This window comes from Streptomyces sp. NPDC021019 (assembly GCF_044333295.1).
GTDB lineage: Bacteria > Actinomycetota > Actinomycetes > Streptomycetales > Streptomycetaceae > Streptomyces.
Map to the genome: position 1 here is coordinate 960,042 of NZ_JBIRQR010000001.1, position 55,722 is coordinate 1,015,763.

The following is a 55,722-nucleotide window of genomic DNA, read 5'->3' on the forward strand; positions in this document are numbered from 1 at the left end:
CGCCGGCCGGGAAGGGTACGGGGACGTCACCGACGCCGTGTACCGCCTGGTCGAGGACACCTGGCTCGACAACTGGTCCGCCGAGAAGTACGTCGGCACCATATTCAGGGACTCCGCCGAGGCCGCCGCCGTGGACGCCGCCGCCCTGCGGGTGCTGCGGATCATGCACCAGGTCGGGGCGGACGCCCCCGTCTCCGCCTATCTGGAGCACCACGGCTGGCCCGAGGCCGTCCACGCGGCCCGCGAGGCCCATGTGATGCTCGCCACCAACGACGCGGAGGATCCGGACATACCGCCCCGCTCGCTGGACGTCATCCGCATCATGACCAGGGCCGCCTGAGACACGGCGGGTGTGGCACCCTACGAGGATGACCGCGCCGCAGCCCGCCCCCACCGCCGCCTCGGACGCCGCCGCGACCGAGCAGTACGTCCTCACGCTCTCCTGCCCCGACAAACAGGGCATCGTGCACGCCGTGTCGAGCTATCTCTTCATGACCGGCTGCAACATCGAGGACAGTCAGCAGTTCGGGGACCACGACACGGGTCTGTTCTTCATGCGCGTCCACTTCTCGTCCGACGCCACCGTGACGGTGGACAAGCTCCGCGCCAGCTTCGCCGCGATCGGGGAGGCCTTCCGCATGGAGTGGCAGATCCACCGGCCCGCCGAGCGGATGCGGATCGTGCTGATGGTCAGCAGGTTCGGCCACTGCCTCAACGACCTGCTGTTCCGCTCCCGCACCGGGGCGCTGCCGGTGGAGATCGCGGCCGTCGTCTCCAACCACACGGACTTCGCCGAGCTCGTCGCCTCGTACGGCATCCCCTTCCGGCACCTCCCGGTGACGAAGGACACCAAGGCGGAGGCCGAGGCGCGACTGCTGGAACTGGTCCGCGAGGAGGACGTCGAGCTGGTCGTCCTGGCCCGCTACATGCAGGTCCTCTCCGACGACCTGTGCAAGCAGCTGAGCGGCCGGATCATCAACATCCACCACTCCTTCCTGCCGAGCTTCAAGGGCGCCAAGCCCTACCACCAGGCGCACGCGCGCGGGGTGAAGCTGATCGGCGCGACCGCGCACTACGTCACCGCCGACCTCGACGAGGGCCCGATCATCGAGCAGGAGGTCGAGCGCGTCGGTCACGGCGTGACGCCGGACCAGCTGGTCGCCATCGGCCGGGACGTGGAGTGCCAGGCGCTGGCGCGCGCGGTGAAGTGGCACGCGGAGCGGCGCATCCTGCTCAACGGCCGCCGCACGGTGATCTTCGCGTAACGGCTGTCCCATGACGCGGCGCCTTTCGGCAGGCCCTACAGCCGGCTGAGCGAGGCCGTCGCGAACAGCACGTCGCGGATGGCCTCGCGGTCGCCCTCCTGGCCCGCCGCCGCTTCCACCGGCGAGATGTGGCCCGCGGCGAGCCGGCAGAACTCGACCCCGTCCAGGGCCACCTGGGCCACCGTGCGTTCGGGCGAGCCGAGGGCGGCCGGCGAGTCCAGCGCGATGTACCAGTCGCCCCCGCCGCGGCCCTCGATCTCCAGATGGACCGAGCGGCCCGGCGCACCGGCCGTGACGAGGTCCTTCGCGGGCCCGGCCAGTCCGGCGCGGCGGCGCCCCGCCATGGCGGCCGGAAGCAGCCGGGCCGCCAGGTCGATCATCCGGTGCAGATGGGCCGCCGACGGGGCCTCGTACGGGTAGTCGACGGCGTCGGCGATGTCCCCGCCGTGCACCCAGCACTCGAAGGCGCGGTCCAGCAGCGCGTCCTGGAGCGGCAGGGCGAAGGCCCCGTAGGAGACGGAGGCCTCGGCGACGTTCCGCCCGGCGAAGGACGCGGTACGGATCAGTTCGTGGCTCTGGGCCCGCCAGGGCTCGCGGACGGCCCGGGTGGGCGGCCGGTGCGCCGCCGACCAGAGCCTCTCGGTGCGCTCGGTGGGGTCCAGCGGCGCCTCGCCGCCGCCGAGCGGGTCGTCGAGGCCGAGCGCGGCGGACAGCAGCCCGTCGACCGCCGTCAGGTGGCCGATCACCCCGGCGACCGTGGTCCTGCGGCTGACCTCGCGCTCCTCCTCGAACCACCGCAGCCGCACCGGCGCGTGCCACTCCGAGTCCGCGATGTCGCGGAGCAGCGCGTCGAGCCGGGCGGTCTCGGCGTCGTACGGGGCGGCGTACTCCGGCACCGGGATCCGGGCCGGCCGGCGACTCAGGCAGCCGTCCATCACCCGGGACCGGAGCGTCGGATCGAGATCCAGGGAGCCGTCGGTGTGCAGCAGCCCCACCGCGTCCCGCAGCCGCAGCGCCTCGTCGGCGCACGGGGCGCACGCGGTGAGGTGGTCCTCCAGGGCGGCGGTCTCCTCGGCCGAACAGGCGGACAGCGCCCAGGCGCCGAGGAGGGCCTTGAGGACCCGGTGGGGGAGGTCGATGCCCGAGGCGGAGGCGGAGGCGGAAGTCATGAGCGGCTCCGGGAGGGCCTGGTCCGAGGTGACCCGTTCCGGTTCGGCGTCTTCCGTTTCGGACGGCTCCGGTTCGGCCTCTTCCGGTGGGGACGGCTCCGGTTCGGACGGTTCAGACCTGGCCCGCTCCGGGGTGGCCGCAGGCGCGGACCCGTGCTCGGCCGGGGATCCGGCCGCCGGCTCGGGCGGCTCCGGGACGGACTGCTCCGGCACGGCCTCGTCCGGGGCCGTCGATCCGGGCGGCGGCAGGGGAGGGCGCGGCACGGACTCCAGGTCGAGGTCGTCCGCCGCGCCGCGCGGGCCCGGTATCCGGCGGGCGCCGCGCACCTCCTCCTCGCCTCCCTCGCTCTCGCGTCCGTCGCCGCTCACCGGACCCGCCCGTAACCGGGTGGCGAGGCCCCTTCGAGCGGGCGGGCGTTCGCCGTGGAGAGCAGTTGGAGCCCCAGCCGGAGCCGACGGCGCGCCTCGTCCTCGGTCACCCCGAGGTCGGCGGCGGTCTGCCGGTAGTCCCGGCGATGGATGTACGCCAGCTCCAGGGCCTGCCGCAGCGGCGCGGGCATCGAGGAGACGATGTAGTCGGCGCGGGCGGCGGCCGTGGCGCTGCGCACCCGCCGCTCCAGCTCGTCCGGATCGGGCGCCGCGCCCTCGCCGTGCTCCGCCGCGTACGAGGAGACCGCCGCGCGGCGCAGCCGCTGGACGGACTGGCGGTGGGTGAGGCGGGCCACCCAGGAGCGCATCGAGCCCTGCTTCGGGTCGTACGCCTCGGGGTTCTCCCAGACCTGGGCGAAGACCTCGCGGGTCACCAGGTCGGCGGCGTCCTCGTCGTCGAGCATCCGGTGCGCCTGGCTGTGGACGAGGGCCGCGAACCGGTCGTAGAGCTCGCCGAGCGCCGCCGCCTCACCGCGGGCCAGCCTCTGCTGCATCCTGCGGTCCCAGCGGGGTGCTGTCTCCTTCGCCATGAACCCCCCAGCCCCCGGCCCTGTCCACCCGACTCCGTGATCCACCCTGTGCCCGTGAGGACCGAATGTAGTCCGCGGGGCGGGCGGTGCACGCGCCTTTGCGGCAACTCTCTTCTTGCGGCGCGTGGCCGACGACGGTAGTCGATTTTCGGCCCGGATGCCTCGCTGTCCGCCCGCTGTCCGTCTGCTGTCCGCTCTGAGCAGCGGAAACGGCCCGAAGTGCTCCTCTCCGCCGGAAACCTCCTGGGCGTCGGTCGGCGCGTCGGTGTTTCATGGGGGTGCGGTGGGGCAGCCGCGAGGAGGAACGGAAACTTCCGGATTGCCGGGAGCCCCGGAACGAGAGGTCCAGTCGCGTGACGCTGAAGGTGGACGAGGCGGAGCAGGGCTCCTGGACCGTGCTGCGCATGAGCGGCGAACTCGACCTGGTGACCTCCCCTGTCGTGCGCCAGTCCGTCCACGAGGCGGTGGCGGAGGGGCAGCACGATGTGGTGCTCGACCTGTCCGAGGTGTTCTTCTGCGACTCCAGCGGCGTCGGTGTGCTGATCGCCTCGCGCCGGCTGATGAAGTCCTGCGGGGGCCGGCTGCGGCTGATCCTCCCGGCCCGGGGCGCGGAGGACGGTTCGCACGTCAACAAGGTGCTCGGGGCGCTCGGGGTGCGTCGGCTGTTCGACGTCTACCCGGACGCGCGGTCCGCCACCGACGAGGCGTGCAGGCCACTGAGCGCCTGATCCCCCTGGCGATGCCCGCCTCGGCGCACGCCGTGGGCGACTCACCGAGCCTTTCCCTCTTGACCGGGTGGCGCGTTCGCGTGCGATGACGGCGCGGATGGTTCCGCTCACGCGTGTCGACAGCGATTGTTCAGCACTGCGGGAGGCACCGAAACCGCGCCGTGTTCGATGGGCGGGGCAGGAGACAGCGCCGGGTCCGTGTCTCCGAACTGGGCGTGGACGGCGACGTCGAGACACTTTTCGCCGGCGTGGAGGCCGGCTTGGCCGGTCGGCCGCTCGACATCCTGGTCAACAACGCGGCAGCCGCACCGGCCGGCCCGCTCGGCGTGACCACCCGGGCGGAGTTCGACCACTTGTTCGCGGTGAACGTGCGAGCGTCCTGCTTCATCATCGAGCGAGCGCTGCCTCTGTTGAACGAGGGCGCCCGGATCGTCTCGGTCTCGTCGGTGGCGACCCGGATGGCCAACTCGGCCCAGACGTCCTTCGCCATGACGAAGGGCGCGATCGAGACGATGACCAGAACCATCGCCGTCCAACTCGGCCCCCGAAGGATCACGGTGAACGCGGTCGCTCCTGGGGCCACCAGGACGGTGGCCAACGGAGCTGTCTTCGACACGCCGGGCCTCACCGAACGGATATCCGGCATGACGGCGCTCGACCGGCTGGGCGGGCCCGACGACGTGGCCGACGTGGTCGCCTTCCTCGCCTCCCACGCCGCCCGCTGGGTCACGGGTCAGATCATCGACGCGAGCGGGGGCCTGTTCCTCGGCCCACGCGTCTGACCGACGAGGGTCAGGCGACGGCGGCGCGTCGTGCATCTCCCTCCGGCTGCCGTTCCCGGTCCGGGCAGGCAAGGCGGGCGTCTCCGACGGTATCCCCGAGCCCCGGCCTGTGGCCGATGCGAGGTTGTCACACAGGAAGCGCTGCTCGGTGACACGTGAGCGCCCGGGGCGTCGTACGCTCCCCGCATGGACAGCGCAGAGTACGAGCGAAAGATCGCGCATCGCTTCGCAGCCTTCGACCAGGACGGCAACGGATATATCGATCGTGCCGATTTCAACGCCGCGGCGGCCCGTCTGCTCACCGAGTTCGGTACGACGGCCCGCTGCGACAAGGGCCAGGCGCTCTACACCGGCGCCGAGGCCTTCTGGCAGGGCATGGCGGGGATCGCCGATGTGGACGGGGACCAGCGGGTCACCCGTGAGGAGTTCGTCGGCGGGGCGGTGAAGCGGCTCCGGGACAATCCCGGGCGGTTCGCCGAGATCGCCCGGCCGTTCCTGCGGGCGACCATCGCGGTCGCGGACGGCGGGAACGACGGCAGGGCGTCGGTGGCGGACGTGGAGCGGGCGCTCCGGGTCCTCGGGGCCAGCGCCGAGATCGCGGGTATCGCCGCCCAGAGCCTGGACACGGACCGGGACGGGCTGATCGCGGAGAGCGACGTGGTCGAGGCGTTCGCCGTGTACTTCACGGTGATCGAGCCGGACGCGTAGAGACCCCGGGCGTTACGACCCGTAGAGACCCGGGGCGTCACGCTACGACGCGTAGGGACCCCGGACGTGACGACGCGTGGAGATTCCGGGCGTTACGGGGGCGGCGCGCCGCCCCCGTAACGCCCGGCTCCGCCCGTTCCCCCCGACGCCTCACCCGCCGAACCGTTCCCGCAGCCGGTACTTGAGCACCTTGCGCAGCGTCTCGTTGCGCGGCAGTGCGTCGAGGACCTCCAGCTGCTCGGGCACCTTGTGGACGGACAGGCCCGCTTCCCGCAGATGGGCGGAGAGCGCGGCGAGGGTCAGGGGCGGTGCGCCCGGCGGCTGTTCGACCACCGCGCAGACGCGTTCGCCGCGCTGCGGGTCGGGCAGCCCGATGACCGCCGCGTCGGCGACGGCGGGGTGGGTGTGGAGCAGGTCCTCGATCTCCTTGGCGGAGATGTTCTCGCCCTTGCGGATGATGATGTCCTTCAGCCGGCCGGTGAGTGTGAGGTGCCCGCTCTCCCGGAGCCGCCCCACGTCTCCGGTGATCAGGAACCCCTCGGCGTCGAAGGCCGCGGCGGAGGCCCCGGCGTCCAGATAGCCCCGGCAGACCGCCTCCCCGCGCAGCCGCACCTCGCCCTCGGCGCCGTACGGGAGAGGCTTTCCGTACTCGTCGGCGATCCGGATCTCCATGCCCTCGGGAGGCCGCCCCTCGGTCAGGGCCAGGTTCTCCGCCGTGTCGTCCGGGGCGCCCATGGTGATCATCGGGACCTCGGTCATGCCGTAGCCGTGGGTGAGCTGGACCCCCATCTCCCGCACCACCGCGTGGTAGACCTCCGGCGGCTTCGGCGCCCCGCCGCCCGCCAGCAGACGGAGGGTCGGGATGAGCGGCCGGCCGGGCGCCTTGCGCTGTTCGGCCAGGAACATCGCGTAGAAGGCGGTCGAGCCGCCGGCCACCGTCACCCCGTGCCGCCGGTACTCCGCCAGTGCGTCCGGCAGCGCGAACTGCTCGAACATCACCGCGGGGAACCCGTACAGCAGCAGCATCACCGTGTAGTCGGGCCCGGCGACATGGGCGTACGGGAACGCCATCGAGCCCACGTCGTCGGCGGAGAGCCTCAGGGCGTGGGCGAGACAGGAACCGCCCGCGATCAGGGAGCGGTCGGTGTGCAGGACGCCCTTGGGGTCGGAGGTGGTGCCGGAGGTCCAGTAGATCCAGCGGACCTCCTCGCCCGAGGAGGGGGCGGGCGGCGGCGGCAGGACCGCCGGGTCGCCGTCGGGGAGGGTGTCGTAGGCCTCGAAGACCCGCGGCGGGCGGTCGAGTTCCCCGGCGATCCGCTCGGCCATCGCCGTGTGGTCGAAGCCGCGCCACACGCCGGGCACGGCGAAGAACGAGGCCCCCGACGCGCGCAGCGCGAACCGCACCTCGCGGTCCCGGTAGAACGGGATGACCGGCGTCTGTACGGCCCCGAGCCGGGTCAGGGCGAAGGAGAGCAGGGCCGTCTCCAGCCGGGTCGGCAGCTGCCAGGCCACCACGCTGCCCGCCCGCACGCCCATCCGGTGCAACCCGGCGGCGACCCGCTCGGCGCGGTCCCTCAGCTCGCCGAAGGTCAGGCGCCGGTCCTCCTGGAGCAGGACCGGGCGGCCGGGAGTGAGGGCGGCACGGCGTTCGATCAGCTCCCAGAAGGTGCGGGAGGCGCCCAGGGCGTGGGCGGACGCGGTCACGTCGTTCACGGCGGTCACAGCGGTCCCTCCGAACTGACGGTCAGTCAGGCAGTGCGGAGAGCGTAGGGCTCCGCGCCTTGTCGGTCCAGGGGCGCGGGGCTAGCCTGAGTGCTGCGACCGAATCTGACGGGCCATCAGAAATCCCGGAAGACTATCGAAGGCCGCCCGCACCCGGGACCGCGCCGGGCGCGCCGGGCGCGCCGGAGGGACGACACCATGACGGATACGGAACTGCCTCGGATCGTCAGCGTCGACGACCATGTGATCGAGCCCGCGCACCTCTTCTCCACCTGGCTGCCCGCGAGGTACCGCGAGCGCGGGCCGCAGCCGCTCACCGCGGGCATCGGGGAGCTGGCGTACACGGGCGGGAAGTACGTCATCACGATGGACCCGGACGGGCCGCCCACCGACTGGTGGATCTACGAGGACCTGAAGTTCCCGTACAAGCGGAACATCGCCGCCGTCGGCTTCGACCGCGACGACATGACCCTGGAGGGCATCACCCGCGCCGAGATGCGGCCCGGCTGCTGGGACCCGGCCGAACGCCTCAAGGACATGGACCTCAACCACGTCGAGGCCTCGCTCTGCTTCCCGACCTTCCCGCGCTTCTGCGGGCAGACCTTCGCCGAGGCGCACGACAAGGAGGTCGCCCTCGCCTGCGTGCGCGCCTACAACGACTGGATGGTCGAGGAGTGGTGCGGCGACAGCGGAGGCCGGCTGATCCCGCTCTGCATCATCCCGCTCTGGGACATCGGCCTCGCCGTCGCGGAGATCAGGCGGAACGCGGCGCGGGGCGTCCGCGCGGTCACCTTCTCCGAGATCCCGACCCACCTCGGGCTGCCGTCCATCCACACCGGCTACTGGGACCCGTTCTTCGCCGTCTGCCAGGAGACCGGCACCGTCGTCAACATGCACATCGGCTCCAGCTCCCAGATGCCCGCCGCCTCCCCGGACGCGCCCCCGGCCGTGCAGGCGTCGCTCTCCTTCAACAACGCCATGGCCTCGATGATGGACTTCCTCTTCAGTGGGGTCCTGGTGAAGTTCCCGACGCTGAAACTGGCGTACAGCGAGGGCCAGATGGGGTGGATCCCGTACGCCCTGGAGCGCGCCGACGACGTCTGGGAGGAGCACCGGGCCTGGGGCGGGGTGCGCGATCTGATCCCCGAGCCGCCGTCCACGTACTACTACCGGCAGATGTTCTGCTGTTTCTTCCGCGACAAGCACGGCATCGCGTCGCTGGACGTCGTCGGCCGCGACAACGCCACCTTCGAGACCGACTACCCGCACGTGGACTCGACCTTCCCGCACACCAAGGAGGTCGCCCTCGACCACGTCAAGGGACTGGACGAGGAGACCGTCCACAAACTGATGCGCGGAAACGCGATCCGGATGCTCGGCCTGGACCTGGACAAGTAGGCGGGGCGGCGGTGGATCTCGCGTACACGGAGGCCGAGGAGGAGTTCCGGCGGCGGCTGCGGGAATGGCTGGCCGGCGCACTCCCCGGCCTGCCCCCGAAGCCCTCGCCCGACGACTGGCCCGCGCGCCGGGCGTACGACACCACCTGGCAGCGGATGCTGTACGACGCCGGGTACGCGGGCCTGCACTGGCCGATGGACGCGGGCGGGCGGGGGGCCACCCCGACCCAGCACCTGATCTACCTGGAGGAGACGGAGAAGGCCGGGGCCCCCTACGTCGGGGCGAACTTCGTCGGGCTGCTGCACGCCGGACCGACCGTCGCCGCCGAGGGCACGGCCGAGCAGCGGGCCCGCTGGCTGCCGCCCGTGCTGCGCGGCGACGAGATCTGGTGCCAGGGGTTCAGCGAGCCGGACGCGGGCTCCGACCTGGCCGCCCTGCGCACCCGGGCGGTGCGCGACGGCGACTCCTACGTGATCAGCGGAGCCAAGATCTGGACCTCGCACGCCGAGGTCGCCGACTGGTGCGAGCTGCTGGTGCGGACGGATCAGGACGCGCCGAAGCACCGGGGGATCAGCTGGCTCGCGATGCCGATGGACGCCTCCGGCATCACGGTCCGGCCGCTGCGCACCCTGGCCGGGTCCACGGAGTTCGCGGAGATGTTCCTCGACGAGGTCCGGGTGCCGGCGCGCAACCGGGTCGGGGCCGAGAACGACGGCTGGCGGGTCACCATGGTCACCCTCTCCTTCGAACGCGGCACGGCCTTCGTCGGCGAGGTCGTCGCCTGCCGCCGCACCCTGGACGCCCTCGCCGACGAGGCCCGCCGCAACGGGCGGTGGGACGACGCGGTGCTGCGCCGGCGTCTCGGCAGGCTCGACGCCGAGTTCCGGGCCCTGTGGCGGCTCACCCAGTGGAACGTGGCGGAGTCGGAGCGTACGGGGGGAGTCCCCGGCACCGGCGGCTCCGTCTTCAAGCTGCGCTACTCCGGGGCCCGCCAGGAGCTGTACGAGGCGGCGGCGGAGGTGCTGGGCGGCGACGCGTTCGACCTGGACCAGGAATGGGTGCTGGACCGGCTCTCCTCCCTCTCGTACACGATCGCCGCGGGCACCTCCCAGATCCAGCGGAACATCGTCGCCGAGCGCATCCTCGGCCTGCCGAAGGGGCGCTGAGGCCACCGTGGACTTCCAGCTCTCGGACGACCAGCGGGCCCTGCGGTCCGGCATGCGTGACCTGCTCGACGCGGTGTTCGACCGGGACCGGCTGCGGGCGGCGGTGGAGCGGGGCGGGTCCCTGGACCGTTCGCTCTGGCGCGAGCTGGGCGCGGCCGGCTTCTTCGCGCTCAGGCTGCCCGAGGAGGCGGGCGGGGTGGGCCTCGGGCTGCCCGACGCGGTGCTGCTCTTCGAGGAGGCGGGCCGGGCGCTGCTGCCGGGCCCGCTCGTCGCCACCCACCTGGCGGCGGGCCTGGTGAAGGGGGCCGCCGAGGGCGAGGCGGTGGTGACGGCCGTGGACGGGGGCCTCCCGGTGGCCCACCTGGCGGAGGCGGACGCGGTGCTGGTGGGCGCCGACGCCCTCGTCGGGGAGCCGCTGCGCGCCCTCGTCGCCGCCGCCCGGCCCGTGCGGTCGGTGGACCCGCTCACACCGCTGCACCGGACGGGGGCGGACACGGGAGCGGCGGGGGCGCGGGCGGTATCGGGGCCGGCGGGTGCGCGGGCGGTGACGGAGCGCACTACGGCGCACGCGGAGCGGATTCGCTTCGAAGGGGTGCTGCTCGTCGCCGCCGAACAGCTCGGCAGCGCCGCCCGGACCACCGAGACGGCCGTTCAACACGCCGAGGGCCGCGAGCAGTTCGGATCGCCCATCGGATCGTTCCAGGCGGTCAAACATCTCTGCGCCGACATGCTCGCCCGCACCGAACCGGCCCGCGCCGCCGTGTACGCGGCCGCCGTGACCGGTGATCCGGTGGAGATCGCTGCGGCCAAACTGCTCGCCGACGAGGCGGCCGTACGCAACGCGCGCGACTGCCTCCAGATCCACGGGGGGATGGGCTTCACCTGGGAAGCAGATGTTCACCTCCACCTGAAACGGGCCTGGCTCCGGGCCGCGGCCCGGCTCCCCGGGGCCGCGGCCGAGGAGCTCCTGGCCGCCGGTCTGGGGGCCGCGCGGCCGCGTTCCGGCAGGTCGGCGGCGTTCGGCGGAGGGAGCCCGCAAGCAGGGGGTGGAGGGTGACGCAGCGCAGCCGTGTGGCGCGGATACCGGCTTGTGTCCTTTGGGGGATTCGTCACCGGGTGGAGTCGGTGTCCGGCTCGGGTACGCTCCGTGGGATGCGAGTGGTTCTGGAACCGGGAGATCCGGGGGCGGCCTGTGCGGCGGCCCCGGTCCGGGGCGAGGGCTCTCGTCGGAGATGTGCCGGGCCTGCCCGAAGAGCGTTTCTCGCGGTCTCTGCGCGCTCCTGTTCGACTCCCCGCGGCGAGCGTCGCACAGTATGCACCACGCGTACTCCTTCGCGCTGGAATATGCCCGAAGCGCTTGTTGCGGTGACTGTACGTCAACCATGCTGTCGCGTAAGGGAATCACGTTCCGTGACCCTGAGGAGGCGCGAGGCGATGTGTCCGCCGGTTCGGATGGTGTGAGCGGTGCAGGTGCTTCAGGTTCAGTTGGAGGTCGGTCCGGATCCCGCGGAAGTGGGGCGGGCCCGTAGGTGGGCGCGGTCGCGTCTGGTCGGTTCCGGGATAGGGGATGACGAGCCTCTCGCCGAGACGCTCATCCTGCTGATCTCGGAGCTGGTCACCAACGCCGTCGTCCACACGGGCTGTCCCGCGGTGCTGCGGATGCTCTTCGGCGGGGCCGGGACCGTCCGGGTCGAGGTCGCGGACGCCAGCGACCGCCCGCCGCTCCAGCGGCACGCGGAGGGCGACGAAACGGGCGGCCGGGGCCTGGAGCTGGTGGACGGCCTCGCGGACCGCTGGGGCTGGCTGCCGGAGGGCGCCGGGAAGCAGATCTGGTGCGAGGTCGACCGGAGCGGCCCGGCACGGCTCCGGGAGGCGCCCTCGGGTGTCGGCCAGGGCGGCGAACCGTGCGAACCGCCCTCCTGCCTCTTCACCAACCTGGCCTGAGGCCGCCCGGCCGGCCTCTCCCCGCCAGCTTTCCGCTGTTCCCCCTTCCCCCCTCCCCCTTCCCTTTCGGGGCGGCCGTTCACAGGATCGCGACCGGGGCGACCGGCGAGCCGGTGGCCCCGGCGAACGGCTCCGGTGACGCGGTGAGCAGGAAGGTGTGCCGGCCCTCCTCCGCGCAGGCCTCGGACAGCGCCTCCAGGTTCCAGTTCTGGCCCTGCGGCATGCCCATCTCGACCAAGTGCAGCGCGTGCACCGGCATCCACAGGTCCTCGATCTCCGGCGGGAAGATCTCGAAGGTCAGGGTGTCGTTGGCGACGGCCGCCACATCCCGGGCGTGGAACCACTCGGGCGTGCGCACCGAGAGCCCCGGCGACGGATAGCCGTACGCCTGCCGGTCCCCGGCCAGCGCGAGGCGCACCTGCCCGGTCCGTACGAGCACGATGTCCCCGGCCCGTACGCGTACGCCCCCGAACTCCTCCGCCGCGGTCAGGTCGTCCGGCGTCACGGCGTGATCGCCGGGCAGCCGCTCCACCCCCCGGGCGCGGGCCACGTCCAGCAGCACCCCGCGCGAGACGAGGTGCTCCACGGTGGCGATCGAGGAGAACCGGGCTCCGCCGTGGGCGGTGATCGTGTCCGCCCGGCGGCCGTTGTAGATCTTCCCGCTGTGCGAGACATGGGTCAGAGCGTCCCAGTGGGTCGAGGCCTGGAGTCCCATCGTGACGGCGTCGTCGCTGGTGGCGACCGTGCCGGGGCCGAAGATTTCCTGGTTGATCTGGACCATCGTGTGCAGCGGATTGATCCGGCCCGGGACGAGGCCGCTCTGCACCCCGTCCTGCTGGAGCGGCAGCGCGAGCGGTATCCGGCGGCCGGTGCGGACGGTGGCGACGGCCTCGCGCACGACGGCGTCGGTGATCAGGTTGAGCGTCCCGATCTCGTCGGCCCCGCCCCAGCGGTCCCAGTTGTTCACGCGCTTCGCGATCTCGTGGAACGCGGCCGGCAGGGACATGGGGGCCTCCTGGGTCTTGTGCCGGAGTATCCGGCTGCCCGTAAAATCTAACGGGCCGTCAGAAACCGCGGGAAGGGGCCGGGCATGGGGAACTTCTTGACAGGCAGGGTGGTCGCCGTGACAGGCGCCGGCCGGGGCATCGGGCGGGCGGTCGCGCTCGCCGCGGCGGGGGAGGGGGCACGGGTCGTCGTCAACGACTACGGAGTCTCCGTCGAGGGGTCCGAACCGACCAGCGAGATCGCCCGGTCCGTCGTCAAGGAGATCGAGGCGGCGGGCGGCGAGGCGGTCGCGGTCGCCGACGACATCTCCACGATGGCGGGCGGGCAGCGGATCGTGGACACGGCGCTGGCGGAGTACGGGCGGCTCGACGGCGTGGTCTGCGTGGCCGGGATCCTCCGTGAGCGGATGCTGTTCAACATGTCCGAGGAGGAGTGGGACCCGGTTCTCGCCACCCACCTCAAGGGCACGTTCACGGTCTTCCGGGCCGCCTCGGCGGTGATGCGGAAGCAGGAGGGCGGGGGCACGCTGATCGGCTTCACCAGCGGCAACCACCAGGGCAGCGTCTCCCAGGCCAACTACAGCGCGGCGAAGGGCGGGATCATCTCGCTGGTGCGCAGCGCGGCGCTGGGCCTGCACAGGTACGGGGTCACGGCGAACGCGGTCGCGCCCGTCGCCCGGACCCGGATGTCGGCCGGTGTGCCGATGGAGCTGACGGAGATCGGGGAGCCGGAGGACGTGGCGGCGCTGGTGGTCTACCTGCTCAGCGAGCGGGCGCGGGCCGAGGGGATCACCGGGCAGGTGTACACGATCGCGGGCCCGAAGATCGCGGTCTGGGCCCAGCCGAGGGAGTTGCGGGCGGCCTACGGGGAGGAGCCCTGGACCCCGGAGAGGATCGCGGACTTCCTGCCGGGGACGGTGGGGGTGGACCCGATGCCGATGCTGGCGCGGCTGGAGGAGATGGCGGCGGCGGCGAGGGCGGGCGACCGGCCGAACGCATCCGGCCCCTCCGGCGTTTGAGGGGCGGGGCCGAGCAAGCCAGCCTCTCCGGCGTTTGAGGAGCGGGGGTTCGGGGGCGGAGCCCTCGGGGCGCTGCCCCGGGCCCCGGTCCTCGAAACGCCGGACGGGTTCGACTCGGGGCGGCGCCCCCAGGAGCACAGGAGGCAGCATGGACTTCCGTACCGAGGCGCGCACCTGGCTGGACAGCCACCTCGCCGACACTCCCGCCCCCGACCCCCGCACATGGGAACGCGAGCTCGGGCGCGCCGGGTGGATCGGGATCGGCTGGCCCGGCGAGGACGGGGAGAGTCACGGCAACCGCCGGGCCACCCTCGCCCAGCAGGTCGTCTGGGCCGAGGAGTACGCCCGCTCCGCGGCCCCCGCGCGGATCGGCCACATCGGGGAGAACCTCCTCGCCCCGACCCTGATCACGTACGGCACCGAGGAGCAGAAGCGGCGCCATCTGCCCCCCGTGGCCCGGGGCGAGACGCTGTGGTGCCAGGGGTACAGCGAACCGGGGGCCGGCTCCGACCTCGCCGGGGTGCGCACCGCCGCCGTGCCGGACGGGGCCGGCGGCTACGCCGTGACCGGGCAGAAGATCTGGACCTCGCTCGCTCTGGACGCCGACTGGTGCTTCGTCCTCGCCCGCACCGACCCCGGCTCCACCCGCCACCACGGGCTGTCGTTCCTGCTGGTGGAGATGGACCAGCCGGGCCGGATCGAGGTGCGTCCGATCCGGCAGCTGACCGGGACCAGCGAGTTCAACGAGGTGTTCCTCGACGGGGCGCGGGCCTCGGAGGTCGTCGGGGGCGAGGGCAACGGCTGGCAGGTCGCCATGGGCCTCCTGGCCCTGGAGCGCGGGGTCTCCACCCTGGCCCAGCAGATCGGGTTCGCCGAGGAGCTGGACCGGGTGGTCGCCGCCGCCGTGGCCAGCGGGGCCGCCGAGGACCCGGACATCAGGGCCCGGCTCGTCCGGCAGTGGGCGGAGCTGGACACGATGCGTCGGCACGCCCTGCGCACTCTGGGATCCACCGGCGACCCGGGCGCGCCGAGCGTGGCGAAGCTGCTGTGGGGCGGCTGGCACCAGCGGCTGGGCGAACTGGCCGTGCGGGTCGCGGGCGAGGCGGGGGCTGTCGGGCCCGAGCCCTGGTCGGAGCGGCGACCGTACGAACTCGACGGCGCACAGCACCTGTTCCTCTTCAGCCGGGCCGACACCATCTACGGCGGCTCCGACGAGATCCAGCGGAACATCATCGCCGAGCGGGTGCTCGGCCTACCGAGGGAGCCCCGATGAGAGGCGTCGTCTTCGACGGCACACGGACCGAGGTCGTGGACGACCTGGAGATACGGGACCCGGGCCCCGGGGAGGTGCTGGTGGCGGTCGCCGCCGCCGGGCTCTGCCACAGCGATCTGTCGGTGATCGACGGCACGATTCCCTTCCCGGTCCCCGTCGTCCTCGGCCACGAGGGCGCGGGTGTGGTGGAAGCGGTCGGGCCCGGCGTCGTCCACGTGAGGCCCGGTGACCACGTCGCGCTCTCCACCCTCGCCAACTGCGGGGCCTGCGCCCAGTGCGACCGGGGGCGGCCGACCATGTGCCGGAAGGCCATCGGGCGGCCGGGGCGGCCGTTCTCGCGCGGTGGGAAGCCGCTGTTCCAGTTCGCCTCCAACTCCGCGTTCGCGGAACGCACGGTGGTGCGGGCCGTCCAGGCCGTGAAGATCCCGCACGACCTGCCCCTCACCTCGGCCGCCCTGATCGGCTGCGGGGTCCTGACCGGCGTCGGGGCCGTCCTCAACCGGGCGAAGGTCGGGCCGGGCGACACCGTCGTGGTCATCGGGACCGGCGGCATCGGGCTCAACGTGCTCCAGGGGGCCCGGCTGGCCGGCGCGCTCACCGTCGTCGCCGTCGACAGCAACGCGGCGAAGGAGGCGGTGGCCCGGCGGTTCGGCGCCACGCACTTCCTGACGAGCGCGGAAGACGTGCGCGGCATTCTGCCCGACGGGGCCGACCACGCCTTCGAGTGCGTCGGCCGCACCGAGCTGATCCGCCAGGCGATCGACCTCCTCGACCGGCACGGGCAGGCCGTGCTGCTGGGCGTACCGGCGGCGAGCGCCGAGGCGTCGTTCCTGGTCTCCTCGATGTACCTGGACAAGTCGATCCTCGGCTGCCGCTACGGCTCCGCACGGCCGCAGCGCGACATCGCCCTGTACGCGGACCTCTACCGGGAGGGCCGACTGCTGCTGGACGAGCTGGTCACCGAGACGTACCCGGTGCGGGACTTCGCCAAGGCGGCCGAGGACGCGCACCACGGGCGGGTGGCCCGGGGGGTCCTGGTCTTCTGAGCCGCGTCTTCTACAGGCGCCCCCGGGCCGAGGCGCGAGGGCCGCGGGGCACGGGCTCCGCCGAGGACCGGAACGTACGCCGGTAGGCCGTCGGCGGTACGCCCAGCGCCGCCTGGAGGTGCTGGCGCAGTGAGGTCGCCGTGCCGAAACCCGCGTCCCGGGCCACCTGGTCGATGGACAGGTCCGTCGACTCCAGCAGGTGGCGGGCCCGCTCCACCCGCTGCTGGGTGAGCCACTGGCCGGGGCTGATCCCGACCTCCTCGCGGAAGCGGCGCGTGAACGTCCGTACGCTCATCGCCTCCTGCTCCGCCATGTCCCGCAGCAGGATCGGCCGGTCGAGACGGGCCAGCGCCCAGGCCCGGGCGCCGGTGGTGGTCGCGAACTGCGGCTCGGGAAGGGGGCGGTGGATGTACTGGGCCTGCCCGCCGTCCCGGTGCGGGGGCACGACCGTGCGGCGCGCGATCTCGTTCGCGACGGCCGTCCCGTGGTCGCGCCGCACCAGGTGGAGGCAGAGGTCGATCCCGGCGGCGACCCCGGCGGAGGTGAGGACGTCGCCGTCGTCGATGAACAGGACGTCCGGGTCGACGCGGACCTGCGGGAAGGTCCGCTGGAAGTGGTCGGCCGATGACCAGTGCGTGGTGGCGGGGCGGCCGTCGAGGTAGCCGGCCGCCGCCAGGACGTAACTGCCGGTGCAGATGGAGACCATCCGGGTGCCGGGCCTGACCAGGGCGAGCGCGGCGGCCAGCTCCTCGGTCAGCCGGCCCTCCTCGAAGACCGGGCCCAGCTCGTAGGAGGCGGGGACGACGACCGTGTCGGCGGTGGCGAGCGCCTCCGGGCCGTGCTCCACGAGGACGGAGAAGTCCGCGTCGGTCCGGACCGGGCCCGGCGGGCGGACGGAGCAGGTCACCACGTCGTACAGCCTCCTGCCCTTCCCACCGAACTCCGTGCCGAGACTGCGGCCGAAGATCCGCTGCGGAATGCCGAGTTCGAAGGGGAGCAGCCCGTCGAGGGCCAGAACGACGACGCGGTGCTCCACGAAGACCTCCTCGAAGATCACAGGAAACGCTGTAGTGGTATAGACCACGAGCTGGTACAGGTTAGCGACGTGATGGAGAAGCCGACAGAGCGCGCGTCCATTCCCGACGCCGCGTGCGACACCCGAACGACCCCGACCCCGAACCCGAACCCGCATCCGACCCCGGACCCGCTCCCGGAGCCGACGCTGCCGCCGCTCGATCCCGGCGGACCGGGCGGCCCCGCCGGGACGGGCCTGGGCGCCGGGTCCTCCTTCGGTTCCGCCCCCGGCGAAGCGCGGCTCTGGAACCGTAATTTCCGCTACTTCTTCGTGGCCCGGACGGTCGCGCTCTTCGGTGACGGCATGATCCCGGTGGCCCTGACCGCCGGGCTGCTGGGCGCGGGGCGGCCCGCTTCCTCGGTCGGCTTCGCGCTCGCCGCCTGGATGGGGCCGCTGGCGGTGTTCGTCCTGTTCGGCGGGGTGCTCGCCGACCGGTTCACCCCGCGCCGCATGATGATCATCGCCGACGCCCTGCGGCTGATCGGCGCCTCCGTGCTGGCCGTGACCTTCGCGACGGGCAACCCGCCGCTGTGGTCGGTGTACGTCCTCAGCTCGGTGGCCGGCGTCGGCGCGGCGCTCTTCCAGCCCGGGGTCGCCTCGACCGTGCCGCGCGTCTCCACCGACGTCCAGCGCGCCAACGCGGTCCTGCGCGTCGCCGAGGCGCTGATGACCATGGCCGGGCCAGCCTTCGCGGGAGTGCTCGTCGGCCTGGCCAGCGCCGGAGCCGTCTACGCGGCGAACGCGGCGACCTTCGCGGTCTCCGGGGTCTGCCTCTTCCTGATGCGGCTGGCCCCGGCCCCGCACGACGACGCGGCACGCGGCACGTTCGCCGCGGAACTGGTCGACGGGTGGCGGGAGTTCCGGGCCAGGTCCTGGCTGTGGGGAGTGATCGCGGTCTGGACGGTGTACGGCTTCGCGGTCCTCGGTCCGATGCTCCCGCTGACCGCCGTCCTGGTCACCGAGGCGCACGGCTCGGGGGCGTACGGAATGCTGATGGCGGTGAACGGGGCGGGCAGCGTCGGCGGCGGACTCCTCGCCCTGCGGCTGCGCCCGTCGCACCCGCTGGCGGCGGGTGCGGTGGCGCTGCCGCTGGTGGCGGCGAGCCTGCTGGTGCTCGCGCTCGGGATGCCGCTGCCGGTGCTGGCGGCGGGGCAGTTGCTGGCGGGCGGGTCGGCCGCGTTCTGGCTGGTGATGTGGTCCACGACGGTTCAGACGCACGTCCCGCCGGAGGCCCTGAACCGGCTGCACGCCTACGATGTGGCCGGCTCGCTCCTGATGGTCGCGGCGGGCCGCGCCCTGGCGGGCCCGGTGGCCGAGGCGGTCGGGGCGCCGGAGCTGCTGGTGGCGGCGGCCGTGATCAACCTGGGGGTGGTGGCGGTGCTGCTGGTGGCCCGGCCGATCCGGCAGCTCAAGAGGATCGGCCTCGGATGAGGTCTCCAGGCCGGTCCTCGGAGACCGTCGGCGACTTCACGGCGCGCCCGCGCACGGCCCACCCCTCCACGGTGCGTGCGGTCGCGGCGGGGGCGGCCGTCGTCACCGTCGCCGCGGGCCTGGCCGTGCGCGCCGGGGCGGACGGCGCCTTCGCCAAGTACGCGGGGAGCGCGCTCTACACGGTGTTGCTCTGCGCTCTCGTCGCCTTCTGCGCGCCCCGCGCGCGGCCGACCGCGGTGGCCTCCACGGCGCTCGGTCTGAGCTGGGCGGTGGAGTTCGCGCAGCTCACCGGCGTACCGGCGGAGTGGTCGGCGCGGAGTGCGGCGGCCCGGCTGGTGCTCGGCTCGACCTTCAACGCCCCGGACCTTCTCTGGTACGCGGTGGGCGCGGCCTGCGCGTGGGCGATGCTCCGGGCGGCCGGACGGCGCGGCTGACGGCCCGGAGGACTCCCGGTCGTGGGCGGGCGCGGGCGGTCCGGATGGCGGGACAGGGTCGGGGCGTGGCCCGATCCCTGCGAAGGGTGTCCTCCGGGCCACTCGTCCGCGCCTGTCCGGCCTCGGATGCTGGCTGACGTGACCTACCTGACCAAGACCGCCGGCCCCGGGGCCGATGCCGCCGGCAGACCCGGCCGCCGGTTCCCCTTCTCCGTCCACCGGGCGTGGCTCGTCGCCGCCGTCACCTTCGTGACGATCATCGGCGGTGCGGCGTTCAACTCCCTGCCCGGGCTGCTCATCGACCCGCTCCACACCGAGTTCGGCTGGACCCGGGGCGAGATCGGGCTCGCGGTCTCCATCGACATGGCGCTGTACGGGCTGACCGCCCCGTTCGCCGCCGCGCTCATGGACCGCTACGGCATCCGGCGGGTCGTGGCGATCGCGCTCACCATGGTGGCGGCCGGGGCGATCGCCGGCGTCTGGATGACCGCATCTTGGCAGCTGATGATCTACTGGGGCCTCCTCGTCGGCCTCGGCACCGGGTCGATGGCGATGGCCTTCGCCGCGACCGTGACCCACCGCTGGTTCGTGGCCCGCCGGGGCCTGGTCACCGGCATCCTCACCGCGGCGGGAGCCTCCGGACAGCTCGTCTTCCTCCCGCTCTGCGCCTGGATCGTCGACAGACACGGCTGGCGGCCGGCCTCGGTCACCGTCGCCCTGGCCGCCCTCGTCGTCGTCCCGTTCGTCTGGCTCCTGATGCGCGACCACCCGGCCGACGTGGGGCTCGCCCCGTACGGCGGTACGTATCTGGCGAAGCCCGCGCCGGTCCGGGGCGCCGCGCGCCGGACATTGCGCGTGCTGGTCGAGGCCGCCCGCACCGGTCCGTTCTGGCTGCTCGCGGGTGCCTTCGCGATCTGCGGGGCCTCCACCAACGGCCTGATCCGCACCCACTTCGTCCCGTTCGCCCACGACAACCACATGCCCGTCGTCGTGGCGGCCTCGCTGCTCGCGGTGATCGGGGTCTTCGACATCATCGGCACGGTCTTCTCCGGCTGGCTCACCGACCGGTACGACGCCCGCAGGCTGCTCGCCGTCTACTACGCGCTGCGCGGGATCTCCCTGCTGTTCCTGCCGATGCTGATCGGCCCCGAGGTGCGGCCTCCGATGATCTTCTTCATCGTGTTCTACGGTCTCGACTGGGTCGCCACGGTCCCGCCGACGCTGGCGCTCTGCCGCGAGCAGTACGGCGAGGACAGCGCGATCGTCTTCGGCTGGGTGCTGGCCTCGCACCAGGTGGGCGCGGCGGTGGTGGCGTTCCTCGGCGGGGTCGCGCGGGATGTCTTCGGCCGCTACGACGTGGTCTGGTACGCGGCGGGGGCGCTGTGCGCGATGGCGGCGCTGATGTCGTTGGTGATCCGCAGACGGACGGCCTAGTTCTTTCCAGGACGTGTCCGGCGCTCGCCGGGATCCGGCCGCTGTCCGTTCTTCCGCCGAGACGGTCACGCGGCATGGCCGGACGCGCGATGGTCTCGCGCGTCGGCGAGCGTCACGGCGAGGTGGGTCGGAACGCGCCCCGGCCCGTGCCCGGTCGAGGTCAACGGCCGGCCCGGGCGTCGAGGCTGCCCATGATCAGGTCGGTCAGGGTGGCGACCGCGGCATCGGTGGACGCCCGTCCTCTGTTCAGCTCGGCGGCCATCGCCTCGGCCGCGCCCAGCACACCGACGCACCGTAGCCGGAGGGCTTCGGGGGGGAGGCCGGAGTACCGCGACAGGGCGGCGGCCACCAGCTCCGTGTACCTGTCGAGCATCTCGCGCTGGATCGCCTCCATCTCCGGATCTCCTTTCAGCGCGGCGGAGACGGCGGCGAGTTCCGGCATGTCCGTGGCACAGGCGAAATACGCGGTGCCGATGAGGCGGGCGACCTCGTCCGCGGTGGGTCCGGCCTCCTGCAACGCCTGGGCGATCGCGGCTCGGTGACGTTCGTCGAGGCGTCGGTAGAGCGCGAGCAACAGGCCGGGGCGCGTGCCGAAGTGGTCGTACACGATCGGCCTGCTCACCCCGGCCGCCACGGCGAGGGTGACCAGAGTCAGACCGTCGGTGCCCTGCGCGCGCACGATCGCCACGGCGGTGTTGAGCAGCTGCTCCCGCCTGGCCTGCTTGGACAGGCGGGTCGAGGTGGTGGCCATGGTCCTCCGTTGTGTCGCACTCCAGACTATGTTACAAAACGTAGGCTACAAAATGTAACTTGAGGGGAGCGGGTCACGATGGAGCAGTTGAAACCGGTTCTGATCCTGGGCGGTTCGGGGCAGGCGGGCTCGGGGGCCGCCGCGCTCCTGCGTCAGTGGCATCCGGGGCTGCCGCTGACGATCGCCGGGCGCGATCTCGACCGCGCGCAGCGGGTGGCCGACGGACTCGGCACCGCCACGGCGGTCACCATCGACCTGAGGCGCGGCGATCTCGGCCTGCCGGCCGGGCACGGCCACCGCTACTCGGCGGTGGTCGCCGCACTGTGGGACGACCGCCTGAACGGGCTGCATTACGCGCAGGACCACGGGTTGCCCTACCTCAGCATCTCCAGCGGTCTGGTGGAGATCGCGCCGGAGGTCGTCGCGGGTGCGCGGCGGGCGAGTGCCTCGTCGATCCTGGTGGCCAGCCACTTCTGCGCCGGCGTCGTCGTCCTCGCGACGTTGGGTCTGGCCCGGGAGTTCCGCCGGGTCGACACCGTCCGGATCGGCGCCGTGCTGGACGAGCTGGACACCGGCGGTCCCGCGGGAGCCGCGGATCTGGAGCGGTGGTCCACCGCCACCACGGCGGCGACGGTGCGCCGTGACGGCGTCTTCACCTGGGTCAACGACCCCGACGTCCGGACGGGGGTGCGCAGTGCCGACGGCGTCGTCCTGCCCGGCCGGAGCATCGCCATCCTCGACGTACCGAGCCTCGCCCTCGCGACGGGCGCGCCGAACGTCCGTTTCGACCTGGCTGTCGGCGAATCCGCTGCCCGGCGCCGTGGCGACCGCGCTTCCATCGAGATCCGGATCGACCTCGAAGGAACAGGCGCCACGGGTGCGCCGCTCAGGACGAGCCGCTATCTCGTCCATCCGGCGGGGCAGCGTCCCCTGACCGCACTCGGCATCGCCCTCGGCGTCGAGCGGCAGCTCGGGCTGCGTGGCGAAGCGGCCCAGCCGGGCGTCCGCACGCCTGAAACCCTGCTCGACCCGGTCCACGTGGCCGGGCGGTTGGCGGAGATCGGCGCCACCTTCGTCGACGCACCCCCCACCTGACCGAAAGGCCGAAGCGGGCGGTGGCAGGCCGTTCCCGGGCGAACCCGCCGAAGGTCCGGGCCCGGCGGCTGAACCGGCCGACGGTCCGCGCTCACCGGCTGAACCGGCCGAACGTCCCCCGGTGGAACAGGAGGGGTTCGCCCTCGTCCGTCGCCCCCAGCGCCTCCACCCGGCCGACCACGATGAGGTGGTCGCCGCCGGTGTGGACGGCGTGGACGCGGCAGTCGATCCAGGCGGGCACGGAGTCCAGCAGCGGAGACCCGGTGACCGGGGCGGCCCCGTGGGTCACCCCCGCGAACTTGTCGGCGCCACTCACCGCGAACCCCCGGCACAGCGCGCCCTGTTCCGCCCCGAGGATGTTCACGCAGAACGCCCCCGCGCGGGCGATGCGCGGCCAGGTCGTCGACGTACGGGCGACCATGAAGGACACCAGCGGCGGGTCCAGCGACAGCGAGGCGAAGGACTGGCAGGCGAAGCCCGCCGGGCCGTCCCCGTCGCGCGCGGTGATCACGGTGACGCCGCTGGCGAAGTGGCCCAGTACGCGGCGGAATTCGTCCGGGTCCACGGGGAGCCGCTCGTCGTCCCGGACGGCTCTCAGGTCCGGCCGGGGCAGCACCTCGGGGGGCGTCCCGTCCGGTGCCCCCGGCGCGGCTGTCGTGGCGGCGCCGACGGACCTGAGGTACCGGACGGCGGTGGCGGCCATGCCTGCGTGTCCCATCACACCCGTCATTAGAACTGACGGCGCGTCAGATGTGAAGTCGTGCGGATGGTCGGTCCGGGGTGGGAGAGTGCGGCAGTGGATGGGCCGCGACTTCTCGCCGTGACGTTCTGTGCCGGGCGGGGCTCGAACCGGAGGTTCGGCGTCAACCGGCCGACTCCGCCCGCCTCGTACGTCTTGAACGGTCGGCCGGTCCGTGACGGTCTGCCCCCCGCCCCTGGCCGCGTGGTTCCGTCTGCTGCCGTGCCGTTCCTGGTGGACCTGGACCGTTCCGGCGAAGAGGAGTTGGCGCACCTGCTGGTCATCGAGGTGGCCCTACCACCAGTACGTGGGGTAGCGGGCGGTCCTGCCGCTGTGGCCCGCGAGGATGCCGATGCCGGCGATCACGACCGTGGCGAGCAGCAGCAGAGCGAGGAAGAGAAGCGTCGGGGGCTGGGCCGCCACGACGATGACGGCGGTGGCCGCCGCGGGGGAGTGTGCGGTACGGGCCAGGGCCATGGCGCCGATCGCGAGACCGCCCGCGACCGCCGAGGCCCAGACCGAACTGCCCGCGACGGCGAGAACCGCGAAGCCCGCGAGAGCCGAGACGAGCTGGCCGCCGATCACGTTGCGCGGCTGGGCGAGCGGCAGCGTGGGCGCGGCGAAGACGAGCGCGGCGCTCGCGGCCAGCGGCGGGATGAGCACCGTCTGGTCGAGTGCGTATCCGATGGCGACCAGCAGGGTCAGGGCGACCGTCCCGCCGAGGGCCGCGACCGAGACGGAGGGCAGGGAGGGGCGCGGCGGGGCCTTGCTGGTCAGCAAGGAAGGAGAGCGCGGCGGAGCGGGGAGCGTGGTTGCGGGGGCGTCGGGCACAGGGGTTCCTTCACGACGGCGTGATCACATGAGCTAATGGATGAAGCATAGGATTATCCATTAGCTTTGCAGGGGCTTTTCCGCGAGAAAGGATGGGGGGATGGCTGAAGGCGTCGCGGAGGAGCGGGGAGAGCGGGAGCGGTCGGTGGCGGTGCCCTTGACCGGCGAGCCGCTCCCGCTGGAACTGGTCAACACCACCTACATCAAGGGGGGTGTGCGGGGGCGGCACAGGGATGCGCTCGCCGCCGGGCCGAAGGCCCTGGACAGTTGGCTGGCCGCGGAACGGCACCGCTTCGCGCCCGGCGTCGCCGACGCGCTGGCAGCGGCGCCGCCCGCGGGCCCGGAGCGGTACCAGGAGTTCCTGGAGCTGCGCCGGGCCCTGCGGGCGCTGGCCGGGGCGCGGACCTCGGGCGAGGGCCCGGACCCCGAAGCGGTGGCCGTGGTGAACGCGTACGCGCGGACGGCCGCCGACTGGCGGGAGCTGGCTCCCGGACCGGAGTTCCGGGCCGTCGTCCGCCGGGCGGCGGAGGACCCGTTGCGGCTGGCGCTCGGGGCGATCTCCGCCGCCGCTGTCGAGCTCTTCGCGGGCGAAGGCGCGGAGCGGCTGAGGGCCTGCCCCGCTCCGGGGTGCATCCTCTACTTCGTCAGGACCCATGCCCGGCGCGAGTGGTGCACCGTGGGGTGCGGGAACCGCGTGCGCGTGGCGCGCCACAGCAGGCGTGCCGGCGAGGGCGACGAAGCGCTGTGACGGCCGGCCGGCCGGGCGACGGCCCCGGGGGCGCTTCGCCCGTGCCGTAGCGGTTACGCGCCCGTGCGGCGGGCGTAGTGGCGCTGGGCCTTCGCGCGGTTGCCGCAGCCGGCCATCGAGCACCAGCGGCGGGTGCCGTTCTTGGAGACGTCGTAGAAGTGCAGGACGCAGGCGTCGTTGGCGCACGGGCGGATGCGGTCGGGCCGGTCCGCCACCAGACGGAGCCAGTTGTCGGCGGCGTACCAGGAGGGGCCCCAGGACGGGTCGTCCACCTCCACCACCGACTCCGGGAGCCCGTCGGACCCCAGGGCGCGGCGGATACGGCCGTGGGCGAGGACCTCGTTGAGCGCCGCCATGGCGCCACGGGCGGCCGTCCTGTGCTCGGTGGCCGCCGTGACCAGGGCTTCGAGTGCGGTGCGGGTCTCCAGCAGCCGACCCAGGGTGGCGTCGTCGGCGGTCGTGGAGAGGGGCGCCAGCTGCTCCCGTACCGGCGTACTGGACAGCCAGAGGGCCAGGCCGGCCTCGGAATCGAGCAGGTCGTGCTCGCCCTCCGCGTCGCCCCAGCGGGTGTTGAGCAGATCGAGGGCGAGCGGTTCAGCGGTCAGCGGCCTGGGGTCGGCCCCCAGGGGGTGCGGCACGGCGGGGTCCTTCCGTCGCGGGCTCGGTCGGGGTGGTCCACCGATGATAACCGGACAAACGAAGATGACCGGTTGACCGCCGTATTTCTAACCCCTAAAGTCGTTTTCAAAGGTTACGAGATCACCTCGCAGCCCTGACCGAAAGCATGGGGACCGATCATGAGCAAGGCGAAGAACCTGCAGACCGGCCACATCGGCCTCAACGTCACCGATCTGGACCGTTCGCTCGCCTTCTACCGCGAGGTCTTCGACTTCGAGGTGCTGGCCGAGGGCAAGGAAGAGGACCGCCGCTGGGCGTTTCTCGGACGTGGACCTCGGCTCCTGGTGGCGCTGTGGCAGCAGAGCGCGGGCGCCTTCTCCACCACGCTGCCCGGCCTGCACCACCTCTCCTTCCAGGTGGACACCGTCGAGGAGGTCCGGGCCACCGAGGAGGTCCTGCGCACCCTGGGCGCCGAGTTCACCTACGACGGCGTCGTACCGCACGGTGAGAGCGGGAACTCGGGCGGCATCTTCTTCTCCGACCCCGACGGCATCCGCCTGGAGATCTACGCGCCCACCGGCGCCGACCCGGCCGACGCCCCGACCCCGGGCGCACCCACCTGCGGCTTCTTCTAGCAGTCGGCGCCCCACACGGCTCCGCCCGGTGCTGCGTGGCGCCGGGCCACGGTGCCGGCGACAGGTCCGGCACCGTCCCCCTCCTCGGCGGAAAGGCAGAGTCATGGGCGGCTACCACCACGGTGAGATCGCCGTGCAGGAGCGGGCCGGCCTCGCGAGCGAGGCCGGACACTCACAGGGCGCCATCGGCAGCGCCATCCCCGAGGTGGCGGTGGCCTTCCTCGCCGAACAGCCCCACGTGGTGGTGGGCGGCACGGACGAACGGGGCCGGATCTGGGCGACCCAGCTCACCGGGGAGCCGGGATTCCTGGCCGTTCCCGAGCCACACACCCTCACCATCGGCGCGCTGCCCCCGCCGGACGACCCGCTCGCGGCGGTCCTGGCCGGAGCCGGAACCGGCCCCGGCCAGGAGCCCGTCCGGATCGGCCTGATCGCCATCGAGCCGGCCACCCGCCGCCGGATGCGGATGAACGGCCGGGCCGTCCGCGACGGCGACGGGCTGCGCGTCCAGCTCGACCAGGTCATCGCCAACTGCCCCAAGTACATCCAGAAGCGCGCCCGTCGCCCGGCCGTGGACGGAGAGGCCCAGGCCTCTCGCAGCGCCGTCGACGGCAGGGAGCTGAGCCCCGAGCAGCAGCGGACGCTGCGGGCCGCCGACACCTTCTTCGTCGCCACCGCCTCCGACCGGGGTGACGCCGACGCCTCGCACCGGGGCGGCAACCCCGGCTTCGTCCAGGTGCTCTCGCCCCGGCTGCTGCGCTGGCCCGACTACGTCGGCAACGCCATGTTCCTGACCCTGGGCAACCTCGAACGCAACCCGGCCGCAGGCCTCCTCGTGCCCGGCTGGGAGGCCGGCACGTCCCTTCACCTGACGGGCGCGGCCCGCACGGTGTGGGACGAGGACGAAGTGGCCGGCCACCCCGGCGCCCAGCGGCTGGTGGAGTTCGAGATCGCCGCCGTGCGGGAGGTCGCGGCGGCCTCCCCGCTGCGCTGGTCCGCGCCCGCCTACTCCCGCTTCAACCCGCCGACGGCCGGCTGACCTCCACCCCGGCCGCCGCGCCCTACCCGTGACGGAGTCACCATGCAGATCACCGTGGACATGGACGTCTGCGCGAGCCACGGCAATTGCGTCTTCGCCGCCCCCGGGACGTTCTCGTTCGATGACGACGACCACCTCCAGTACGAGTCGACGCCGGACGAGGCGCTGCGCGACAGGGTCGAGAAGGCCGCCGCGTCCTGCCCGGTCCGCGCCATCACCGTGACCGCCCCGTGAGCCCCGCCGGTCCTCCGCGCGACATGGTGATCGTCGGGGCCTCGCTGGCGGGACTGCGGGCCGCCACGACCCTGCGGGCCGAGGGGTTCACCGGCGGGCTGACCGTCGTCGGGGCCGAACCGCACGCCCCGTACGACCGCCCGCCGCTCTCCAAGGAGTTCCTGACGGCCCCCTCCCCGGTCGACACCGGGCTCCCGGCCCCCGACAGCCTCCGGGCCCGCTGGCTGCGGGGGCGGCCCGCGGTCGGGCTCGACCCGTACAGCCGGACGGTCACCCTCGCCGACGGCACACGCCTGGCCTACGACGGTTTGCTGATCGCCACCGGCGCCACCGCCCGGTCCGGCGCTGTGGACGGCGAACCGGGTTCGGACCAGGGGGTGTTCACCCTGCGCGGCCGTGACGACGCGATGGCGCTGCGGGCCGCGCTCACCCCCGGGCGGAAACTGCTCGTCGTCGGCGCCGGATTCCTCGGCGGCGAGGTCGCCGCTGCGGGCCGTGCACTAGGGCTCGCCGTCACCCTCGTGGAGGCCGGGCCCGTACCGCTGGAGCGCGCGGTCGGCACCGAGGCCGGCGAGTTCGTCGGGATGCTCCACCGGGAGGCGGGCATCGACCTGCGTACCGGCACCACGGTCGCCGCGTTCCGGACCGCCCCGGACGGGGGCCTCTCGGGCGCCCGGCTGGCCGACGGGCGGAGCGTCGCGGCCGATGCCGCGGTCCTGGCCCTGGGAGCGGTCCCGGCCACCGGATGGCTGGCCGGATCGGGCATCGAGGCGGCCGGCGGGGTACGCACCGACTCCCGGCTGCGGGCCCTGTTCCCCGACGGTACGGCCGTGCCCGGCGTGGTCGCGGCGGGGGATGTGGCCCTGGTCCCGCAACCCCTGGCGGACGGTGCCGCGCCTGCCCTCGGCCACTGGTCCGGCGCGGTGGAACAAGGCGCGGCCGCCGCCCGCACGCTGCTGCTCGGCGGGGCGGCCCCGGCCTTCGACGAGGTGCCTTCCTTCTGGTCCGACGTCCACGGCGTCCGGCTCCGCTCGGTCGGCCTCCCGGGGCTCGGTGACACGGTGAAGGTCCACGAACGCGACCGGGCCGCCCGACGGCTGGAAGTCAGCTACCACCGGGACGGACGGCTGATCGGCGCCCTGACCATCGGCCGGACCTCCCGACTCGCCGCCTACCGAAGGACCTTGGCCGAATACACCCCCTAGGGGCTGTCCGCTAGCGCCCGCGGTACACCGGCGACCGGCGCTCCACGAAGGACGCCACGCCCTCGTGGGCGTCGCGCGTGGTCATGTTGATCTCCTGGGCGGCGGCCTCCGCCGCGAACGCCGCGGCCCGGTCGCCGTCCAGCGAGACGTTCACCAGCTGCTTGGTCAGAGCGAGGGCCCGGGTGGGGCCGGCCGCCAGCCGCCCCGCCCACTCCTTGGCCAGAGCTTCCAACTCCCCGCCCGGGACCGTTCGGTTGACCAGCCCCAGCCGCTCCGCGTCCACCGCCGGCAGCGTGTCCCCGAAGAACATCAGTTCCTTGGCGCGCTGCGGGCCCACCAGCCGGGGCAGCAGGTACGCGCCGCCGCCGTCCGGGACGAGCCCCCGGCGTACGAAGACCTCGACGAACTTCGCCGTGTCGGCCGCCAGGACCAGATCGCACGCGAACGCCAGATGAGCGCCGATCCCGGCCGCCGTCCCGTTGACGGCGGCGATCACCGGCTTCTCGCAGTCCAGCACGGCGGCGACCAGCCGCTGCGCACCGAGCCGGATCGTCCGGGCGACGTCCCCGGGAACGCTTTCGCGGGTCGCGGCCGGGGCGTCGCGCAGGTCGGCGCCCGCGCAGAAGCCGCGGCCGGTGGCGGTGAGCACGACGGCCCGTACGGCGGGGTCGGCGGAGGCCTCGGCCAGCAGGGCGATGATCCGCTCCCGTTGGTCCCGGGTGACGGCGTTCATGACCTCGGGCCGGTTCAGGGTGATCCAGGAGACGCCGCCGTCGAGGGAGTGCAGGACGGTCGTGTCCTGGGCTGTCGCCTCCGGGGGAGCGGCCTCCGTCCCGTCCGGGCGAGCGGCCTCCGCCGCCTCCCCGCTCACCGGCAGACCGCCAGCGCGTCCAGGGCCACCGCGCCCTGACCGCGGCCCAGCACCACCAGCGGGTTGATGTCCAGCTCCGTCAGGTCGTCGCCCAGCTCCAGGGCCATGCGCTGGACCCGCAGCACCACTTCGACGAGGGCGTCCACATCGACGGGGGGCCCGCCGCGCACCCCCTCCAGCAGGGCCCGGCCGCGCAGCTCGCCGAGCATGTCCCGGGCCTGCCGCTCGCCGAACGGCGGCACCCGGACCGCCGCGTCGTGCAGCACCTCCACCAGGATCCCGCCGAGTCCCACCGTGACGGTCGGGCCGAAGAGCGCGTCGTGGGTCACCCCGACCATCATCTCGACGCCCCGGTCGATCATCTGGCAGACCAGGATGCCGTCCAGGTCCACGGACTCGTACCGGGCGATGTCGGTCAGCTCGCGGTAGGCGTCGCGGACCTGGCTGGCCGACGTGAGGCCGACCTTCACCAGGCCCAGCTCCGTCTTGTGGGCGAGCCGGGGCCCGGAGGCCTTCATCACCACCGGGTAGCCGACCGGGCCGGCCGCCCTGACCGCCGCCGCCGCGCTGGTCACCAACTGCTCGCGCGGCACCCGGATCCCGTACGCGCGCAGGAGCTGCTTCGCCGCGTGCTCGCTGAGCTGCTGTCCCGGCCGCAGCAGGCCCTGGGCCTTGCGGAAGGAGGGCGACGGGGTGCGCGGGGCGTCCTCGAAGGGGGAGCGGTAGCGGTCGGTGAAGCGGTGGTGGTCCAGATAGGCCTTCACGGCGGTGACGCAGTTGCGAGCCGTACGGAAGGTGGCGAGCCGGGAGGAGCCCAGCAGGGTCGTGCGGTAGGCGTCCTCGGTGCCGACGGGGGAACCCCAGACCACGCAGACCAGCTTCTCCGTGGCCTCCGCAGCGTCCGCCAGGTCCTGGGCGAGCCGGTCGCTCATCGGGGGGAAGGGGCCGGTGATCGGGCAGATCAGCACCCCGACCGAGGGGTCCGCGAGGATCGCGTCGATGATCTTCCGGCCGCGCCAGTCGCCGACCGGGTGGCCGCCGTTGTCGATGGGGTTGGCGACGTTCAGGTAGCCGGGTATCCAGGCGTGCAGCTCGTCCTGCTTGGCGGCGGAGAGGGCGGGCAGCGAGAGCCCCGCCGCCGTCGCCAGGTCCGCGAAGTGCGCGCCGGTGCCGCCGGAGATCGAGTACACGGCGACCCCCTCGGCCTGCGGCGGCCGGGCGCGGGCCAAAAGGGCCGCCGTGTCCTGGAGTTCGTCCAGGCCGTTCACCCGGATCACCCCGAACTGCCGCATCGCCGCGTCCACCACGTCGTCCGCGCCGGTCAGCTTGCCGGTGTGCGAGGCGGCGGTTCTGGCCCCGGCCTCCGTGCGGCCCACCTTGACGGCGACGACGGGGACCTTGGCACGGGCGGCCCGGTCGGCGGCGAGCAGGAAGGAACGGCCGTCCCTGAGCCCCTCGACGTAACAGGCGATGGCCCCGACCTCGGGGAGCTGGGCGAAGTACGCGAGGAAGTCGGCGGTCTCCAGATCGGCCTCGTTGCCCGTGGGGGCCCAGTGGGAGAGCCGGATACCCAGCTCCTGGAGGGCGTGGAGCGGGCGGCCCTGGTGCCCGGACTGGGTGATCAGGGCGATGGCGGGGCCTTCCAGGTCCTCCCGGAACCTTTCGAAGGCGTTCAGATTGGTGTTCGGCCCGAGCAGGCGCAGCCCGGAGCGTTCCACGGCCGCCGCCAGCCGGGTCTGGGCCTCCGCCCCCGCCTCCCCGGTCTCGGCGAACCCGGAGGCGAAGGCGACGGCGAAGGGCACCTTGGCCTCGCCCAGCTCCTCGATCACCGGGAGCGGGTCAGCGATCAGCAGGACCGCGAGGTCGACCGGCTCGGGCACGTCGGTGACCGAGGGGAAGCAGTCCCGGCCGAACACGGCCGGGCGGGTCGGGTGCACCGGGTGCAGCCGGGCGCCGACCCGGTCGGCCCAGGCGATGAGCTGCCGGGTGACGCCCGTGTTGGGGCGGCCCTCGGCGTCCGAGGCGCCGACGACGGCCACGGACCGGGGCCGGAAGAAGCGGTCCAGGTCGGGCACGGTCAGGTGCAGCGGTCGCCCGCTGACGTCGAGGCCGCCCGGGGCCGAGGCCGTCGGAAGGCTGACGACGGCGGCGTGCGGCTCCTCGCCGCAGGCCACCACCCGGGCACGGAAGTCGGTGGTGAGGGTGCCGTGAGTCGATCCAAGCATCGTTCCGCCCACTTCTGCTCGATGGCCCACCGGTGAACAGGCGGGGCCGGCCGATTAGCTGACACACTGTCAGATTACTGAACTGACGCTGTGTCAGGAATGGGTGTGCAGGCAAAGGCTCCCGCGAGCGCCGGGCGATCGAGGAGGCTTCGCCCGTTCGAGCGCCTGGGGATCGAGCGGGCGAAGCCTCGCGTGGTCACGGAGAGGCATTCCGTGGCGTAGGGTGGTGTTTACCGACGCGGGGTGGAGCAGCTCGGTAGCTCGCTGGGCTCATAACCCAGAGGTCGCAGGTTCAAATCCTGTCCCCGCTACTGAAGAACACGACCGAGGCCCGGATCCCTGTGGATCCGGGCCTCGGTCGTTTCCCGGGGGAAACACCGGAACACCGGAACACCGGAACACCGGAACACCGGAACACCGGCGTGCCGGAGTGCCGAGTGCCGGAACACCGGCGTGCCGCTTCCGCCGGACGCTCGGACATCCCTTCCGGTCACTGAGCCATGGGCGGGGCCCGCCCCACCGGGCGAGGCTGGTGCCATGAATCAGACAGACACGACCTCCGCGCAGGAACCCGTACTCGTGATCGGCGGCACCGGCAAGACCGGCCGCCGGGTGGTGGCCCGCCTCCGTGAGCTGGGGGTGGAGACCCGGGCGGCCTCGCGGTCCGGCGACACCCCCTTCGACTGGGCGGACCCCACCACCTGGGCGGCCGCCCTGGACGGGGCCGCCGCCGTCTACATCACCCCGCTCGACACCTCCCCCTCCCCGACACCCGCCTTCGTCGAACAGGCCGTCGCGAGCGGGGTGCGGCGGCTGGTGCTGCTCTCGGCCCGGGGCACGGACGAGCCCGGCTTCTTCGGCCCCGGTTACGAGAACGGCGGTCCGCACGGCGAGGGCGAGCGGGCCGTACGCGCCTCCGGGGTGACCTGGACGATCCTGCGGCCCGGCTGGTTCGCCCAGAACTTCAGCGAGGGCGTCTTCCTCGACGGCGTACGCGGCGGCGAGCTGGCCCTGCCGACCGGGGACGGGAAGGCCGCGTTCGTGGATGCCGACGACATCGCGGAGGTGGCCGTCGCCGCGCTCACCGAGGACGGTCACGCGGGCCAGGAGTACGGACTCTCGGGCCCCCGGGCTCTCGGTATCGAGGACGTCCTGGACGAGATCGCGAAGGAGACCGGGAAGCGCGCCGCGTACGTCCGCGTCGACACGTCCGCCTTCCGGGCCGGGCTCGTCGCCCAGGGCTTCCCGGAGGTGGAGGCCGGCCTCTGGACGGACGCGCTGTACCCGATCATCACGAGTGGGGAGGCACCCGTCCTGGACGGGGTGCGCCGGGCGCTCGGCCGGGAGCCGCGCGACTTCGCCGACTTCGTCCGGGACGCGGCGGCGCGGGGCGCCTGGGGCTGAGCCCTTGGGTACCCGGGGGCCGATTCCCCGATTCCCCGATTCCCCGATTCGGACGTGTCGGTGACCGGCGGTTCGTACCCTTCGCACATGCGTGCTGTGTGGGTGGGAACCGTTCTGACGGCCGGGCTGGTGCTGTGGTTCGGCTGGGGCCTGGCCGGGCTGGTGAGCGTGGGGTGCGACTGGGACCCCAAGGGCTGCGGCGTCCCGGAAGGGGGCGGCAAGTACTTCACCGCGATCATGGCCGCGCCCTGGCCGCTGGGCATCATGGTCAAGGCGGGGCTCTACCGCAGGGACTGGCGCCGCACCCTGAGCTACCCGGCCGGAGCGGTCCCGGGGGCGGCGGTCACCCTGGGCATGGGCACGTCCGCCGGCCACTGGGGCGTGGCGACCCTCCTCGTGCTGATCGGCGCCCTCGTTCCGTGGCTGGCCCGGTACAACAGCGACGCGGTCCGCGACGTCAGACGTCAGGAGCGCGAGCGCCGCTCGCAGGATGAGCGACGGGAGCGGGCGCGGGTGCGGAGGAGGGAGCGCCGTCGCGAACGGCGTCGGGGTCGGAGCAGCGCGACGTGAGCGCAGCCGGGCCGCCCCGCCCATGCACCTCGCCGTAGCGGCCGGGCCGGGTCGCCCACGTACCTCGCCGTAGCGGCCGGGCCGGGCCGCCCATGCACCTCGCCGTAGCGGGCGGCCCGCCTCCCGCAGGCCGCCGGGGCAGCCGGTCCGCCGCCCCTCCTCCGTGGGCCCGTGGGGCGGCTCACCCCGCCGGGGCGGCCGTCTCCGCCGGCCCGGCGGACGCGACCGCGCGCCGGAACGCGGTCGGGCTCTCGCCGCGCAGCCGCTTGAACGCCGCGCTGAAGCCGAACGCGTCCGCGTAGCCGACCCGCCGGGCCACGGCCGCCACCGTCAGCTCCGGGCGGGTCAGCAGGTCGGCCGCGAGCGTCATCCGCCAGGCGGTCAGATAGGCCACCGGGCCCTCCCCGACCAGCTCGGTGAACCGCTTCGCCAGGGTCGTTCGGGAGACCCCCGCCCGGACCGCCAGCTCCGCCGTCGTCCAGGGGTGCGCCGGGTCCGCGTGCATCGCCCGCAGGGCCGGCCCCGCCACCTGGTCGCCGAGCGCCCCGTACCACCCCGGCGGATCCGCTTCCGGCCGGTCGAACCAGTCGCGCAGCGTGCACACCAGCAGCCAGTCCAGCAGCCGGTCGAGCACGATCTGCTCGCCCGGCCGCCCGCCGCCGATCTGCCCCTCCAGGTAGTCGCGTATCGGCGTGCAGTCCTGCTCGTCGGGGACCACGAGGGCGGGCGGGAGCGCCTGGAGGAGCCGCTGGGGCACCTGCGCCCGCACGTCGTAGGTGGCGGCCAACAGCACGGTGGGGAAGCCGGGTTCGGATCCAGGGCCGGGTCCGGGTCCGGATTCCGGTGCGGGTGCGGCTGCGGCTGCGGTGTCCTGGGCCACGCCCTTGCCCACCGCGCGTACGCCGTCGTACCGGCCCGTCCCCGTACCGCCCGCCGGGTCGTCGGTGAAGACGAACGGGGCCGGGCCGCGGACGATCGCCGCCTCGCCGACCCGCACCCGCAGCGGCTCGCCGCCCTCCGGCACGATCCACCCCCCGCCCCGCATCGGCAGACACAGGGTCAGATACGCCCCGTCGGTGAACCGGACCGACCACGGCGCATGCAGCACCGAACGGCCGAACACCGCGCCACTGCCCCGCACGCCCCGCAACAGCTCGTCGAACACGTCCATGGCGCAACTGTAGGCAGATCCGGCCGCGCTCCGGACGCTCACCTATGCGCGACGGACGGACGCCCATGGGCCCGCCGGGTCCGCCGCGATGGACTGGGACCATGACGACGAAGAGCACGCACCGCGGTCCGTCCGGCGTCCTCGTCCTCGGCGGCACCGGCAAGACCGGCCGCCGGGTCGTGGACCGGCTGCGCACGACCGGAACCACCACGGTCCGCCCCGCCTCCCGCTCCGGTGAGGTCCGGTTCGACTGGACCCTCCCCGACACCTGGGAACCGGCCCTCGCCGGGGCCGAGGCGCTCTATCTGGTCGCCCCCGACGACCCGTCCCCCGTGAAGGAGTTCGTGACCCGCGCCGAGGCCTCCGGGGTCCGCCGCTTCGTGGTCCTGTCCGGCCACGGCATCGAGCACGCGGGAGAGGGCTTCGGTCGGGGCATGGCGGCGGCGGAGGAAGCGGCCCGGGAGTCCGGGGCCGAGTGGACCCTCCTGCGCCCCAACAACTTCTTCCAGAACTTCGACGAGGAGGACCTGTGGCGGACCCCGCTCCGCGAGGGCCGCCTCGGCCTGCCGGTCGGGGACGTCCCCGAACCCTTCGTCGACGCCGACGACGTGGCGGCGGTCGCGGTGGCCGTCCTCACCGAGGACGGCCACGCGGGCCGCACGTACACCCTGTCCGGCCCCCGCGCCCTCACCTTCGCCGGGGCCGCGGAGACCATCGCCCGCGCCACCGGCCGCCCCGTCCGCTACGAGGAGCTGAGCCCCGAGGCGTACCGCGCGGAACTCCTCGCCCAGGGATGGCCGGAGGCCGCCGCCGACTCCCTGGGCGCGATGTTCGCCCTGCACCGCGCGGGCCACTCGGCCGAGGTGACCGACGACGTCCGCCAGGTGCTCGGCCGGGAGGCCGCCGACCTGGAACCGTGGGCGCGGCGCGTCGCGGCCACGGGGGCCTGGGCGTAGGCCCGGTCCGCCCGGTCCGTTACGCGGACTGCCCCACCTGGTAGCCCCCGGCCGGGTACTGGAGCATGACGTTCAGCCGGTTGAAGGTGTTGATCAGCGCGATCAGCGAGACCAGGGCGAGAAGCTGCTCCTCGTCGTAGTGCTTGGCGGCGTTCGCCCAGACGTCGTCCGGGACCCCGCCCGCCGCGTCCGCGACGCGGGTGCCCTGCTCCGTCAGCTCCAGGGCGGCGCGCTCGGCGTCGGTGAAGACGGTGGCCTCCCGCCACGCGGCGATCAGGTTCAGGCGCAGCGAGGTCTCCCCGGCCGCGGCGGCTTCCTTGGTGTGCATGTCCAGGCAGCCGCCGCAGCCGTTGATCTGGCTCGCGCGGATCTTCACCAGTTCCTGCGTCACGGCGGGCAGCGTCGTGTCCTCAATGATCTTGCCCGCCGAGACCAGGTGCTTCACGAGCTTGCCCGTGACCGGGCTGGCGAAGGCGTTGAGTCGGGCGTTCATGGTGTGCTCCCTCTGCTGTCGTCACTGGCTGCACACACAGGACGGAACAGGCACCCGGGGATGTGACATCCAGGGTAGGGGAGTGACCGGCGTCACCCGGAGCGGGTGCGGGAGGCCGCTCACGCCGGGGGCAGGGAACGCGGTTCCGCCGGGGCGGCCCCGGCGCGGTCGGCGTGGCCCGAAGCGTGGCTCTTGGCCCGTGCCCTGTTCAGGTGGTGCCTGGCGGCGTCCGGGTCGCCGCGGAGTCGTGCCGCGAGTCCCAGGCCGATCTCGGCACGGATCTCGCCCGCTCTGTAGGCGCGTTCGGCCGACACGGACCGCGCGCGCCCGTACAGCTCCGTCGCCCGCTCGGCGCTGCCGCCCGCCAGCGCGGCCCTGCCGAGCGAGGTCAGCGCCTCGACGACCTCGGTCCACAGGCCGAGTTCCTCGGCCATCAGGAGACCTTCCCGGTGCAGTCGTTCCGCCCGTACGCCGTCACCCCCGCGTTCGGCCGCGAGCGCCAGGGACCGGGCGGCCCGCAGCCTGCCCCAGCGGTCGCCGGCCTCCACGAACAGGGCGGCGCCCAGCTCCGCGGACGCCTCACGGCCCGGGGCGTGGCTCGCTAGCTCGACGAGTGCCGCGGCCTCGCCCCAGGGGTCCCGGGCGGCGCGCGCGCCGGCCAGTCCCGCCTCCACCAGCCGCCGCCCCTCGCGGTGGTGGCCGCCGCCGGTCAGCCCGGTGCCGACGAACCACTGCAACCGGGCCCTCAGCACCGGGTCCTCGACACCGGAGGTGGGGTCCTCGCCCGCGGGGGCCGCTGCCGTACCGCCCTCCGAGGAGCGCAGCTCCATACCCGCCAGCCAGACCCGCGCCGCCACGCGCGCCGCCGGGGCGGCGTGGCCCCCGGCTGCCAGCGCCGTCCGGAGCGACCTGCGGGCCTCGGTGAGCCGGCCGCGCAGGAACCAGTACCACGCCTGCGCGTTCACCAGCCGTACCGCGTGTCCGGCGGCGTCCTGGGCGACCGCGAGTTCCAGGGCGCGGCGCAGGTTGACGGTCTCCGCGTCGAGGCGCTCAAGGCAGCGCCGCTGGTCCGGTCCGCGCAGCCCCTCGCTCTCCCGCTCGGCCAGCTCGGCGCAGTGGCGTACGAACCGTGCGCGTACGGCGGTCTCCTCGCCGGCTTCCGTCAGGCGTTCGGCACAGTAGGCGGCCACGGATTCCAGCAGCCGGAACCGGTCGCCCTCACGGACCACCAGCGAGCGGTCCACCAACCGGGACAGCAGGTCGGGGACCCGACCGGCGCCCAGGCGGGCGTCGGCGCAGACCGCCTGGGCGGACGCCATGACGCAGCCGTCGGCGTGCACGACCAGGCGCCGCAGCACGGTGCGCTCGTCCTCGGTCAGCAGCTGCCAGCTCCAGTCGAGCATGCCCCGCAACGTCCGCTGGCGGTCGGGGAGTCCGCGTACCCGGACGTCGGGCCGGGCGAACCGGTCGTCCAGCCGGGCGGCCAGCTCGTGCGGGCTCAGCGTCCGCAACCGGGCCGCCACGAGTTCCAGGGCCAGCGGAATGCCGTCGAGGCGTCGGCAGATGGTGGCGACGGCCTCCGCGTTGTCCGCGTCGAGGACGAAGCCGGGCGCGGCCGCCGCGGCCCGCCGCACGAACAGCTCGACGGCGCCGGACCGGGCGATCGTCGGTGGATCGGTGTGCTCCGGCAGCGTCAGCGGCGGTACCGGATGCACCACCTCACCGGGGATGTCGAGGGGCTCCTGGCTGGTGAGCAGGAGGTGTGCCGAGGGCACGGCCGACAGCACGGCCCCCGCGAGCACGGCGACCGGCTCGACGAGGTGCTCGCAGTTGTCCAGCAGGATCAGCAACCGTCTGTCGGCCACGGCCCGGCAGAGCCAGCCCACCAGGTCGTCCAGATCGGGCTCCGTCGCCGCGGTGTCGCACAGCCCCAGCGTCGTGATGACCCGTTCGGCGATGTCGTCCGGGGCCGAGGTCGCGCCGAGGCCCGCCAGTTCGACCAGCCACACCCCGTCGGCGAACCGGCCGGACGCGTCGCGTGCGGCGGCGACCGCCAGCCGTGTCTTGCCCACTCCGCCGAGACCGGTGAGGGTGACGAGACGGGTGTCCGCGGCGGGGTCCAGCCGGGCCAGCACCTGATCGGCCGCCTTCTGCCGGCCGATCAGCGGGGTCAGCGGGGCGGGCAGGTTGGTACGGGACGACAGTGATCCGACGGCGGGTGTGGCCAGTCGCGTCTCCTGGCGCAGGATCGCCTCGTGCAGCGCGGAGGCCTCCGGACCGGGCGACGCCCCCAGCTCCTCGGCGAGTTGCCGCCGCAGGTCCTGGAAGCTCCGCAGGGCGTCGCCCTGTCGCCCGGCCCGGTACAGGGCGCGCATATGGGTCATGCGCAGCCGCTCGCGCAGCGGGTGGCGCCCCACGAGTGCCCCCAGCTCCGCCGCCAGAGCGGTGTGCTCACCCCGGGCGAGGCGCGCCTCGGCGTGGTCCTCGACGACGGCGAGGCGCAGCTCCTCCAGCCGCGTGATTTCGCCGTGGGCGAAGAGGCACTCGGCCACATCGGCGTAGGCCGGGCCCCGCCACAAAGCGAGCGCTTCGGCGAACAGGTCTGCCTGCACCGCCGGTTCCCGGTGGGCGCGGGCCCGCTCGGCCAGCTCCTGGAACTCCAGGGCGTCGACCGGGCCGGCCACGGCGTTCGCGTCACGCGCGTCACGCGCGCCGTCCGTGAGCAGCAGCCGATAGCCGGCGGGCTCACGGACCACCCGCTCCCGGCCCAGTACCCGGCGCAGCTGGGAGATCTTGGTCTGGAGCGTGTTGGCCGACCCTCCCGGTGGGCAGCTCGGCCACAGGTCCTCGATCAGGCGGTCCGCCGGCACCGGCCCGCCGCCGTGGACGAGCAGATTCGCCAGCAGGGCGCGGACCTTCACCTCGGGAACCCTGACCGGCCGCCCCTCGGCGTCCCAGACGGCCAGCGGGCCGAGCACCCCGTAACGCATGACCGGAGTCTAAGGGCTGTCCCGACGACCCTCAGGAAACCGTGCGTGGGGAGCGGCACCGTGGCGCGTGCACATGGCCGAGACGCGAAACGCAGGGGAGTTCCATGACCACAACGACCGTACGCCGAGCCGGTGCCCGGGAGTGGGGAGGACTGGCCGTGCTCTCCTTGCCCACCGTGCTGCTGGGCCTCGACGTCACCGTGCTGTACCTGGCCCTCCCCTCGCTGGCGGAGGATCTGCGGCCGTCCGGCACCCAGGAGCTGTGGATCATGGACGCCTACGGCTTCCTGATCGCCGGCTTCCTGCTCACCATGGGCACGCTGGGGGACCGGATCGGCCGGCGCAGGCTGCTGATGACCGGAGCCGCGGCCTTCGGGGCCGTCTCGTTGCTGGCGGCCTGGTCCACCAGCGCCGAGCTGCTCATCGTCGCGCGTGCGGCCCTGGGCATCGCGGGGGCCACTCTGATGCCGTCCACGCTGGCCCTGATCAGCAACATGTTCGCCGATCAGCGGCAGCGCTCCCTGGCCATCGGGGTCTGGGCGACGAGCTTCGCGTTCGGCATGGCGCTCGGGCCGGTGGCCGGCGGGGTGATGCTGGACCACTTCTGGTGGGGTTCGGTGTTCCTCCTCGCGGTCCCGGTCGCGATCGTGCTGCTGGTGGCCGCTCCGGTCCTGATCCCCGAGTACCGGGCGCCGCGGAGCGGCCCGTTCGACCTGCTCGGCGTCGCGCTGTCGCTGACCGCGATCCTGCCGGTGGTCTACGCGGTGAAGCGGTTCGCCGAGGACGGCTTCGCGGCGCCGACGATCGCCGCCGCGCTGGTCGGCGCGGTCTTCGCGGTGCTGTTCGTCCGCCGCCAGGCGGGGCTGGCGAACCCGCTGCTGGACGTGCGCCTGTTCGCCGACCGGACGTTCAGCGCCGCGCTGAGCGTGCTGCTCGTGGGCCTCGTCGGCGTCGGCGGCTCGATGCTGCTGATCACCCAGCAGCTCCAGTTCGTGGAAGGACTGCCTCCCGTCGAGGCGGGCCTGTGGATGGGGCCGCCGGCCCTGCTGATGTTCCTGGCGGCGATCGGGTCACCCCTGGTGGCCCGCCGGGTGCCGCCGGGAGTCGTGGTGGCGGCCACCCTGGCGCTGTCCACCATCGGTTACGTGCTGCTCGCCCTGGTGGACGCCTCGGACGGCCTCGCCCTGATGGTGATCGGTTTCGGCCTCGTCTACCTCGGGCTGGGGGCGATCGCGGCCCTGGGCACGGACCTGGTGGTCGGCGCCGCACCGGCCGAGAAGGCGGGCTCGGCCTCGGCGATGTCGGAGACCGTGCAGGAGCTGGGCCTCGCGCTGGGGGTGGCGGTCCTGGGCAGCCTGGCCACCGCGGTCTACCGCGACCGGGTCGACGACGCGATGCCCGCCGGTGTCCCGTCCGAGGTGGCCGACGTCGCGGGCGACAGCCTCGCCGGCGCGGTCTCCTCGGCACAGCGGATGCCCGCCGGATGGCTCGACCACGCCAAGGAAGCGGCAACGTCCGGGATGAACACCGCGATGATCGTCGCCGCGGCGTGCACCCTGCTGCTCTCGTTGGTGTCCGCCGTCGTGCTGCGGCGCGTCGGCGTCATCGGCGGCGACGACGTGCGGGCGACCGACGGGGACGGTCCTGCGGCATCGGCCCTGACGGAAGTCTGACCGGGCAAGGGGGCCCCTCCTTCGCTCCCCCACCGGCACGCGGACGGGGGACCCGGGGGCTCGGCCACGCGAAGCTTCCGGGCCCTCAGCGCGAGGCCCGGGCCACCTTCTTGGCGATCCTCTCGGCGTCCAGGGCCATTTCGCGGAGCATCCCGCTGATCGGGTTGGTGAAGCCGGTGAAGTAGAGCCCCGGGGCGCCCTTCGGCGAGCGTCCGCCGTGGGCGACCGGGCGGCCCCGCCCGTCCAGGACGTCCAGGTGGCCGAGCAGCGGCTCCAGGGCCCGGTCGTAGCCGGTGGCGGCGATGACGGCGTCCGGGGTGAGGCGGGTGCCGTCGGCCAGGACCACGGTGTCCCGGTCGAAGGAGGTGACCGTCGCCACCGGGGTGACCGCGCCGGACCTGACCGCGTCGATCAACCCGACGTCCTGGACCGGGATCGCGCCCTGGCGGACCCGGGAGTACAGGCCGGTGTCGGGGCGGGGGAGGCCCTGGGCGGCCAGGTCGGGCACGGCTATCCGGCACATCACGGCCCCCGCGCGGTCGACGATCCGCACCGGGAGGCGGCGGACCAGGATGCCGGTGGCCTGGGCCGGCCAGCCCGCGGTGGAGCGGCGGACGATGTGCGGGACCGTCCGGACCGCGATGCGCACCCGGGAGGCGCCGCCCTCCGCGAGATCCGCGGCGATCTCCGCGCCCGTGTTGCCTATGCCGACGACCAGGACGTCCCGGTCGGCGTACGGGGTCGGGGCGCGGTACGCCGCCGCGTGCAGCAGTTCGCCCGTGAACGTGTCGCGGCCCGGCCAGTCGGGGATGCGCGGGGTGTGGTTGAAACCGGTGGCGACGACCACCGCGCGGCCCCGCAGGACCCGTCCGCCGGTCGCCGTCAGCTGCCAGTCGCCGGAGCCGTCGGGGGCCCGGTCGATCCTCGTCACCTCGACGCCGGTGACCACTTCGAGACCGTGGTGCTCCCTGTACTTCTCCAGATACCGCACCACGTCGTCCCGGCCCACCCAGCGCCCGAACCCGCGCGGCATCCTCAACCCGGGCAGCGCCGACCAGCGGCGGGTCGTGTGCAGGCGCAGCCGGTCGTAGTGGCCGCGCCAGGACGCGCCGACCCGGTCCGACTTCTCCAGCACCACGGTCCGTACACCCCGGGCGCGGAGTGCGGCAGCGGCGGCGAGGCCTCCGGGGCCGCCGCCGATCACGTAGACGGGACGGTCGTCCGTACGGTCGGTGAGGGCGACGGCGTCAGTGCCTGTGGGGGACGGGCTGCTGGGCATGGTTCGGAGCGTAATCGTCCGCTCTGTTGATGGGTCTCGGTCAAGAGGGAAATCGATTGCGAATTGATCACGGGCCGGGGCCGGACGGTCACGAGCGGGGGCCGGGGGCGGTCAGAGCCGCTGCCAGCGCCTCGGCCCGGGCGGCGGCGACGGCCGGTTCGGCGCCGGTCGCGGCGACCATGGCCCACCGTCGCGGTACGCAGGCCACCGCCTCCAGCAGGGCGCCGGGCGCCGCCATGGACCGGGCCGTCGCCGCCATCTGATGCAGCGTCCGGTCCGCCGGCGGCAGGAAGACGCGGGTCGCCGCGTACGGCTCGTCGATCCCCTGCTCCCGGGCGCGGTCCCGGAAGGTGCGCAGGCTCTCGGCGCCGTGTGCGGAGAGGTTGAAGTCGATCGCCCCGACGAGGAGACGGTCGCCGAACGCACCGCCGAGCCGGCCGACGGCGAAGTCGATGCCGCCGGTGACGAGCCCTCCGTGGCTGCCGTCCGCGACGCTCTCCGGGCCCTGGAAAGCCGCGCGGACGGCCTCCAGCGCGGCGCGGACGGTCCGGTAGGCGTCCCTGGGGAGCCCGAGAGCGGTCCAGCCGGCCTCGTCGACGTAGTCGTTGCCCCGCCAGGAGTAGCCGTCCAGCATCTGGAGGGTCAGCCCTTCGGCGACCTGCCCGTGGCGGATGTGCCCCGACGGCACGACCGGGACGCGGCGGGCCGCCGGTGAGCCGGGCTGCGGGGAACCCGTTTCCGGGGAGCCGGGCGCGGGGGAGCCGGTCCCGGCCTCCTCGCCCTCCAGGGAGACGGTGAGGAAGGTGACCCAGGCCTCCAGGAGGTGATCGTCCCCGACCGCGTGCGCGGACCGGGCCTCCGCGGCCAGCCGGTCGGTGTCGGCGAGGTCCAGGTTGCCCACGATGCGCGCCCCGTCGCCCGCGTCGGCGGGCTTGAGCGCGGCCCGGACCAGGCCGTACCGGGTGCGGAGCAGCGAGGCCGCGTCGAGCACCCCGGCGACGAAGGCGTCCCGGTCGACGCCGGTGCGGGCGATCGTGTAGCCCGGCAGGACCGGGACGGTCAGCCCCAACCGCTGATGGGCCCGGCCGAGCCGCTGCTCGGCGGCGAGCAGCTCCTCGGGGGGCAGTTCCAGCGCGGACGCGGGCATCGCGCGGGCGGCGGCCACCGTGGGGTGGATGTGGTTCTTCCGGTTCCATCCGGTGGCGACCGCCGGGCTGTTGGCGTCCGTGGCCAGCTCGGCCAGCCCGGTCCTGCGGAGCAGCCAGAGCAGGAAGATCTGTGTCTCCACGTCCAGCGCGTACAGCCGGACCACCGCGTCGGGCCGGTCGCGCAGCCAGTCGATGACATGGCGGAGGGGAGTGTCGGCCCCCTCCTCGTGGGCCTCCGCCATCAGCAGCAGGGCATGGGTCAGGTAGTAGTGGTCCACGTCGCCGATGTCGACGGCGGGGACGCCCCGGAGCGCCGCGGCCTCGGCCCAGGGCGCGGTACGGCCCAGGGTGAGGTCGCCGGAGGTCCCCAGATACACCGATCTGGCTTCGACGTACGTGGTCACGTCGTGGGGTTCCTGGCCGCTCAGCAGAGCGGCCAGGTCCCCGTCGAACGCCTTGAGCAGGGGCGTGGTGGTGTGCAGCAGGAGCGACGGGGCGGTGCTGCCCGGCAGGGCCCGGTACGGCCGCACCGCCTCGCCCGCGGCCCTCGCCACGGCCGCGGTGTCCATGCCGAGAAGCCGTTTGGCGCTCTCCGCGACGCGTGTCCCGTTCCAGACCCGGTGTCCGGTGAAGAAGCCTTCCCAGCGTGCCTTTCCGCCGTCTCGTGCGGAGCAGACGGACGCGGCGACGGGTGAGAGCACCGTGTTCCCTTTCGGCGATGACGTTTCCGGTTTCCGGTTTCCCGGTTTCCCGTGTTCCGGTGTTCCGAAATTTCGGGTTTCCGATCCGCCCGGCTTCTCGTGTTCCGGTGTTCCGGTGTTCCGGTTTTCCCGTGTTCCGGTGCGGTCCGTCAGTTGCGGACCGTGGTGAATACCACCGTCACGTAGGGTAGCTCGAAGGTGTTGCCGCTTTTCAGTTCCGGGTGCACGGTGGCGAGTTCGCGTATGCGTTCCTCGATGTCCCGGCGGCGTTCCGGAGAGGACGTCAGGTAGTACGACCGTGATTTTATGAGCGTGATGAGGGACTCGATCGTCTTCGTCTCGGAGTGCGGGAAGAATCCCTGTTCGACGGCCCCGAACTGCGGCCCGAACGTGGGGTCGCGCAGCCAGCCGGTGAGCCATGCGGTGTCCTGGGCGCGCAGCGCCTTCAGCGCGCCGTGCAGCATGATCGCCGCGGGGGTGCGCGGGTCGGTCCCGGTGTCCTCGTCGGCGAGGATCCCGGACAGCGCCGCCGACCAGGGAACCTCTTCGTCGCGGAGGTTCCAGAGGGTCGCCAGGACTCCACCGGGGCGCAGTACGCGCGCTATCTCGGCGTGGGCGGGGGCAGGGTCGAACCAGTGGTAGGCGTGGCTGACCAGCACCGCGTCCAGGCTGGCGTCGGGCAGCGGGATGCTCTCGGCGCTGCCGGCCAGGGCCACCGCCCCCGGGGCCGTGGCGGTGACGCGGTCGCGCATCGCGTCGTCCGGCTCGACCGCGCGGGTCCGGTGCCCCTCGGCGGCCAGCACCCGGGTGAGCAGGCCGGTGCCCGCGCCGAGGTCCAGCACGTCCCGCGGTTCGGTCCCCAGGACCCACCGGACGCTTTCGACGGGATATCCCGGCCGGGTGGTCTCGTAGGCGTCGACCCCGTCACCGAAGGAACTGCCTCGCTGCTGCCATGCCGACGTGCCGTCCACGGCTTCTTCGTCCGTCATTCCGGGAACCTCGCATCCTTTTGTCCGTAGAACATACGGAGTCGATTCGGGTGATAGTCGAAGTGCATCGGGTGGCTTTCCCCGCGCAGTGCCGCCGCCACCGCCTCGGCGGTCACGGGGGCCTGGGCGAATCCGCCCGTGTTGTGACCGCCGGTGATGAGGAGAAGCCCGCCTCCGGCGGTCCTCACGGTCTCGAAGACCGGAAGGCTCGAAGCGGTCCAGGGCCGCACGCAGTACCTTCTGCTCCGCTCCAGCAGGCCTGACCGGCGGGCCGCGTCGAACGCGTCGGGGAAGAAGGAGGAGGCCGTGTCGTCGACCGCCGCGTAGAGCGCGTCGAGCTGCGTCGGATCGAGGTTGTCCGGGTCGGCGCCCGTCCAGCCGTAGCCCGATCCGACGGTGAGGAAGGAGCGGCCGTCCGGCCCCTCGGTCACGGTGACGTTGGCGTCGGCCGCCGTGTGCCCGCTCCTCGTGATCTTCAGGGAGTTCCTCAGCCCCCGGCCGGGATCGGGGAGGGTGAGCCAGACGCCGACCATTCCGTGGATCAGTCCGGCGGACTCGGTGCCGCGCAGCAGCGCCTCCCCGTAGGCGCCGGGGGAGAGGACGTAGTGGTCGGCGCGGACCGTCTCGCCGTCGCGGCAGCTGATCCCGTCCGGTGCGCCGCCCCCGCCCCGGACCAGGGAGTCCACCGGCCGCCCCCAGTGGAAGACCGCGCCCGCCCGCTCGGCCGCGTCGGCCGCGGCGCCGAGGAACCGGTGCACCTGCACGGTGAACCCGTTCACCTCGATGCCGCCGACGAAGGCCCCCGCCCGGTGCGCCGCGGCCAGCGCCGGGTGGCGGGCGCTGATCCGGTCGGCGGACAGGATCTCGAAGTGCCGGTCGGTGAAGGAGCGTTGACGCGCCACATGGGCTTCCAGCACGTCCTGGTCGCTGTAGACCCGCAGGATGCCCTGCCGCAGGCCGACTCCGTGGAACAGCTCCGGAGCGTCGTGCCGGAGCTCCCGCCACAGCCGGTCGGACGCGAGGTTGTATCCCAGGACGTCCTCGGTGAAGGACCGGGCCAGCCAGCCGGGCACCCGGGCGTTGTCCTCGACCCAGGCCCTCTCCGCCGGTCCCAGGCGGGCCAGGTCGGCCAAGCCCCAGCCCCGGTCCTTCACCGGCTGGGTGAAGGGCGGGGGCCCGCCCCCGGGGCTCGCGAAATAGCCGTCGGCCTCGGTGAGCGTGAACATCCGGGCGTCGCCGCCACCCCTGCTGCATCCGAAGGACGTCCACGGCGCGTCGGACCGGGGGTCGGGGCCGCTGTCGTAGAAGCTCACGCGGTGACCGGCCCGGAGCAGCCGCAGTCCGGTCAGCAGGTTCACCACGCCGGCGCCCACCAGGACGACCGAGGCCGCTTCCGGCCGGACGGCGCCGAGGCGCCCGGCGAGCACCGGGCCGACCCGCTCCGCCAGAAAACGGCGTTCGGCCGTGGCGAGCGCCCGTGCGTAGAGGTCCGCCGGGGACTCGGCCGCCCCGGCCGACGGGCACGCGGTCACGCGTAATCGGGGTCCGGCCGGTCCGGCCACGGGTAATCGGCGGGCGGACGGGAGGTGGACGCGCGCGGCGCTCCCGCGTGCCAGGCCCGTTCCGGCCGCCCGGTCCAGGAGGACGACGAGGAGAGGACGCTCGCCCGCCGCCGCACCCCAGGCGGCCGTCTCGGCGGCCGCGGGCACGGACCGGGTGAGCAGGACGTCCGGCCGGATCCGGGCCAGCGCCCGACCGCGGAGGGCACCCGGCCGAGCCCCCAGCACGGGGCGGTGCAGTACGTGGACGCCGTTCAGCAGCGGCTCGACGGAGGTCGGCACGGGATGATCCAGCAGAACCAGCAAGGGGCCTCCTCTGCAGGCTGGTTGGTCAGTTTCCAACCGGTCGGGCGGCGAAACGCCGTGGGGGTCCGGTGGCCGGATCTACGACGTTCTACGTCTCGGAATCCCGGCGGCGGGCCTCCCGCGCCGCAGGCCCGCCGCCGACGTCGAGCGGCGCCTTCACGTGCTCCCGGCACGTGCCACGCCTCCTCCCCCTTGCGCCGGGCCCTCGAATCCGCTGAACTGACGTACCGTCAGAAACCTTTCTCCGGAGGCCCGATGCAGACGATCTGGCTCAGCGGCGCGGAATGGCTCGCGGTCCTGCGCATAGGCCTCGGCCTGTGGTGGCTGGAGAGCTGGCGGCACAAGGACAAGAAGGGCTGGTTCGAGCGCGGCACGGGCATCGCCTGGGCGGCGGACGTCGCGGGCAAGCATCGCTGGGGCGCGGTGCGCACGGGCTTCCGGCGGGTCGTCGAACCGCGCCCGAAGGTGATGGCGTACATCGTCGTCCATGCGGAACTGGCCCTGGGCCTGGGCCTGGTGACGGGATTCCTGACGCCGGTCGCCCTCGTCGCGGGGCTTCTCCTCAACCTGCTCTACCTGGTCCTGATGATCCACGACTGGGCCGAGCAGGGACAGAACGCCATGATGGCGCTGATCTCCTTGGTGGCCCTGTTCGCGATGGCCTGGCAGACCTGGTCCCTGGACTCCGCCCTCGGACTGTTCCCGTGACCCGGCAGCGCGCGACGGCCCCGCGCTTCGACCTCCCCGAGCCGGACGCCTTCACTCGCCCCTACTGGGACGCGGCGGCGGAGGGGCACCTGCTCCTGCGCCGCTGCGGCGGGTGCGGCCGGGTCCATCACTACCCGCGCGAGTTCTGCCCGTACTGCTGGAGCGAGGACGTCGGGTGGGAGCGCGCGAGCGGAGAGGCGACCCTCTACACCTGGTCCGTCGTCCACCGTAACGACCTGCCGCCCTTCGGCTCCCGCGTCCCGTACGTCGCGGCCGTCGTCGACCTCGCCGAGGGCCCCCGGATGATGACGGAGGTCGTGGATTGCGCGCACGACGGCCTCCGGATCGGGATGGGGCTGACGGTCACGTTCCGGGGTGCGGAGGGCGAGGGCGGGGGGGCCGTGGCGGTGTTCCGGCCCTGCGGCTGACCGGCTCCGCGACGTCCGGGAGAGGCCGCGACGTCCGGGAGAGGCCGGGGCGGCCGGATTCCCGCCGAAACGGTCGGCCCGTGCCCGCCGCCTGTGGAAAGGTGGCGCGGGGGCCATGATCCGCGGGTGCGAGGGGGGCGGCGTGCGACGGTCGGGGGATGTCACGGGCTGGGCGTTCCTGGCGGAGGTGGACGGAGTCCGGCACGCCGGGCTGGCGGTCGGGCAGGCGGGGCTCAGCCCGTTCACCGGGGCCGGTCCCGGCGGAAGCCTGTTCACCCGGGCCTACGCGCGCGGGCTGGCCGTGCTCACCTCGCTGGACGAACTGCCGTTCGCGGACGCCGCCGACGCACGGTGGTGCGTCCATCGGGACACGGCGGGCGTCTTCGCCGTCTTCGGCCCCGGCGGCCTGGAGCTGGCGTACGACCTCGGCCTGGACCTGCCGCCCGGCTGGCTGGAGACGGCCGTCGGCGCCGGCTCGCTCGTCCTGGTGGTGTCCCACGTGCTGCCGACCGCGGTCGGCATGGCCGACGTGCTGGCCGACGAGACGCGGCGGGGAATGGTCTGCGCCGGCCGGGTGCGGTTCGGACCGCCCGGCCACGCCGCGGCCGGTCCGCCCACCGTCACCTACGTCCTCGACCCGGTGTCCGTCCTGCTGGAACTGGCGCTCCACGTCGGGGACCGGGTGCTGTCCCTCGACGCGGCCAAGCTGCGGGCCCGGGGGATGGAACGGACGCGGCGCGGACTGCTGCGGGAGCTGGAGAAGGCGCACGGGCTGACCGCCGAGGCGATGCTGGACGCGCTGACCGCAGAGGCGTCCCGGAGCCGCGAAGCACCCGCCGACGTCCTCCACCTCTACTGGCGGCTGGTGGCCGAGGTCGCCGAGGAGTGCGGGGCGGAGTCCACCTGGCGGCAGGCGGCCCTGCGTACGGTCGAGAGCGCGGCGCCGGTTCTGGCGCAGCGGTGCGATCGCTCGGTCTTCGAGGAGGCCGACACGGTGGCGGGCCGCCTCGTCGCGGAGCTGGAGGGCTCCCCGGACCTGGCGGCGGCCCTCCTGGCGGCCGCCAGACTGCGGCTGGCGGTACGGGGGCCGGAGGACCGGGGCGGCGACGGGTACGCCGGTGAGGAGTGGACCGTACGGACCGCCCAGCTCGCCGCCGACCTGTACCGTTCTCCGTCGCACCGGTCGTGGCCCGACGGCGAGCGGCCGATGCGGTTCGACGCGCGGATGCGCGCGGAGGCGGGCCAACTGCTGCTACGGGCGGCCGAGTCGGACGACCGGGAGCGCGGCCCGGGCAGCGCGCTGCGTCCGGCGATCCTGGCCGCGCTGGCCCAGGTGCTCGCGGAGGACGGAGGCGTGGACCAGGAGACCGCGCGGTCCGCGTTCGCCGCGCTGTACGAGGCGCCCGGGGCCGCTCCGCCGGACCTGCTGCTGTTTCTGCTCCGGTCGGTGGCCGACGACGTGCCCGACACGCTCGTCGACGCCGTACGCGAGAACGTGTTCGGCTCGGACGCGGAGGCGTTCCTCGCCGCGCACGGCGGTGCCGTCACCGCCCGCACCGTCGACCAGGGCGTCAGCCTCGCCCGGGAACGCGCCGACCGGCCGCTGCTCCGGGCCGCACTGGACTGGGCCGACAGCTTCTCCCTCCTCCGGGGCGCCGCGCACCGTCGGCAGCTGACGGAGGCCCGGCTGCACGCACTCCCCGACGACCCCACCGGCTGCCCGGCCCCCGGCGGCCCCGTCCCACGGTCCTTCCCGGCGTCCTGGCCGGCGGCCCGGCGCTCCGCCGCGCTGCTGCACGCCGCCGCCCACGCCCGCGACCGGCGGCAGCCCGCGCTGGGCGCCGACCTCCTGCGGCAGGCGGGACCGGGCGACAGCGCGGCGGTCAGACTCCTGACGGCCGACCTGTACCGCCTGGCCGTGGAGCAGGGCGAGCCGGTCTCCGACGTGGTCCCCTTCCCGTGGGGCCACAGCACGTACGCCGCTCTCTCCTACGCCTCGCTGGGTCAGCAGGACCTGGCCCGGGCCTGCCTGCTGCCCGTCATTCGGGAGATACCGCGACTGCGCGGCGACGCCCTCAGGAACGCCGTGTACGCGATCATCGTGGACGTCCCGAACTTCGACACCAGTGGAGCGCCGGCGCTCGGCGAGGTGCTGCGCGACCTCGTCCACTCCGCCGTATGGCAACTCACCGTCGAGATCGAGACTTTGCCGGTGGCGCTGATGCTCGGCCTCCACCAGGCGGGCAAGGGCCCGGAGGCGGGCGCGTGGCGCCGGATCGACGGCCCGCTCGCCCCGCCCCCGCACATCGGGAACTACGTCGAGAAACTCCGCGCCCTGGAGAGCCCCACCGCCCCCGGCGGTGCGACGGCGAACCTGCTCGACGTGCTGGACGCCGACCACCGCCCCGGAGGCGAAGGCGGAGGTGGGGATGGGGACGGGGGCGGCGACGACCGCGACGCGTTCGCCCGTAACCTGCGTCGCCGCATCTCCTCGTTCATCGACGACGAACTGCGCAGCCGATCGGCGGCGTTCGTGGACGACGCGCACCTGTGGGCGCGTACGGCGGAGCTGCTGGACGACCGCACGGTCCTGCTCACCTGGTTCCTGCCCACCGCTGTGAACGGCGCGGCCGTCCTGCTCGCCGTCACCCGGGAGGACAGCGCGATCATCGTGCAGCTCGGCGACCTTGCCGACGGCGGGCCGGAACGGGCCGCGGCCTACGCCGACCGGCACCCCGTCGCCGACCTGGTCGAGGCGGTCCGCACGGAGGTCGAACGCGACCCGCTCTTCGGCGACGTGACACCGGAGGGCCGCCGGCTGCTCACGGGGCACGAGCTCCCGCTCGTCGCGGGTGACCGGTGGGCCGCGTGGCGGGCGCGGGGCAAGGACCGGCTCCTGCTCTGGCCGCACGGCGCACTGCACTACCTGCCGGTCGCGCTCTGCACCGCCGGGGGCCGCGTGATCGCCGACGACTGGACCGTCACCACCATCGCCGGTCTCGAAGCGCTCCTCCCCGCCGCCGGCCCCGCACGCCCCCGCCGGACGGCGGTCCTCGCCTCCGCCAACGGCGGCGTCCCCTACGGCCTGCCCGCCGAACCCGCGCTGGAGGAGCACGCCAGGACGGTCGCCGCGGCGGTCGGCGCGACCGTGCTGACCGGTCCGGCCGCCACCCGTGCCGCGCTGCTCGCCGAACTCGCCACGGCCGACGTGGTCCACCTCGCCGTCCACGGCACGATGGACCAGGACGCCCCGTGGCTGCACTGCCTCTACCTCACCCCGGACGAGGACGACGACGGCCGGCTCCACGCCCACGACTTCCTCGGACTCGACCTGAGCGGCGTCCGCCTGGTCACGCTCGCCGCGTGCGAGTCGGCGCTGGGCCGGTTCGACCGGGCGGACAACATCCGCGGCGTCCCGGCCGCCCTGATCACCGCCGGTGTGCAGGCCGTCGTGGGCTGCCTGTGGGCCGTCCGCCCCGAACCGGCCACGTACTTCTACCACCGCCTGCACCAGCGGGCCGCGTCGGGAGAGGATCTTGAGCGCGCGTTCCGCGCGGCGCAGACCGCCACCCGCGCCCGCCACCCCCGCTACCGGGACTGGGGAGCGTTCACCTTTCTACTGGGCCGGAGCAAGGGAGCCAGCACATGACCGAGGTCCAGCTGCACGATGTCGCCCTGGTGCCGGAGCGCACCCTCGGAGCCCCGGCCGAGGACGGACCGCTGCGCGGCCGGCTCACCTTCGGCTGGGACCTGCTGCCCGCCGACCACCCGAGCGCCCCCGCCGACTGGCTCGCCCAGGTCCGCGGCACACCCGGGCGGGACTACCGCCACCTGCTGCTGGTGTGCTCCTTCCGTCCGGAGACCCCGCAGTCGCCGGGCGTCTTCCGGCACGCCTCCCTGGCGGTCTCCCTCACCACCCCCGACCCCGCTGTACGGCCGGTGGCCCGGCTCATCGACCCGGGCGAACGCACGCGCCCGGCGGCGGCCGGCCCCGGCACCGGACTCAGCTTCACGGTCAGCACCGGCATCGTGGACGTGGGCGTCGAGCGGCAGCCGGACGCGGGCCCCGGCCGGGAGGAGTGGATCGTGCGCGGCCACGGGGCGTCCCAGCCGGACCCGCAGTGGGAGTTCCGCAGTCTGCGCCGCCTGCCGCTGGTGGGCGACCACCCGGTGGCCGCCCTGGTGGAGCTGGTCCCCGGTGCGGTGAACACGGCGGAGGTGCTGGTCGCCGCCGAACTGGAGCACCGCAGCTGGGGCGTTCGCCGCTACCGGGCGAGCCTGGGGCCGGCACGCCACGGCATCACGCTGAGCCCGTGAGCCCGTGAGCCCGTGAGCCCGTGAGCCCCTCAGCCCGTGGGCCGTGAGCCCCGCCCGGTCCGGTGCTCGCTCCTCCTCCGCCGCCGGGGCCAACTGGGCCGTCACCAGCCCGTGCAGCAGCTCCGCGTCCACGAACTCGTCACAGCAACAAGGAAGGCGGCGAGTGCATCGAAGCCGCCAACGACTGGCACAAGTCCGGCTGAAGCAGCAACGAGGGCGCCGCCTGCGTGGAGGTCGCCACCTGCCCCCACGTCGCGAGCTGCCCCCACTACGCCACCGTCCACGTCCGCGACTCCAAGGTCACCGAGGGGCCCGCCTTCGCCGTCGCCCCGGCCGCCTGGACCGCGTTCCTGGACCACGCCACCACCGTCAGCGGCTGATCACAGCCCCGGCGCGCCCCACACCGGGAACCACCGGGACAGGTCCTTCTCCACCCGGAGGTCGTCGCCGAGAGCTCCCCGTACCTGGAGCTCCAGCTGGTTGTCCCGCTTCTCGGTACCGCCGGGCAGCGGGGCGAACGGATAGAACGTGCCGCGCTTGTAGAGGTAGACCAGGGCCAGCGACCGGCTCTCCGCGCCCCCTCCGCCCCGGAAACCGATCAGCGAGCAGAGAAGGTGCGGGCCGAAGCCGCCGTCCTGGAGCAGGGTGTTCACCGCGTGGAGGTCGTTGATCAGGGCGGCCGAGTCGTCGGCCGGGTGGCGGGCGAGCAGCCAGGTGTAGCCGTACGCGTCCCGGCTGAACTCCACCGGGATGCCGCCGCGCTCCGTGTCCGCGTCCAGCAGTTCGCGTACGTCCTCCTGGAGGCGCGCGAAGCCGCCGCCCTCCACTCCTGCGAAGCAGACCGAGCCCAGACCGGTCGGGGTGAGGCCGGTGGCGGCCTGAAGGGTGAGAGCGGCCGAGGGGACGGCGAAGAGCTGGTCGAGGTCGGGGCGGACGGGTTTGCTCCGGCCGAGGATCACGTCGAGCAGGCCCACGGGCGTAACTCCTTAACGTCGCCTCACGTCGCTTCACGTCGCTCAGCGGGACAGGTCGGTGGAGATGCGCGACAGCTGGTCCAGGCGCTGTTCCAGCGTCGGGTGGGAGGAGAACAGCCGGCCCAGGCTCTCCTTCGAGGAGAACGCCGGGATGAAATAGAACGCGTTGTACGGCTCCGCCTTCCGCAGGTCCTCCGTCGGGATGCGGGCCATCTGTCCGCTGACCTTCGTCAGGGCGGAGGCGAGCGCGGAGGGCCGGCCGGTGAGCAGGGCGGCGGCCCGGTCGGCGGACAGCTCGCGGTAGCGGGAGAGCAGCCGGGTCAGCAGGAAGCTGATCGCGTACACGACGGCGCTGATCAGCGGGATCAGCAGGAGCAGGATGCCCGCCGGATCGTTGCCCGGCCTGCTGCGGGCGAAGCCGCCCCACAGGGCGATACGGGTGATGATGCCCGCCAGCACCCCGAGGAACGAGGCGATCGTCATGACGGCCACGTCCCGGTGCGCGACGTGCGACATCTCGTGGGCGAGGACCCCCTCCAGCTCCTCCGGCTCCAGTCTGCGCAGGAGGCCCGTCGTCGCGCAGACCAGGGCCGTCCTCTCGCTGCGGCCGGTGGCGAACGCGTTCGGTACGTCGCTCTCGGCGATGGCGACCTTGGGCTTGGGCATGTCGGCCAGCGCGCAGATGCGGTCGATGGTGCCGTGCAGCTCGGGGGCCTGTTCGGGGGTGACCTCGCGGGCCCCCATGCCGTACGCGGCGATGCGGTCGCTGAACCAGAACTGGGCGATGAACAGGCCACCCGTGATGACCAGGATGATCGGCCAGGAGCCTTGCAGGGCCGCGAGGAGCACGCCCACGAAGACGACGTAGAGCAGGCCGATCAGGAACATGGTGGTCACCATGCGACCGGTCAGGCCCCGGTCGGGGGCGTAGCGCGAACGGGCTCGTGGCATCGGTGCCTCCCAACAGCTCACCTCTCACCTGCCTCCCATAGTGCCCCTTTACGGTGAGAACCGGATAAGCGTGCGGTCTGCACCGGTCGGGGACGGAACGGTCTGGGGCCGCCAGCACCGGTCGGCGGCGGACCGGCTCGGGAGTCCCGCACCGCTCACGGCCAGAGCAGCTCGCGCGCCCAGCCGCCGGCCTCCTGGCGCCGGTAGCGCAGCCGGATGTGGCGGCGCCGGGCGTCGCCCTGGAAGAACTCGACCTCGGCCGGCTCGACCACGTACCGGGTCCAGGTCGGAGCCTCCGTGTCCGGCTCCGCCCGTGCCCGGTCCCAGGCCGCGTCCGCCGCCCGGTGCAGCTCCGCCACGGAGTCCACGACCTCGCTCTGCGCCCCGGTCAGCGCGGCGGCGAGCGCCCCGGTGGACCGGGCGTGCAGGTCGGCGTGGCTCTCGGCGGGCGTGCAGCGGACGACCGGGCCCCGGACCCGTACCTGCCGACCTTGCGCGGGCCAGTAGAAGCCGAGCGCGGCGTACGGGCGGGCGGCGAGCTGGCGACCCTTGGCGCTGGTGGCGTGGGTGGCGAAGTGGAAGCCGCGCTCGTCGGCGTCGTGGAGGAGCAGCGTGCGTACGTCGGGAAGGCCCTCGGCGTCGGCGGTGGCCAGCGACATCGCGTGCGGCTCCGGCTGCCCCGCCGCGACGGCCTCGGCGAACCAGGTGTGGAAGAGGGGGGCCGGGGCGGGCGGGGTCGACGCCGGATCGAAGGACGGCAGCTCGGTGTCCCAGACGCGCTGGGCGTGCAGGAGGTCGCGGAAGTGGGGCGGGGTGGGGGAGTCGGCTTCGCTCATGGGCCCATTCCATCCGGTCCCGGCAGTGAGGGGGTAGTGGGGTGGGCGGCGCCGCGCCTCACGCGAACGTGCGCCTCGACAACAACAGTTTACGAACCGTCGAATGTTAACTATGGTTGTCACATGACTGCATTCGGGATCACTCCGGAAGAACAGGTGGAGCTCGACAAGGCGCTCTACGACGCCCTCGACCCCCTCGCGTCGGCCATCCGCTCCCGGCTGTCGGGGCTTCCCGAGGACCGCAAGTGGGAGGCGGAGCCCGTCGAGGTGGCGTTGTCCGTCCTGGCCGCGTGGAAGGTGGTGGACACGGAGGTGAAGCGGTTGACGGCGACCGCGGCGGGCACTGCCGGGAGCTACGGCGCGAGCTATGAACAGCTGGGGTCCGTATGGGGTATCACCCGGCAGGGCGCTCGGAAGAAGTGGCCCGAAGCCGTCAGTCGCCCGGCGGCCCCGGGATCGTCGACGAACCGGACCGTCGAACTGTGCGGCGGAACGGCCGAGGTGGCTCTGGAGCCCACGTCCGGCGGCTGGCGGTGGGCCGGCGTGGGTGCGGACGGGACGCGGGGGGCGGCCGACGCGGATGTCCGGTACGCGACGCCGGAGGAAGCCGCCGCCCACGCGGGCGCCTTCCTGAAGGGGCACTCGCGGGTGGACGGTGCGGCGATGCGCCGTGAGGCGGACGACTTCTTCGGCACGGAGGATCGGGCCGGCGACGAGGACC

At 73.6% G+C, this 55,722-nt stretch carries 51 protein-coding genes, 1 tRNA gene and 1 pseudogene (2 of these 53 running past the window's edge); 32 read left to right on the forward strand and 21 right to left on the reverse strand.

Going from position 1 to position 55,722, the window contains the following annotated elements; genetic code table 11:
• Together ACH4RG_RS04480 and purU are read left to right on the forward strand one after the other, a co-directional pair.
• On the forward strand, positions 1–340 hold the 3' portion of the coding sequence (locus ACH4RG_RS04480; protein WP_032764190.1) for a hypothetical protein. It extends 107 nt beyond the left edge of the window; 340 of the gene's 447 nt are visible here — the last part of the coding sequence; its start codon lies beyond the left edge, outside the window; the stop codon is at positions 338–340.
• 28 nt (positions 341–368) lie between these two features.
• Positions 369–1,265 carry a formyltetrahydrofolate deformylase gene (purU, locus tag ACH4RG_RS04485; protein WP_397919558.1) on the forward strand — a complete coding sequence of 299 codons (897 nt, stop codon included), beginning with the start codon at positions 369–371 and terminating at the stop codon, positions 1,263–1,265.
• Between the two features lie 35 nt (positions 1,266–1,300).
• Here purU and ACH4RG_RS04490 read toward each other — a convergent pair whose 3' ends face one another.
• Positions 1,301–2,803 (reverse strand): zf-HC2 domain-containing protein, encoded by a 1,503-nt coding sequence (locus tag ACH4RG_RS04490; RefSeq protein ID WP_398539100.1) that lies wholly within the window; start codon positions 2,801–2,803, stop codon positions 1,301–1,303.
• Positions 2,800–3,393 (reverse strand): RNA polymerase sigma factor, encoded by a 594-nt coding sequence (locus tag ACH4RG_RS04495; RefSeq protein WP_397919562.1) that lies wholly within the window; start codon positions 3,391–3,393, stop codon positions 2,800–2,802. Before ACH4RG_RS04495 ends, ACH4RG_RS04490 begins: the two co-directional genes overlap by 4 nt.
• A 353-nt stretch (positions 3,394–3,746) precedes the next feature.
• Between ACH4RG_RS04495 and ACH4RG_RS04500 the strand changes: the two genes are divergently transcribed.
• From ACH4RG_RS04500 to ACH4RG_RS04510, 3 genes are all read left to right on the forward strand, one after another.
• On the forward strand, positions 3,747–4,121 hold the full coding sequence (locus tag ACH4RG_RS04500; RefSeq protein WP_397919564.1) for an STAS domain-containing protein: 375 nt from the start codon (positions 3,747–3,749) through the stop codon (positions 4,119–4,121).
• 215 nt (positions 4,122–4,336) lie between these two features.
• Positions 4,337–4,903: an SDR family oxidoreductase gene (locus tag ACH4RG_RS04505; RefSeq protein WP_397927641.1), complete on the forward strand. Its 567-nt coding sequence runs from the start codon at positions 4,337–4,339 to the stop codon at positions 4,901–4,903.
• Between the two features lie 186 nt (positions 4,904–5,089).
• Positions 5,090–5,611 (forward strand): EF-hand domain-containing protein, encoded by a 522-nt coding sequence (locus tag ACH4RG_RS04510; protein ID WP_397919568.1) that lies wholly within the window; start codon positions 5,090–5,092, stop codon positions 5,609–5,611.
• Between the two features lie 150 nt (positions 5,612–5,761).
• On the opposite strand, the gene ACH4RG_RS04515 is transcribed toward ACH4RG_RS04510, so the two are convergent.
• Positions 5,762–7,333 carry a class I adenylate-forming enzyme family protein gene (locus ACH4RG_RS04515; protein ID WP_398539101.1) on the reverse strand — a complete coding sequence of 524 codons (1,572 nt, stop codon included), beginning with the start codon at positions 7,331–7,333 and terminating at the stop codon, positions 5,762–5,764.
• A gap of 198 nt (positions 7,334–7,531) precedes the next feature.
• Here ACH4RG_RS04515 and ACH4RG_RS04520 point away from each other — a divergent pair, with 198 nt between their 5' ends.
• The 4 genes from ACH4RG_RS04520 (at position 7,532) to ACH4RG_RS04535 (ending at position 11,841) form a co-directional block, all read left to right on the forward strand.
• Entirely contained in the window at positions 7,532–8,731 is a 1,200-nt protein-coding gene (locus ACH4RG_RS04520; protein ID WP_397919572.1) for an amidohydrolase family protein, read from the forward strand.
• A gap of 11 nt (positions 8,732–8,742) precedes the next feature.
• On the forward strand, positions 8,743–9,897 hold the full coding sequence (locus ACH4RG_RS04525; RefSeq protein WP_398539102.1) for an acyl-CoA dehydrogenase family protein: 1,155 nt from the start codon (positions 8,743–8,745) through the stop codon (positions 9,895–9,897).
• A 7-nt stretch (positions 9,898–9,904) separates the two neighbouring features.
• Entirely contained in the window at positions 9,905–10,954 is a 1,050-nt protein-coding gene (locus tag ACH4RG_RS04530) for an acyl-CoA dehydrogenase family protein (protein ID WP_397919576.1), read from the forward strand.
• Positions 10,955–11,361: 407 nt separating this feature from the next.
• Positions 11,362–11,841, forward strand: coding sequence for an ATP-binding protein (locus ACH4RG_RS04535; protein ID WP_397919578.1), 480 nt, complete (start codon positions 11,362–11,364; stop codon positions 11,839–11,841).
• A gap of 79 nt (positions 11,842–11,920) precedes the next feature.
• On the opposite strand, the gene ACH4RG_RS04540 is transcribed toward ACH4RG_RS04535, so the two are convergent.
• Complete coding sequence (locus tag ACH4RG_RS04540) at positions 11,921–12,847, reverse strand: cyclase family protein (protein ID WP_397919580.1); 927 nt, start codon at positions 12,845–12,847, stop codon at positions 11,921–11,923.
• A gap of 84 nt (positions 12,848–12,931) precedes the next feature.
• On the opposite strand from ACH4RG_RS04540, the gene ACH4RG_RS04545 reads away from it, so the two are divergent.
• The 3 genes from ACH4RG_RS04545 to ACH4RG_RS04555 all read left to right on the forward strand — a co-directional run bounded on the left by ACH4RG_RS04545 (position 12,932) and on the right by ACH4RG_RS04555 (position 16,183).
• Positions 12,932–13,864 carry an SDR family oxidoreductase gene (locus tag ACH4RG_RS04545; protein ID WP_398539103.1) on the forward strand — a complete coding sequence of 311 codons (933 nt, stop codon included), beginning with the start codon at positions 12,932–12,934 and terminating at the stop codon, positions 13,862–13,864.
• A 148-nt stretch (positions 13,865–14,012) separates the two neighbouring features.
• Complete coding sequence (locus ACH4RG_RS04550; RefSeq protein WP_397919584.1) at positions 14,013–15,137, forward strand: acyl-CoA dehydrogenase family protein; 1,125 nt, start codon at positions 14,013–14,015, stop codon at positions 15,135–15,137.
• The gene (locus ACH4RG_RS04555; protein WP_397919586.1) at positions 15,134–16,183 is read left to right on the forward strand and encodes a Zn-dependent alcohol dehydrogenase; all 1,050 of its coding nucleotides are present in this window, start codon (positions 15,134–15,136) and stop codon (positions 16,181–16,183) included. Before ACH4RG_RS04550 ends, ACH4RG_RS04555 begins: the two co-directional genes overlap by 4 nt.
• 10 nt (positions 16,184–16,193) lie before the next feature.
• On the opposite strand, the gene ACH4RG_RS04560 is transcribed toward ACH4RG_RS04555, so the two are convergent.
• Positions 16,194–17,219: a GlxA family transcriptional regulator gene (locus ACH4RG_RS04560; RefSeq protein ID WP_397920528.1), complete on the reverse strand. Its 1,026-nt coding sequence runs from the start codon at positions 17,217–17,219 to the stop codon at positions 16,194–16,196.
• 72 nt (positions 17,220–17,291) lie between these two features.
• Here ACH4RG_RS04560 and ACH4RG_RS04565 point away from each other — a divergent pair, with 72 nt between their 5' ends.
• The 3 genes from ACH4RG_RS04565 to ACH4RG_RS04575 all read left to right on the forward strand — a co-directional run bounded on the left by ACH4RG_RS04565 (position 17,292) and on the right by ACH4RG_RS04575 (position 20,557).
• Entirely contained in the window at positions 17,292–18,689 is a 1,398-nt protein-coding gene (locus tag ACH4RG_RS04565) for an MFS transporter (protein ID WP_398539104.1), read from the forward strand.
• Positions 18,686–19,123 (forward strand): DUF2809 domain-containing protein, encoded by a 438-nt coding sequence (locus ACH4RG_RS04570; protein ID WP_397919590.1) that lies wholly within the window; start codon positions 18,686–18,688, stop codon positions 19,121–19,123. The genes ACH4RG_RS04565 and ACH4RG_RS04570 overlap by 4 nt, the downstream gene beginning before the upstream one ends.
• A gap of 126 nt (positions 19,124–19,249) precedes the next feature.
• Positions 19,250–20,557, forward strand: a complete 1,308-nt coding sequence (locus tag ACH4RG_RS04575) for an MFS transporter (protein WP_398539105.1) — start codon at positions 19,250–19,252, stop codon at positions 20,555–20,557.
• Positions 20,558–20,717: 160 nt separating this feature from the next.
• Here the strand turns inward: ACH4RG_RS04575 and ACH4RG_RS04580 are convergent, their stop codons facing one another.
• Positions 20,718–21,308 (reverse strand): TetR/AcrR family transcriptional regulator, encoded by a 591-nt coding sequence (locus ACH4RG_RS04580; RefSeq protein ID WP_398539106.1) that lies wholly within the window; start codon positions 21,306–21,308, stop codon positions 20,718–20,720.
• A 78-nt stretch (positions 21,309–21,386) separates the two neighbouring features.
• Here ACH4RG_RS04580 and ACH4RG_RS04585 point away from each other — a divergent pair, with 78 nt between their 5' ends.
• Positions 21,387–22,403 (forward strand): saccharopine dehydrogenase, encoded by a 1,017-nt coding sequence (locus ACH4RG_RS04585; RefSeq protein ID WP_398539107.1) that lies wholly within the window; start codon positions 21,387–21,389, stop codon positions 22,401–22,403.
• 91 nt (positions 22,404–22,494) lie between these two features.
• Here ACH4RG_RS04585 and ACH4RG_RS04590 read toward each other — a convergent pair whose 3' ends face one another.
• The gene (locus ACH4RG_RS04590) at positions 22,495–23,106 is read right to left on the reverse strand and encodes a flavin reductase family protein (RefSeq protein ID WP_398539390.1); all 612 of its coding nucleotides are present in this window, start codon (positions 23,104–23,106) and stop codon (positions 22,495–22,497) included.
• A gap of 330 nt (positions 23,107–23,436) precedes the next feature.
• Positions 23,437–23,973 carry an HPP family protein gene (locus ACH4RG_RS04595; RefSeq protein WP_397927653.1) on the reverse strand — a complete coding sequence of 179 codons (537 nt, stop codon included), beginning with the start codon at positions 23,971–23,973 and terminating at the stop codon, positions 23,437–23,439.
• Between the two features lie 100 nt (positions 23,974–24,073).
• Between ACH4RG_RS04595 and ACH4RG_RS04600 the strand changes: the two genes are divergently transcribed.
• On the forward strand, positions 24,074–24,721 hold the full coding sequence (locus tag ACH4RG_RS04600) for a CGNR zinc finger domain-containing protein (protein WP_398539108.1): 648 nt from the start codon (positions 24,074–24,076) through the stop codon (positions 24,719–24,721).
• Between the two features lie 53 nt (positions 24,722–24,774).
• On the opposite strand, the gene ACH4RG_RS04605 is transcribed toward ACH4RG_RS04600, so the two are convergent.
• Positions 24,775–25,359, reverse strand: coding sequence for a CGNR zinc finger domain-containing protein (locus tag ACH4RG_RS04605; RefSeq protein WP_398539109.1), 585 nt, complete (start codon positions 25,357–25,359; stop codon positions 24,775–24,777).
• A gap of 159 nt (positions 25,360–25,518) precedes the next feature.
• Here ACH4RG_RS04605 and ACH4RG_RS04610 point away from each other — a divergent pair, with 159 nt between their 5' ends.
• The 4 genes from ACH4RG_RS04610 to ACH4RG_RS04625 all read left to right on the forward strand — a co-directional run bounded on the left by ACH4RG_RS04610 (position 25,519) and on the right by ACH4RG_RS04625 (position 28,452).
• Positions 25,519–25,974, forward strand: coding sequence for a VOC family protein (locus ACH4RG_RS04610; protein ID WP_397919604.1), 456 nt, complete (start codon positions 25,519–25,521; stop codon positions 25,972–25,974).
• 103 nt (positions 25,975–26,077) lie between these two features.
• The gene (locus ACH4RG_RS04615) at positions 26,078–27,013 is read left to right on the forward strand and encodes a pyridoxamine 5'-phosphate oxidase family protein (protein ID WP_397919606.1); all 936 of its coding nucleotides are present in this window, start codon (positions 26,078–26,080) and stop codon (positions 27,011–27,013) included.
• A gap of 42 nt (positions 27,014–27,055) precedes the next feature.
• Positions 27,056–27,247: a ferredoxin gene (locus tag ACH4RG_RS04620; RefSeq protein WP_397919608.1), complete on the forward strand. Its 192-nt coding sequence runs from the start codon at positions 27,056–27,058 to the stop codon at positions 27,245–27,247.
• A complete protein-coding gene (locus ACH4RG_RS04625) occupies positions 27,244–28,452 on the forward strand; it encodes an NAD(P)/FAD-dependent oxidoreductase (protein ID WP_398539110.1) in 1,209 nt (402 codons plus the stop codon). The genes ACH4RG_RS04620 and ACH4RG_RS04625 overlap by 4 nt, the downstream gene beginning before the upstream one ends.
• 10 nt (positions 28,453–28,462) lie before the next feature.
• Here the strand turns inward: ACH4RG_RS04625 and ACH4RG_RS04630 are convergent, their stop codons facing one another.
• A complete protein-coding gene (locus tag ACH4RG_RS04630; RefSeq protein ID WP_397920532.1) occupies positions 28,463–29,329 on the reverse strand; it encodes an enoyl-CoA hydratase/isomerase family protein in 867 nt (288 codons plus the stop codon).
• Positions 29,320–31,548, reverse strand: coding sequence for an acetate--CoA ligase family protein (locus ACH4RG_RS04635; RefSeq protein WP_398539111.1), 2,229 nt, complete (start codon positions 31,546–31,548; stop codon positions 29,320–29,322). Before ACH4RG_RS04635 ends, ACH4RG_RS04630 begins: the two co-directional genes overlap by 10 nt.
• Before the next feature lie 237 nt (positions 31,549–31,785).
• Here ACH4RG_RS04635 and ACH4RG_RS04640 point away from each other — a divergent pair.
• The 3 genes from ACH4RG_RS04640 (at position 31,786) to ACH4RG_RS04650 (ending at position 33,522) form a co-directional block, all read left to right on the forward strand.
• Positions 31,786–31,859: transfer RNA gene (locus ACH4RG_RS04640), tRNA-Met, on the forward strand.
• Positions 31,860–32,085: 226 nt separating this feature from the next.
• Positions 32,086–32,952 carry an NAD(P)H-binding protein gene (locus ACH4RG_RS04645; protein WP_397927659.1) on the forward strand — a complete coding sequence of 289 codons (867 nt, stop codon included), beginning with the start codon at positions 32,086–32,088 and terminating at the stop codon, positions 32,950–32,952.
• Positions 32,953–33,039: 87 nt separating this feature from the next.
• Positions 33,040–33,522 carry a hypothetical protein gene (locus ACH4RG_RS04650; RefSeq protein WP_398539112.1) on the forward strand — a complete coding sequence of 161 codons (483 nt, stop codon included), beginning with the start codon at positions 33,040–33,042 and terminating at the stop codon, positions 33,520–33,522.
• Positions 33,523–33,703: 181 nt separating this feature from the next.
• Here the strand turns inward: ACH4RG_RS04650 and ACH4RG_RS04655 are convergent, their stop codons facing one another.
• Positions 33,704–34,693: an AraC family transcriptional regulator gene (locus ACH4RG_RS04655; RefSeq protein ID WP_397927662.1), complete on the reverse strand. Its 990-nt coding sequence runs from the start codon at positions 34,691–34,693 to the stop codon at positions 33,704–33,706.
• A 101-nt stretch (positions 34,694–34,794) separates the two neighbouring features.
• On the opposite strand from ACH4RG_RS04655, the gene ACH4RG_RS04660 reads away from it, so the two are divergent.
• On the forward strand, positions 34,795–35,649 hold the full coding sequence (locus ACH4RG_RS04660; RefSeq protein WP_398161591.1) for an NAD(P)H-binding protein: 855 nt from the start codon (positions 34,795–34,797) through the stop codon (positions 35,647–35,649).
• Positions 35,650–35,668: 19 nt separating this feature from the next.
• On the opposite strand, the gene ACH4RG_RS04665 is transcribed toward ACH4RG_RS04660, so the two are convergent.
• Positions 35,669–36,142, reverse strand: a complete 474-nt coding sequence (locus tag ACH4RG_RS04665; protein WP_397919622.1) for a carboxymuconolactone decarboxylase family protein — start codon at positions 36,140–36,142, stop codon at positions 35,669–35,671.
• A 119-nt stretch (positions 36,143–36,261) separates the two neighbouring features.
• Positions 36,262–39,132: a BTAD domain-containing putative transcriptional regulator gene (locus tag ACH4RG_RS04670; RefSeq protein WP_398539113.1), complete on the reverse strand. Its 2,871-nt coding sequence runs from the start codon at positions 39,130–39,132 to the stop codon at positions 36,262–36,264.
• A gap of 104 nt (positions 39,133–39,236) precedes the next feature.
• On the opposite strand from ACH4RG_RS04670, the gene ACH4RG_RS04675 reads away from it, so the two are divergent.
• Entirely contained in the window at positions 39,237–40,805 is a 1,569-nt protein-coding gene (locus tag ACH4RG_RS04675) for an MFS transporter (RefSeq protein ID WP_397919626.1), read from the forward strand.
• A gap of 85 nt (positions 40,806–40,890) precedes the next feature.
• Here ACH4RG_RS04675 and ACH4RG_RS04680 read toward each other — a convergent pair whose 3' ends face one another.
• From ACH4RG_RS04680 to ACH4RG_RS04695, 4 genes are all read right to left on the reverse strand, one after another.
• Positions 40,891–42,084, reverse strand: a complete 1,194-nt coding sequence (locus tag ACH4RG_RS04680) for a flavin-containing monooxygenase (RefSeq protein ID WP_397927666.1) — start codon at positions 42,082–42,084, stop codon at positions 40,891–40,893.
• 88 nt (positions 42,085–42,172) lie between these two features.
• Entirely contained in the window at positions 42,173–43,933 is a 1,761-nt protein-coding gene (locus ACH4RG_RS04685; protein WP_397919630.1) for a hypothetical protein, read from the reverse strand.
• A 149-nt stretch (positions 43,934–44,082) separates the two neighbouring features.
• Entirely contained in the window at positions 44,083–44,922 is an 840-nt protein-coding gene (locus ACH4RG_RS04690) for a class I SAM-dependent methyltransferase (protein ID WP_397927668.1), read from the reverse strand.
• Positions 44,919–46,787 carry an NAD(P)/FAD-dependent oxidoreductase gene (locus ACH4RG_RS04695; RefSeq protein ID WP_398539114.1) on the reverse strand — a complete coding sequence of 623 codons (1,869 nt, stop codon included), beginning with the start codon at positions 46,785–46,787 and terminating at the stop codon, positions 44,919–44,921. Before ACH4RG_RS04695 ends, ACH4RG_RS04690 begins: the two co-directional genes overlap by 4 nt.
• A 255-nt stretch (positions 46,788–47,042) precedes the next feature.
• Between ACH4RG_RS04695 and ACH4RG_RS04700 the strand changes: the two genes are divergently transcribed.
• From ACH4RG_RS04700 to ACH4RG_RS04720, 5 genes and pseudogenes are all read left to right on the forward strand, one after another.
• Positions 47,043–47,495: a DoxX family protein gene (locus tag ACH4RG_RS04700; protein ID WP_397919636.1), complete on the forward strand. Its 453-nt coding sequence runs from the start codon at positions 47,043–47,045 to the stop codon at positions 47,493–47,495.
• A complete protein-coding gene (locus ACH4RG_RS04705; RefSeq protein ID WP_397919638.1) occupies positions 47,492–47,923 on the forward strand; it encodes a Zn-ribbon domain-containing OB-fold protein in 432 nt (143 codons plus the stop codon). The genes ACH4RG_RS04700 and ACH4RG_RS04705 overlap by 4 nt, the downstream gene beginning before the upstream one ends.
• A gap of 142 nt (positions 47,924–48,065) precedes the next feature.
• On the forward strand, positions 48,066–51,572 hold the full coding sequence (locus ACH4RG_RS04710; RefSeq protein ID WP_398539115.1) for a CHAT domain-containing protein: 3,507 nt from the start codon (positions 48,066–48,068) through the stop codon (positions 51,570–51,572).
• Positions 51,569–52,240, forward strand: coding sequence for a hypothetical protein (locus ACH4RG_RS04715; protein ID WP_397919642.1), 672 nt, complete (start codon positions 51,569–51,571; stop codon positions 52,238–52,240). Before ACH4RG_RS04710 ends, ACH4RG_RS04715 begins: the two co-directional genes overlap by 4 nt.
• A 167-nt stretch (positions 52,241–52,407) precedes the next feature.
• Positions 52,408–52,620, forward strand: a pseudogene (locus ACH4RG_RS04720) (DUF397 domain-containing protein).
• Here the strand turns inward: ACH4RG_RS04720 and ACH4RG_RS04725 are convergent.
• From ACH4RG_RS04725 to ACH4RG_RS04735, 3 genes are all read right to left on the reverse strand, one after another.
• On the reverse strand, positions 52,621–53,214 hold the full coding sequence (locus ACH4RG_RS04725; protein WP_397919644.1) for a hypothetical protein: 594 nt from the start codon (positions 53,212–53,214) through the stop codon (positions 52,621–52,623).
• A gap of 42 nt (positions 53,215–53,256) precedes the next feature.
• The gene (gene htpX / locus ACH4RG_RS04730; protein WP_397919646.1) at positions 53,257–54,165 is read right to left on the reverse strand and encodes a zinc metalloprotease HtpX; all 909 of its coding nucleotides are present in this window, start codon (positions 54,163–54,165) and stop codon (positions 53,257–53,259) included.
• Positions 54,166–54,320: 155 nt separating this feature from the next.
• Positions 54,321–55,001 carry a pyridoxal 5'-phosphate synthase gene (locus ACH4RG_RS04735; protein ID WP_397919648.1) on the reverse strand — a complete coding sequence of 227 codons (681 nt, stop codon included), beginning with the start codon at positions 54,999–55,001 and terminating at the stop codon, positions 54,321–54,323.
• Positions 55,002–55,124: 123 nt separating this feature from the next.
• Between ACH4RG_RS04735 and ACH4RG_RS04740 the strand changes: the two genes are divergently transcribed.
• Positions 55,125–55,722: the 5' portion of a hypothetical protein gene (locus ACH4RG_RS04740; RefSeq protein WP_397919650.1), read on the forward strand. The gene runs 47 nt beyond the window's last position; only the first 598 of its 645 coding nucleotides appear in the window; its start codon is at positions 55,125–55,127; its stop codon lies off the right edge, out of view.

Bases quoted from the DNA above. Each gene is read 5' to 3' on its own strand.
- purU (WP_397919558.1), top strand. From the start codon at position 369: ATGACCGCGCCGCAGCCCGCCCCCACCGCCGCCTCGGACGCCGCCGCG.
- ACH4RG_RS04495 (WP_397919562.1), bottom strand. From the start codon at position 3,393: ATGGCGAAGGAGACAGCACCCCGCTGGGACCGCAGGATGCAGCAGAGG.
- ACH4RG_RS04510 (WP_397919568.1), top strand. From the start codon at position 5,090: ATGGACAGCGCAGAGTACGAGCGAAAGATCGCGCATCGCTTCGCAGCC.
- ACH4RG_RS04520 (WP_397919572.1), top strand. From the start codon at position 7,532: ATGACGGATACGGAACTGCCTCGGATCGTCAGCGTCGACGACCATGTG.
- ACH4RG_RS04540 (WP_397919580.1), bottom strand. From the start codon at position 12,847: ATGTCCCTGCCGGCCGCGTTCCACGAGATCGCGAAGCGCGTGAACAAC.
- ACH4RG_RS04545 (WP_398539103.1), top strand. From the start codon at position 12,932: ATGGGGAACTTCTTGACAGGCAGGGTGGTCGCCGTGACAGGCGCCGGC.
- ACH4RG_RS04550 (WP_397919584.1), top strand. From the start codon at position 14,013: ATGGACTTCCGTACCGAGGCGCGCACCTGGCTGGACAGCCACCTCGCC.
- ACH4RG_RS04555 (WP_397919586.1), top strand. From the start codon at position 15,134: ATGAGAGGCGTCGTCTTCGACGGCACACGGACCGAGGTCGTGGACGAC.
- ACH4RG_RS04565 (WP_398539104.1), top strand. From the start codon at position 17,292: ATGGAGAAGCCGACAGAGCGCGCGTCCATTCCCGACGCCGCGTGCGAC.
- ACH4RG_RS04570 (WP_397919590.1), top strand. From the start codon at position 18,686: ATGAGGTCTCCAGGCCGGTCCTCGGAGACCGTCGGCGACTTCACGGCG.
- ACH4RG_RS04575 (WP_398539105.1), top strand. From the start codon at position 19,250: ATGCTGGCTGACGTGACCTACCTGACCAAGACCGCCGGCCCCGGGGCC.
- ACH4RG_RS04580 (WP_398539106.1), bottom strand. From the start codon at position 21,308: ATGGCCACCACCTCGACCCGCCTGTCCAAGCAGGCCAGGCGGGAGCAG.
- ACH4RG_RS04585 (WP_398539107.1), top strand. From the start codon at position 21,387: ATGGAGCAGTTGAAACCGGTTCTGATCCTGGGCGGTTCGGGGCAGGCG.
- ACH4RG_RS04590 (WP_398539390.1), bottom strand. From the start codon at position 23,106: ATGGCCGCCACCGCCGTCCGGTACCTCAGGTCCGTCGGCGCCGCCACG.
- ACH4RG_RS04600 (WP_398539108.1), top strand. From the start codon at position 24,074: ATGGCTGAAGGCGTCGCGGAGGAGCGGGGAGAGCGGGAGCGGTCGGTG.
- ACH4RG_RS04610 (WP_397919604.1), top strand. From the start codon at position 25,519: ATGAGCAAGGCGAAGAACCTGCAGACCGGCCACATCGGCCTCAACGTC.
- ACH4RG_RS04615 (WP_397919606.1), top strand. From the start codon at position 26,078: ATGGGCGGCTACCACCACGGTGAGATCGCCGTGCAGGAGCGGGCCGGC.
- ACH4RG_RS04620 (WP_397919608.1), top strand. From the start codon at position 27,056: ATGCAGATCACCGTGGACATGGACGTCTGCGCGAGCCACGGCAATTGC.
- ACH4RG_RS04635 (WP_398539111.1), bottom strand. From the start codon at position 31,548: ATGCTTGGATCGACTCACGGCACCCTCACCACCGACTTCCGTGCCCGG.
- ACH4RG_RS04645 (WP_397927659.1), top strand. From the start codon at position 32,086: ATGAATCAGACAGACACGACCTCCGCGCAGGAACCCGTACTCGTGATC.
- ACH4RG_RS04650 (WP_398539112.1), top strand. From the start codon at position 33,040: ATGCGTGCTGTGTGGGTGGGAACCGTTCTGACGGCCGGGCTGGTGCTG.
- ACH4RG_RS04655 (WP_397927662.1), bottom strand. From the start codon at position 34,693: ATGGACGTGTTCGACGAGCTGTTGCGGGGCGTGCGGGGCAGTGGCGCG.
- ACH4RG_RS04660 (WP_398161591.1), top strand. From the start codon at position 34,795: ATGACGACGAAGAGCACGCACCGCGGTCCGTCCGGCGTCCTCGTCCTC.
- ACH4RG_RS04665 (WP_397919622.1), bottom strand. From the start codon at position 36,142: ATGAACGCCCGACTCAACGCCTTCGCCAGCCCGGTCACGGGCAAGCTC.
- ACH4RG_RS04670 (WP_398539113.1), bottom strand. From the start codon at position 39,132: ATGCGTTACGGGGTGCTCGGCCCGCTGGCCGTCTGGGACGCCGAGGGG.
- ACH4RG_RS04675 (WP_397919626.1), top strand. From the start codon at position 39,237: ATGACCACAACGACCGTACGCCGAGCCGGTGCCCGGGAGTGGGGAGGA.
- ACH4RG_RS04680 (WP_397927666.1), bottom strand. From the start codon at position 42,084: ATGCCCAGCAGCCCGTCCCCCACAGGCACTGACGCCGTCGCCCTCACC.
- ACH4RG_RS04690 (WP_397927668.1), bottom strand. From the start codon at position 44,922: ATGACGGACGAAGAAGCCGTGGACGGCACGTCGGCATGGCAGCAGCGA.
- ACH4RG_RS04700 (WP_397919636.1), top strand. From the start codon at position 47,043: ATGCAGACGATCTGGCTCAGCGGCGCGGAATGGCTCGCGGTCCTGCGC.
- ACH4RG_RS04715 (WP_397919642.1), top strand. From the start codon at position 51,569: ATGACCGAGGTCCAGCTGCACGATGTCGCCCTGGTGCCGGAGCGCACC.
- htpX (WP_397919646.1), bottom strand. From the start codon at position 54,165: ATGCCACGAGCCCGTTCGCGCTACGCCCCCGACCGGGGCCTGACCGGT.
- ACH4RG_RS04735 (WP_397919648.1), bottom strand. From the start codon at position 55,001: ATGAGCGAAGCCGACTCCCCCACCCCGCCCCACTTCCGCGACCTCCTG.